Here is a 57,671-nt window from a genome sequence, read left to right on the forward strand (position 1 = left end):
GTCATCTTCCGCGCCGGCGGAAACGGTTCGAGCATGTAGAGGAAGCCGAGCGACGACAGCGCCGAGCCGACCGCGCCGGCGAAGAAGCGCAGGATCAGCGCCGAATGAAAATCATCGACGAAGAGGTGGATGGCGGAGACGGCGAGGAAAACGACGATGGCGATCTCGGCGAAATTCCTGAGCCCGAACTGATTGCGCACCTTGATGAGGATGATCGAGAGGCTGACATTGGGGATGTAATAGGCTGCCAGCAGCCAGGCGGATTCATTGGTGGTGACGCCGAACTGGCCCTGGATCTGGGTGATGTTGGCGGAAATGAAATTGAGCCCAAAACCCTGGGCGAGGCCGAGCGCGATGGCGGTCAGCACATAGAAGAGGAACGGCCGGGGCGTGTGGGCGACCTGCGGTGCGGCGGGTGGTTGCTGCGGCTGGACGGCGGTCTCGCTCATGCCAGTTCCTCGACATTTTTCGCCATTCGCGCGACGACGCGCTCGAAGGCGGCGACATCGGCGGGATCGAGGCCGGATTGCAGGCGGGCGCGAAAATCCTGGGCGAGCGCCTCGACCTCGGCGGATTGCCGACGCCCCTCCTCCGTCAGCCGGACCAGCTTGACGCGGCGGTCGCCGGGATCGCTCTGGCGCACGAGATAACCCTGTGTTTCCAGGCCATCGAGCATGCGCACCAGCGTGGGGCCTTCGACCTCGATTTCCTGGGCGACGACATTCTGCGCCAAGCCCTCGGGCGCGCCGCCCAGCAGCCGCAACAACCGTCCCCGCGCCAGCGTCATGCCGCGGGCGCGGGCGTGATTGTCGAAGGTTTTTCGGACCTTGCGGGTCAGCAGGTTCATCTGGTCGTAGAGCGACAGCGGCATGTTCGGAGCCTTTTCGATAGCATGCTACTATTTAGGCGCCTATCGATTATTGTAAAGGCTCGTTTCTCGTTTTCTGAACGCGAGGCCGAGTCAATCGGACCAAGAGATCCCGGATTGTCGCCTGACATAGGATAGAGCAATCAATGATTGAATACCGCAACAAAAATCCAACCAAAGTAGAAATTATCAAGCCATATATACTGCTTTACTTTTTATTAAATTATGCAATCATCTGCAAAAAGGGAGAACTTTAAATGACGACCATCAATCAAAGCTTCAATAAAACCGACAGAACTCCGTATATCGAACTCGAGAAAATTGGAAACAGAATATATATCGATTTCGACTACGGACTATCGGAAGGAAGCAATGATCTGTACGATGGAGAAGTCACATATTCTCTCGGAAAAACAGAGAAAAATGATAAAATTGAAAACGAATTCGACAGTGAACTAAATTTGAATTTCTACCACGTCATATCTCCCGGCAAGGCGATTACAGGAAAATACGAACTCGACGACTTCAATAGCGGGACAAGTATAACATTCGATTTCAAGATGATAAGCTACGACGAGAAGGCAAAATACAACGGCCCTCGGGTGTAGACATTGTTTTTGGCTCCAATTATGTCGATAAGATAAGCGGATCGGCAGGAAATGATTATCTGGCTGGGGGCGCCGGCAACGACTCGATCAATGGAGGAAGCGGCGCGGATATGATTTCCGGCGGAAAAGGCAATGATATCCTCATCGGCGGCGCCGGCGACGACCGGTTCTTTTTCTACAACACACCGGGGATTACGAAGGACACCATCAAGGACTTCGATAACGCCCACGAGACAATTTGGCTCGACGATGCCGAGTTCACGGCCCTGCATGCGAATGATACGACGCCGGTGAAGCTGAATAAAGACCTTTTCAGCGCGAACACGCTGGGCGCCGCGCGCGATGCCGATGATCGCATCATCTACGAAACCGACACCGGCAAACTGTATTATGACGAGGACGGCTTCGGAAACAACAAGGCCGTGCAGTTTGCAACGATTGACAGCGGTCTTCGCATCAATGCAGGCGACTTCTTCGTCTTCTGAACCGGCTTCGGCTCAATCCGCGCGGTCCTCACAGCTGCCGCACCCGTTTCGCTTTCGTACCTATCAATTCTCGCGGCGGGATGCCGTTCAGATCGTCGTCAGGACGTATGGGAGGCAAGAAACCGACACTTCGTCGCGAGAGGGCGCGGCGCGGCGCCGGGTCATTGACGTGAAATTGGAGCAAGAGAGCCCGCCCGCAGCGCTGCTCATCGGAGCGATCGTCGCAATAGACGGTTTGGCGGACTGCCAAGGTCAGCGAAAGCGGCGCTTGGCGCTCGCGTTTTCGGCTGGATCACAGCGCCGTCGTGTAACTCTCGCCGGTTTTCACTGCCCGGGCGCGCACAAGGCGCTTGAAGCGTCTGTTGTCGGTCATGATCGGGCCTTTCGACGCCGGACCCGCATTCCCCGGCAACCGCATCCGGCAGACCGAACCACGGTGGATGAACCCGAGAAAACTCCCTTTGCCTTCACGCTGGGGCCATGCCGGGATGACCTGAGGAGGTGAGGCGCGGGCCGCGCCGGTGAGCAAGGTGCGACGGCGGGGACGATTCGTCAATTGCGAGAGATCGGCTTGGGCAACGTCTCGCGCAACGACGAAATTGCTGCAGGATATCCGGATCGGCCCCGCTTCATATCCGTGAGAAGGAGCAATTCCGGTGAAGAAAGAGCCACTCGCGCTGATGGCGGCGCCTGACGACGACGAAGATTTCGACGTCAGCGCCGAAGCGCTGGAGCGTGGACAGCGCGCCCGCATCATCCGCAGGACGCGCGCCGGCCTCGGACTGACGCAGGCGGAATTCGCCGCGCGCTTTCGCGTGCCCGTCGGCGCGCTGAGAGACTGGGAGCAGGCGCGCGCCACGCCGCCCGATTTCGCGCTCGCTTATGTGTCGGTGATCGCGCGGTTTCCCGAGCTCGTGACGGAGGCGCTGGGGTGAGGTCGAAGCTCTGGGCTTCTGCTCGGAACAGCGGCCGCCTCCCCGTTGTGATCGGCAGCCGCTCAACCGATTGCCCCGCGCCGGAGAACATCAGCTTGAATAGACGACGCCCAAGTGTTATTTATACAAAATACAACGTGCGGGATATGACTCAACCATGACGCGGAAGGGAGAGCGACACGATGCTCACCAAGACAAGCGGCCCTGAGGAAGAACAGGGCGCGACCCAGAGAACCGCGAAATTCCAGGTCCGCAACGTGGAGACGGTGGACGCGGAGCAGTCTGCGCAGGATTCCCTGAAACGCTTTCCACGGATCAACGCTGCGCTCGCCAAATGACTTTCCGTTGGATCGGGACGCATGACGCCGTAACGATCAACGCCGTCAACTGTGCGTCGACCCGTGAACCACATCAGCTCATCGATCCAGGTAAACTCGAAGGCGCGCTTGCGCGGCCGGAGAATGCAGCCTTTACGACGGCGAGCAGGATCTACTCCACCTCGCAATTGTTACGCTCGTGGCGATTGCCAGAGCGCATGCCTTTCTTCAGGGAAACAAGCGGACCGCGTTTCACTGCGCACGGCTGTTCCTTCAGCGTCACGGCTATGATTTCGACCAGCGCCTCGACGAGGTCATCGGACAATCGGGAGAACCCGTCGTGGCGGAGATGATCATCGCCGTCATCGAGGGTGAGAAAGAGGCGTTGGAGCTGGAAGTGTTTCTCGAAGCCTTCATCGTCGAAACCGAACAACCCCTGGCGGATGGGCAATAGGAGGCTTCCACGACGGACAATGCGCGCCGTCCGATATAGGGACGCCTCGTTGGCGCAGATCCCGAGCGGACGATCTCAGCCCTCCCCTCCAACCGCTTCTCACCCATCTTGAACCAGGCGTTGGCGATCAGTCCGTCGCGGATCTCGTAGATCGCCACCACCTCCACCTCGCCCAGGCCTTCCTCGAAGTTGCGCGTGACGATCTCGTGATCGACGACGAGATCGCCGAGCGCGATGCGCGAGACGAGCCGGCCATGCAGATCCGGCTCGCGGAACCGCTCGACATGACGTGCGCGGATTTCTTCCGCGCCGCGCGCCAGCAGCGTCGAGGGAAAAGCGTAATAGCCGCAATCCTCCGCCCAGAACCGCATGAAAGCGTCGATGTCGCGGGCGTTGTAGGCGTCGAGTTGCGCCTGGACGGGATCGGTCATGACGGTGTTTGCTGATGACATATCCCTCACCCCGCCACGCTCACCGTCGCCCCGCTTTCCGCCATCAACCGCGCCCTCTCCGGCTCCAGCGCGCCGCCGGTGAGGACGCCGGCGAAGGCGGAGAGAGGGGTGAAGGCGTGCAGCGCGCGCTTGTCGAACTTGCCGCGATCGACCAGCAGGAAGCTGCGCTCGGCGCTTTGCATCATCGCCCGCTTGGTGACGACGACCTCCTGTTCCTGATGGAAGGCGGTCGCGCCCTGGATGGCGGAGGCGGTGAGGAAGGCGATGTCGGCGGAGAGCGAGGCGAGCGCCGCATCGGTGACCAGGCCGAAAAAGCCGTTGAACTTCTTGGAATATTGCCCGCCCAGCGCGATGAGGTTGACGCCCGCCTCGCCTGCGAGCGCCGTGATGACGCCGAGATTGTTGGTGATGACGGTGAGCGGCTTCAGATCGAGCAGATGGGCGGCGACGCGGCCGGCGGTGGAGCCGTCGTCGAGGATCACCGTCTGGCCGGGCTCGACGAGACCGGCGGCGGCGCGAGCGATGCGCTCCTTCTCGTCGGCGGCCATTTTCTGCCGGTAACGATAATCGCTTTCGAACCGGGCGGAGGATTGCACGGTGGCGCCGCCGCGCACCTTGCGCAGAAAGCCGCTCTGCTCGAGTTCGTCGAGATCGCGATGGATGGTCATTTTGGAGACGGCGAAGCGAGCCGCGAGATCATCGACCCCGGCCTGCCCCTCGGCGAGCAGCCATTGCATGATGCCGTCGCGACGATCTTCCGATTTCATGCTCGCCCCTTCCATTCTCCGCCTGCGGTTTTGGCCGATCGCGCCGCGGCTGGCAAGGGCCGGGAACACAAGCGGAGTCAGCACGTTTTCTTCGACACTGAGGCACGTACGGCAAAGATCAGCGCGACATTTATAAAATCGATTTAAATATTTTATCCCGTCCAGGCAGGAAGAGTGGAATGTCGGAGGACTGATTTCATTTCAAAATTTCAAATTGTTTCCGGTCTTGACTTTCATTTTCCGAGATTGCACCTAGACGGGGACTTAAATGTTTAATTCCGTTTAAAACGTTTGAAATGGCAAACGTCAAACATGGGACTAGACTTTCCATATCGCCGACACAGGGAAACAGGAGGATAACACGTGGCGCGCATCACGCTCAGACAGCTTCTCGATCACGCAGCCGAATACAGCTATGGCGTCCCCGCCTTCAACATCAACAATATGGAGCAGGGACTGGCGATCATGGAGGCCGCTCAGGCGACGCGCGCGCCGGTGATCCTGCAGGCGAGCCGCGGCGCCCGCGCCTACGCCAATGACGTGGTGCTGGCGAAACTGATCGACGCGCTGGTCGAAATCCATCCCGACATCCCGATCTGCATGCATCTCGACCACGGCAACAACGAAGCCACCTGCATGACGGCCATCCAGCACGGCTTCACCTCGGTGATGATGGACGGCTCGCTCAAGGAAGACGGCAAGAGTGCGGCCGATTACGACTACAATGCCGGCATCACCCGCCGCGTGGTCGACATCGCCCATTGGGGCGGCGTCTCGGTGGAAGGCGAAATCGGCGTGCTCGGCTCGCTCGAACATGGCGGCGGCGAGCAGGAGGACGGCCACGGCATCGAGGGCGAGATTTCCCACGACCAGTTGCTGACCGATCCGGACCAGGCGGCGCAATTCGTGCGCGACACGCAGGTGGATGCGCTGGCGGTGGCGATGGGCACCAGCCACGGCGCCTATAAATTCTCGCGCAAGCCGGATGGCGACGTGCTGGCGATGAGCGTGATCGAGGCGATCCACGCCAAGTTGCCCGACACGCATCTCGTGATGCACGGCTCGTCGTCGGTGCCGGAAGACCTGCAGGAGATCATCAACAAGTTCGGCGGCGAGATGAAGCCGACCTGGGGCGTGCCGGTGGAGGAAATCCAGCGCGGCATCAAGCATGGCGTGCGCAAGATCAATATCGACACCGACAACCGCATGGCGATGACCGGCGCGATCCGCAAGGTGCTGTTCGAAAACCCCAGCGAATTCGACCCGCGCAAATATCTGGCCCCGGCCATGGCGGCGATGAAAAAGCTCTGCACGCAGCGCTTCGAAGAATTCGGCACGGCGGGCCATGCCGACAAGATCAAGCCGATCGGGCTCGCCGAGATGGCCAAGCGGTATAAGAGCGGCAGTTTGGCGCCCAAGGTGGGGTGAGGTCTCAGCAGGCTGGATGAGGACGGAGCCGGGGGCCGGGAGGCCTCCGGTTTTTTCCGTTTTCGGTTTAGGACGACTTTTACCTAAACCTGCGAGCGCACGAGAAGACCACCTCTTTTCAATCTAGAGAATATATAGCACCATAAGCACAGCCCTTAAATTTCGGTTGTCACTTGACAACTTCACCATGTTCTACGACTATGGAGCCTGATGTTGCGCGCCCATCATCCGAAGAAGGATATCGAGGACGCTTTGAAATATGCCGAAGCGTCAGGTTGGCGCATCAGCGTCGGGGGAAGCCACGCTTGGGGCAAGATGTTCTGTCCCTATCGAGAAGATGTGTGCCGATGCGGCGAGTTTTGCATCACCAGTATCTGGAGCACGCCAAAGAACTCGGCAAACCATGCCAAAGGGCTGCGGCGCGTGGTCGACAATTGCACAACGCGCAAAAAGACCGCGACGACCAAGATATGACTGGGTGAATAAATGCCGGATTACAATTTCACACTGAAATACCGCTTGGCTGATGATGACGCCGATCATGACGCGATCGTCGAGCGGCTGGGCGAAGCGGGCTGCACGGATGCATTGGTCGGCCTCGGGATTGCGGGTCGGCTCGCTTTACGGTTTGACCGGGAGGCCGACGATGCGCGAAACGCGGTTCGAACCGCGCTCGAGGACGTCAAGTCCGTGCTGCCGACCGCAACGCTGGTCGAAGTCCATCCCGATATCGTCACCGCCACCGAGGTCGCGGAACTCGTCGGAAAAACCCGACAGAACATCCGTAAACTCATGCTGTCTCATTCTGATTTTCCGAGCCCCGTCCATGACGGTCCATCGGTGACGCTTTGGCATCTCTCGGACGTGCTGGACTGGCTGGAGACGCGTCAGGACTATAAGTTGGATAAAGCTTTGCGAGAAACGGCTTGCGTTGCGCGTGAGTTGAATATGGCGAAAGAAGTAGCACGTAGCCACAGTCGCGAAGCAGCGGCGGAGTACGATTTTGTTGACAATCGTCGCCTTGGTTAGGGAGCCCGCGAGCGTTAGGCGGACGAGGAGTAGTACGCCTCAAACATCACAAACATGATAGAACAGGAGGCGGCTTACATAGTTCCAATTATATTTCAGACCGGCAAAGGGGAAGTTACCAACGTAGACTATTCACGCGCAGTAATAAGAGTGTCAGCAGTTTGGCCGCAACGTGATATGCCTGCTATTCCACTGATCGCAATGATAGATACCGGAGCCGGACGTTCTGTAGTTGACAAGAGGCTACTGCCGACTTCTTTGATTCCGATTGAATTCGACGTACCTTCAATTGCTGTCCATGGATACCGTAGGTTGTAGAACGCCTATGATATGACTCTAGGATTTGATTAGTCCTTTATAAAGGTAAAAATAATTGCGGTCGCGATAGAATTCAATAGTGTCGGATATCAGATGATACTAGGAATAGACTTTTTAAGACTTGGTCGATTGACTATCGATTACAGGAATCAAACACAGTCTTCATTTATTTTCCATGAAACTTAGAACACACAAGATTCGAAACTCGATCAAGATTCTACGGCGCTTAGCGTTCGCATTCCGCCCTTCACCCTAAGGCTTGTCTCTAAGGCTGAAGTCTTTTCCCAAACCGCCGAAGCTTCCATCAGATGCGCGACCCAGGCAGATGCTCGGCGTAGATCGAGCAGGACTTACGTGGCGGCCGGCGCGAACATGTGGCTCGCACATTGCTCTGCCGAGCTGTAGAATGTGTGCGTTCGCCCCCTCACCCGCCCTTTTCCTCCGCCAGCGTCTGCGCCACGATCGCATTGGCGTGGCCGTGGCCCATGCCGTGCTCGGTCTTCAGCATCGCCACCAGCTCCATATGCCTGGCGGGAGCGCGCGCCCGCACCAGCGCCTGCCAGTCGGCGATCGAGCGGCCGTATTTCTTTTCGATGGCGGGAAAATAAGAAGCCGGGCCTTTGATCTTGTCGTCGGTCATTGCGGTTCCCGTCTCGCGGCGTCGATGGCGGCGACGTCGAGTTTCTGCATGGTCATCATCGCGGCGAAGGCGCGGCGGGCCTCGTCGCCGCCGGCGGCCATGGCGTCGAGCAGCGTGCGCGGGGTGATCTGCCAGGAAACGCCCCAGCGATCCTTGCACCAGCCGCAGTCGCTGGCCTTGCCGTCATTGCCGATGATGGCGTTCCAGTAGCGGTCGGTCTCTTCCTGGCTGTCGGTGACGATCTGGAAGGAGAAGGCTTCCGATTGCGTGAAGGTCGGGCCGCCGTTGAGGCCGATGCAGTCGATGCCGGCGACGGTGAATTCCACCACCAGCACGTCGCCTTCGCGACCGTCCGGGAAATCGCCCGGCGCGCGGATCACGCGGCCGAGACGGCTGTCGGGAAATGTGTCGGCGTAAAAGCGGGCGGCGTCTTCGGCGTCGCGGTCGTACCAGAGGCAAATACGGTTGCTGGACATGGCTCTCCTCCCCGTCCTGTTCGAAGGCCGATCCTGTCAGGGCGACGGAAAGCGCACAAGACGCGCGATGTGAATTTTCTCGCCGCTTGCCATCGAGGGGCAGCACCGGATTGCGGCGATCGCGACGCCCTCTTCGGAGAGTGCGGAGAATATCTGCGGTCGAGCCCGATCGAGAGATTGACTTGGCGGCGGATCTGCGGATTTTTAGCCATGATGTAGAATTCTTGCGGATGGCGCTGTTCATGAACCAGACACCGGTGGCGGTCCGCGCGAGGATGGCGCGGGCGCAAGATGCGGCGGCCATGCTCGGCTTTCTCGAACGCCATCTCTGGCGCAGGACGGTGACCGACCCGGCTTTGCTGGAGTTCTGCGCCGAGCGTCTTGCGGCAGGCACGTTGCGCGGCGGCATGATCGAGGAGGTTCACAACCGGGCGGACGATCCTCTGGTGTTGTCGGCGGTCGGCGCGAGCGCTTTCGTGACCGATGAGGCCATTGCGGAATTCCTGACCGGCGACAGACCCATGGGCGCCCTGGACATGTTGTTGAAGGCCGGACGCGGCGAAGGCGGCATTCTTGCGCGCGAAAGCGATATCGCCGCCGGCAATTCCGGCCCGGGGCTCAACCTGCTGGTGATCGGCTTTGCGCATCGCTATGACAATCCGGAGGATCCGCGCTGCCGGGTGCTTCTTGCCCGCGCCATCGGCCATTTCGTCGAGGCGCATTCCGGCTTTCTGCTCAAGCAGGCGGCGCGCGAGGATCCCGAGCCGGTCGCCGGCGTGCTGATCAGTTCCGGCATGCGCGAGATCCGACGCTACCGGCTCGGCGAGATGGAGATCGCCCTCACCCATCGCCGCCGCGACGACGCGCTGCCGATCTTTCCCGATTCCATCACATCGCAGATCTTTGCGCATGCGCCGCCGATCATTCGCTTCTCGCCGGCGCAACGCGGGTTGCTGGAGCTGGCGAGCCAGGGAATGACCGACGAGGAGATCGGCGCGGCGCTCGACATTTCGATCAACACCGTCAAACGGACCTGGAAACTGATTTACGAGCGCGTCGAGGAACGCGCGCCGCAGGTGATCGCTCCCAGACCGGCGGGACCGGCGCATGTGCGCGGCGCAGAGCGCCGGCGGCACCTGATGTCCTATCTCAAGCAGCATCCACAGGAACTGCGCCCGCACTGACGCGCGGCGGCGCCGTCGAAAAACCACGCAGGGAGCAACGCCGGGACCCTTTTAGGGTGATTGCGGAACGGCCGGCGGAGGCCAAACATATCGCCATCTCCAAGGAGAGGCGCGATGACCCTGAAGACGCATTTTCTCATCACCACCCGCACCACCACCTGGGCGATCGACAGCGATGCAGACGTGTGGATCGTCAAGCCCGCCGGCGCGATCCTCTCCAATCTGCAGGATGGCATCGTCGAATCCGTCGGCGCCTCCAACAACACGATCGACATCCAGGGCGAAGTGCGCACCAATGTGCTGAAGGAGAATTCGGCGACCGCGATCCTGGCCCAGGGCGACGGCACGGCCATCGGCGTGGCCGCCAACGCCAATGTCGAAGGATATTTCGGGATCATGCTGTCGGGCTCCGATCAGCGGGTCGTCAACGACGGCGTCGTGCATGGCGGCGACGACCGCGGCTATGGCGTCTATATGCGCGGCGACAAGGGATCGACGGTGGTCAATTCCGGCTCCATCGTCGCCGACACCGCCGTGTTCGTCTATGCCGGCATCAACCAGTCGACGCCCGACGGCGAGACGGTGATCACCAATACCGGCACGATCTATGGGGTCGACACCGGCGTGGAGACCCATAGCGGAGCGGGCGATTATCTGAAGCTCGTCAACAAGGGGCTCCTGAAAGGCGAGGAGATCGCCTATAGCGGCGATATCGGCTCCGACAGGATCACCAACAGCGGCACGATCGCGGGCGATGTCGTCCTGGCCGGCGGCAACGACTATTTCCTGAACAAGGGCGGCAGACTGATCGGCAATCTCTATGGCGGCGACGGCGACGACACGCTGACCACCACCAACTCCAGTCTCAAAATGATCGAATCCGCCAACAAGGGCTATGACACCGTTTATTCCTCGGCCAATTACGCGCTGAACGCCAATGTCGAGCAGTTGCTGCTGGCCGGCGGCAAGAATATCAATGGCGACGGCAACGAGATGGGCAACGCCATCGACGGCAATGCGGGCGCCAACCGGTTGCGCGGCTTTTCCGGCTCCGACACGCTGTGGGGCCATGCCGGCAACGACGTTCTGATCGGCGGCGGCAATGGCGACATCTTCGTCTTTTCCGAAGGCGACGGGCGCGACCGCATCGCCGATTTCCAGAATGGGTCGGACCTCATCAACCTTTCGGGCTGGACCGAGATGGAGACGTTCGCCGATGTCCGCGCCCATCTGCGCGTCGACGGCGACGACATCGTCATCTCCGCCGGCGGCGACAGCCTCAGGCTCACGGATGTCGATCGCTCGGAGATCAACAAGACGGATTTCATCCTGTGACGGCGCGCGCAAAGCTGCAGCGCCGCGCCCTGCGGGGCCTGCTGCCGACGGCGATCGCTGCGGCTGTGGCGGGACCGGCGCTCGCCGATGACTGCCAGCCGGTGGCCGACGCCTTTGATCTCCTCGGCAAAGCCCCCGCTTATCGGCAAGTCACCAGTCTCGACGGCAAGGTTCTGCTCGACAGCATCGCGATCGGCGACGATCTCTATGTCAGGGACGGCGAAAACTGGACCAAGACCTCGCTCAAAAAGGCCAGCGCGCGGCGATGACCAAGCACATGGTTCCCGACGCCGCGAGCCTGAAGGATTGCGCTGTAGCCGGCGACGAGACGCTCGATGGCGCGGCCATGCATGTCTATGATTACACGCCGCCCGCCGTTCAAGGCGTGGGCGATCCCGGCCCGCAGCGGGTTTGGATCGGCGCCGATGACGGCCTGCCGCACCGTGTGACGAGCGCGCGCGCCAAGACGGACGCGCGGCTCACCTTCGACGGCGTCACAGCCCCCGCGCCGTAAAGGCGCAGTCCAACAGGAAAGGAGCGCCCGATGGCCGGCGTCTCGCATGTCTACGGCAACTTCGCCTCTACAGTCGCCATCGACACGGATGGCGACGCCTGGACGTTCAAGCTGGGCGGAATATCCCCGAGCGCCGGTCCCGGCATCCAGATGGTCGATGGCGCCGAGGGCAACGTCATCACCGTTCATGCAAACGTAAGGACCATCGCGGAATTTGAATCCGCCGTCGTGCTGTCAGGCTCAGACTGGTTCATGTCTATCAGCTCGCTGGCCGAGATTTCGGGCTATAACGGCCTCTATATCGACGGTGGAGCTTCGGGGACGACGTCGTTTCTCGTCAATGACGGCGATATCATCGCCAATGGCGGCGCGGGCGTGACCATGGCGCCGAAAGCGCAGTCGCCCTTGTCGATCACCAATTCCGGGCTGATCTCGGGGTGGTGGGGCTCGAATCCGTGCGCGGCGCCAATTACGTCACCAACGCGAAGGACGGCGTGATCAGCGGCTCCTCCATCGGCGTGCTGATCGACGACAGCAGCCAAGCGCATCTGCTCAATCTTCAGAATTTCGGCCTGATCAAAAGCGCCAACACCGCCATCCAGGGTTCGAAGGCCACCGATCATATCGAAAATTCCGGCCGGATCCTCGGCGATGTGAGGCTCGGCGCCGGTGATGACTACTTCGACACCATGGCCAAGGGCTCGAGCGTCGACGGCAAGATCTATGGCGGGACTGGAAACGATTTGATCCTCTTGCACAGCGCCGCCACGATGCTCATCGAAAAGGCCGGACAAGGCTATGATAAAGTCATATCGAGCGTGAATTACTCGCTCAACGCCAATGTCGAATCCCTGTCTCTCGAAGGACTGAAGGGGCTGACGGGAACCGGCAACGAATTGAACAATGAGCTCAACGGCGACGACGGCAACGACACGCTCCGCGGCATGGCGGGCAATGACACTTTGTTCGGCGATGTCGGCAACGACGTGCTGACCGGCGGGGCCGGCAAGGACATCTTCGACTTCTACACGACCCAGGGCCGCGACCGGATCACCGATTTCCAGAACGGGCAGGACCGCATGGACATCCACCTCTGGACCGGCATGGACACATTCGCCGATGTGAAAGCGCATGCATCGATGGTCAGCGGCGACCTCGTGCTCAAATTCGGCGCCGATGTCCTGACGGTGGAGGGCCTGACGCTGATGACGATGGACAAGACGGATTTCATCTTCTGACGGACAGCAATTCCCGCGCGGCTCTCACCCGCGCCGTTCGGGGAAGGAAAGCCGCGCCTCGAGCCCGCCCAGCGTGGAGACGCCGAGCGTGAGGTCGCCGCCATAGGCGCGGGCGATATCGGCGCTGATGGCGAGGCCGAGGCCGGAGCCGGAAGCGTCGGCGCTCGCGCCGCGGGCCAGCATGGCGGCGCGGTCGGCTTCGGTGAGGCCGGGGCCGTCGTCGCCGATGGCGAGAATGACCGCGCCCTCCTCCCGCCGCGCTTTCGCCTCGATACGGCGGCTCGTCCATTTGGCGGCGTTGTCGAGGAGATTGCCGATGGCTTCGGCGAGATCGGCGGGATCGGCCTCAAGGCTCAGACCGGAGGGACAGTCGATCCGCCAATCGATGCCGCGATCCTCGGTCAGGGGCTTCAGCACCTGCACGAGCTTGCCCATCAGCGCGCCGACATCGGTGGTGGCCATGCGCTCGACGCCGAGCCTCGCGGCCTGCAATTGCCGGTCGGCGCGCTGGCGGACAAGATCGATCTGACGGAGCGCGAGATCGGCGGCGTCGGGATCGAGCCGGCTGGTGAGCTGGGCGAGCACGGTGAGCGGCGTCTTCAGCCCATGGGCGAGATCGGAGGCGCGCTGGCGGGCGCGTTCGATGGCGGTTTCGCGCTCGTCGAGCAGCAGATTGATCTCGCGCACCAGCGGACGGACTTCGAGCGGGCCTTCGTCATCCAGCCGCGCGACGTCGCCCGCCCGGATGCGGGCCACGACGCCGCGAAGCCTGTCGAGCGGGGTGAGCCCCAGGGCCGCCTGGATGAAGGCGGCGGCCGACAGCACCGCCGCCGTCAGCAGCAGCATGGTGCGCAGCCGCGCATGAAAGGCCTCGAGCGCGGTGGTGATTTCACGCTCCGCAAACGCGACGCGGACGGTGAATTCGCCCGCCTCGGGCGCGTCCTCCAGCCGGGACCTGCGGCTGAGCACCAGAACCGGCGCGCCGTCGGGTCCCGCCGTCGTCTCGAAGGGCGGCATGTCGGAGGCGGTGAGCGGCTCATCGCCGAGCCTCGTGTCCCAAAGCGAACGGGACCGCAGCGGCTCTTGTCCCCCGGCCTCGAACTGCCAATAGCGGCCGCCCGCCGGCGCGCCGAGACGGGTGTCGGACCAGGCGGCGTTGAGCGTGAAACGGGTCTTGTCCCAGACCGCGGCGGCGGCGACGCTGTCGGCGAGCGCGGTCATCTCGGCGACATAGCGGTCGCGGACATAATCGGTGAAGAGCCGGCTCAAGGACCACCAGACGGTGGCGAGCGACAGCATGACCGCGATCACGGCGCCGATGGCCAGGCGAAAGCGAAGGCTGCGGATCATGCAGGCTCATCCGTGATGAGATAGCCGAAGCCGCGCCGGTTCTCGAACGCGTCGGCCGCGGTCTTGCGGCGGAGCCGGGCGACCATGGCCTCAATGGCGTTCTTGGCGCTGTCGTCGTCACGGCCCTGGACATGCAGAGCGAGATCGAGCGCCGGCGCCGGCCGGCCCCGGTTCTGCATGAGATAGGCGATCAGGCGATATTCCATGGCGCTGACGTCGATGGGTTTGCCGTCGAAGCTCACCCGGCGGGCGGCCTCGTCGAGCGTGAAGCGGCCACAGCGCGCCACGGGGGCGGCGGCCGAGCGGCCGGCGCGGCGCAGCAGCGCCCTCAGACGCGCGAGAAGTTCCTCGGGCCGGAAGGGTTTGGGCAGATAGTCGTCGGCGCCGGCGTCGAAGCCGTCGACGCGCTCCATCCAGGAGCCGCGCGCGGTCAGCACCAGCACCGGGGTCTCCACCCCCGCCGCCCGCCAGCGCTTGAGGATCGACAGGCCATCCATGCCCGGCAGGCCGAGATCGAGAATGATGGCGGCGTATTCGCCGATCTCGCCCTCCTCCCAGACTTCGGGACCGGTGCTGCGGCGCTCGACCACGAAGCCCGCGCCGGCGAGCTGGCCGCCCACGAGCTCGGCGATCGACAGGTCGTCCTCGGCGATCAGAATGCGCATGTTCAGGATCCCAGCAAGGAGAGGACGCGACCGCTCCGCGCGTCGATCCGCAGCGTGCGGATGACGCCGGCGTCGTCACGGATCTTGAAGCGATAGAAATAGCCGCGCATGCCTTTGCTGAGCCTCACGTCGATCACATCGCCCTCCATCTTGCTCTCGACGAGCTTGAGCGCCCTGGACAACGGCATCACCTCGCCTTTGAGGCGCTCCTGGCGCGCATCGTCATGGCTGAGGCCGGCGCGATTTCCATTTTTGCCGTCGCCGTCGTCGTCGCCATGATCGTCTCCGCCGTCATCGCCGCCATGGTCGTCGCCGCCGTCATGGCCGTCGCCGCCCTTGCCGCCGCCGTCATCGGCGCGCGCCGGTCCGGCCCAGGCCGCAGCCATGCCGAGAAGAAGCAACAGGAGATCGCGGCGCGCCAGCATGACGAGGTTCCAGGAATGCGAGACAGGTGGTCACGATCATGGCCCGCGAGAGGTCCCGCGGTCAATCGCCCCAAGGCCCCGCCGCGCGGGACGGCGTGGCGGGGCTTCGGGCGGGAGATCCCGCCGGACCGGCGTGCGGCGGACGAGGCGCCGGTCATCGTAGACGTCAGCCGCGCTTGCCGTCGCGCCCGCCATGGTGACCGTGGCCGCCATGATGATTGCGGTCGCGGTCGCGGTCGCGATTACGGTGTTTGCCGTGTCCCTTGGCGTCGTCGTCATCGTCGGCGCCGTGATCGTCGCCCGCCTCGTCGTCGTCGCCGCCGTGATCGTCGTTCAGGTCGTGATCGGGGCCGTCGTCGGAAGAGGCGCCGTCGTCATCGGAGCCGTCGTCATCGCTGGACGAGGAGTGATGCTTGCCGTGCTTGCCGCCCTTGTCGTCGGGCCGGGTCTTGTCGTCGCGCCCCTTGGCGAAGGCGTCGCCGGGGCCGAACAGCGACGGGGCGGGCGCGGCGACGATGGCGGCAAGCGCCATCACCGAGCCCAGCAACAGGCGACGACGTGATTGACTGGTGGTGTTCATGTGCGTTTCCTCTCTCCAAACGGCCGCGGACCCATCCTGCGGCCCGGGCGATCCCGCCCTTGCAAGAGACTATGGCGGATCGCCGCTGACGGAGCGCTGAGGCCGGGCGTCAGCAAGTTGTCAGGAAAGAAGAGCGCGTGGTTCTTCGGCGACGGAGGCCTGCCGGCGGCCTCAGAACTCTTCCCAATCGCCGCCATTGGCGACTTTCTTGAGCGGGGCTGCGGGCGGCGCGGCGGCGCGGGCGGCGCGTTGCGGCGCCGGGCGGGCCGAGACGGGGGATGGGGCCGCTTTGGCGCGCGACGGCGCGGCGGAAGCCGGGGCCGCGCCCGAGGTGCGGAACTGGCCGATCAATGCCGCGAGCGCATCGGCGCGTTCGGCGAGCTGGTGGCTGGCGGCGTTCTGTTCCTCGACGCTGGCGGCATTCTGCTGCGTGCCCTGATCGAGCGCGGTCACGGCCTGGTTGATCTCCTTGATGCCGATGGTCTGCTCGCGGCTCGCCTCGACGATGGCCGTCACATTGCGGTCGATGTCCTGCACCCGGGCGACGATGGTCTCCAGGGCGCGGCCGGTGCGATCGACGAGATCGACGCCCGACTTCACCTGATTGGACGAGGTGGTGATGAGATCCTTGATCTCCTTGGCGGCCTTGGCGGAGCGCTGGGCGAGTTCTCGCACTTCCTGGGCGACGACCGCGAACCCCTTGCCGGCCTCGCCGGCGCGGGCCGCCTCGACGCCGGCGTTCAGCGCCAGCAGGTTGGTCTGGAAGGCGATCTCGTCGATGACGCTGATGATGTTGGAGATTTCCTTGGACGAATTCTCGATCTGGCCCATGGCGGCGACCGCGGCCGAGACGACCTGGCCGGATTCCTCGGCCGACTGGCGCGTCTGGCGGACCAGCTCGCCGGCTTCGGTGGCGCGGCGGCTGGAATCGTTGACCGTCTGGGTGATCTGTTCGAGGGCGGCGGAGGTTTCCTCCAGCGACGCCGCCTGCTGCTCGGTGCGTTTGGCGATGGAGCCGGCGCTGTCCAGCATTTCGCGCGAGGTGACGGCGATGTCGCGGGACGCGCCGGCGATTTCGCCGATGACGCGGTCGAGCTTGGCGACGGCGGTGTTGAAATCGTGCCGGGTGCTCTCCATGGAGCGGTCGACCTCGATGGTGACCTGGGAGATGAGGTTGCCGTCGGCCAGGTCGCCGATGGCGGCGCTCAGCGTTCGCACCGCCGTCATGCGCTCGGTCACGTCGGTGGCGAATTTGACGATGCGATAGATGGCGCCGCGCGAGGAGAAGACGGGATTGTAGGTGGCCTGGATCCAGACCTCCTTGCCGTTCTTGCCGACACGGCGATAGGTGTCGGAGAAGAACTCGCCGGCGCGCAGCTTCTTCCAGAAGTCGATATAGTCCTGCGAGACGGCGTAAGCCGGATCGCAGAACATGCGATGCCGCTGCCCGACGATCTCGCCCTTCTCATAGCCCATGGTCTGGCAGAAGGCGGAATTGGCTTCGACCACCACGCCGTCGGGATCGAACTCGACCACCGCGACCGACCGCTCCAAAGCGCGCAGCAGGTTCTCGTTGTGCAGCGAGACGATCTTGGTGGCGGTGATGTCTGCGGCGATCTTGACCACGCCGACGACTTTTCCATTCTGCGTGATCGGATCGTAGGACGCCTCGATCCAGACGTCGTGACCGTCCTTCGCAATGCGGCGGAACTGTCCGCGCTTATGCGCGCCTTCGGCGAGGTCACGCCAGAAAGCGCCATATTCGGCGGCTTCCCGGATAGCCGGCTCGACGAAAAGACGGTGATGCTGACCGACGATCTCGGCCTGCTCATAGCCGAGCGCCTTGCAGAAATTGTCGTTGGCGCCCAGGATGACACCTTGGGGCGTGAACCAGATGAGGGCATGGGAACGGGATATGGCTTCGTAGCGGGCGACCGCGCTACGCTTGGAGAAAAGCGAGCTGAGCATTGCAAGTCCTGCATCTGTGATCGTGCAAACAAGCTACGCCGCGCGGCTTAAGAAATGTTTTCAGTCGTTGCTAATATTGGCGCATTTGGAGATTTTTTGCTGTCTCGCAGACGCTTTTCCATCCAGGCGCGATAATGGCGACGCTTCGCGCATCCGACGGGCCGGCGGCGCGAAAGGCCAGCCGCCGGTCCCGCCTCTCCGCGCGTCGCTGCGCAGCGTCACCCTCAGAACTCTTCCCATTCGCCGCCATTGGCGACCTTCTTGAGCGGAGCGCTCGGCGTGACGGACGAACGGACCACGGGGCGCGGCGACGAGGGCGCCGCCCGCAGCGCCGCCGCCGGGGCCGCCGGGGCCGCCGCCGATGTGCGGAACTGGCCGATCAGGACCGCGAGCGCATCGGCGCGTTCGGCGAGATGATGGCTGGCCGCGTTCTGCTCCTCGACGCTGGCGGCATTCTGCTGCGTGCCCTGATCGAGCGCGTTGACCGCCTGGTTGATCTCCTTGATACCGATGGTCTGCTCACGGCTGGCCTCGACGATGGCCGCGACGTTGCGATCGATATTCTGCACACGCGTCACGATGGTCTCCAGCGCGCGGCCGGTGCGATCGACGAGATCGACGCCCGACTTCACCTGATTGGACGAGGTGGTGATCAATTCCTTGATCTCCTTGGCGGCCTTTGCCGAGCGCTGGGCGAGCTCCCGCACTTCCTGGGCGACGACCGCGAACCCCTTGCCGGCCTCGCCGGCGCGGGCCGCTTCGACGCCGGCGTTCAGCGCCAGCAGGTTGGTCTGGAAAGCGATCTCGTCGATCACGCTGATGATGTTGGAGATTTCCTTGGACGAATTCTCGATCTGGCCCATGGCGGCGACCGCGGCCGAGACGACCTGGCCGGATTCCTCGGCCGACTGGCGGGTCTGGCGGACCAGCTCGCCGGCCTCGGTGGCGCGGCGGCTGGAATCGTTGACCGTCTGGGTGATCTGTTCGAGAGCCGCCGAAGTCTCCTCCAGCGAGGCGGCTTGCTGCTCGGTGCGCTTGGCGATCGCGCCGGCGCTGTTGAGCATTTCGCGGGAGGTGACGGCGATGTCGCGCGAGGCCGCGAAGATCTCGCCGACGACGCGATCGAGCTTGACGACGGCGGTGTTGAAGTCCTGGCGGGTGCTCTCCATGGAGCGATCCAGAGGCGTGGCGACCTGGGATGTGAGATTGCCGTCGGCCAATTCGCCGATCGCGGCGCTCAACGTTCCCACGGCCTTCATGCGCTCGGTGATGTCGGTGGCGAATTTGACGATGCGATAGATGGCGCCGCGCGAATTGAAGACGGGGTTGTAGGTGGCCTGGATCCAGACCTCCCTGCCGTTCTTGCCGACGCGCCGATAGGTGTCGGAGAAGAATTCTCCGGCGCGCAGACGCTTCCAGAAATCGGCGTATTCCGGCGAGGATACATAAGCCGCGTCGCAGAACAGCCTGTGCTTCTGCCCGACGATCTCGCTCTTCTCGTAGCCCATGGTCTGGCAGAAGGCGGCGTTGGCGTCGACCACCACGCCGTCGGGATCGAATTCGATCACCGCCACCGACCGCTCGAGGGCGCGCAGGATGTTTTCGTTGTGAAGGGCGGCGATCTTGGTGGCGGTGATGTCGGCCGCGATCTTGACCACGCCGACGACTTTTCCGTTCTTCATGATCGGATCGTAGGAAGCCTCGATCCAGACGTCGTTGCCGGCTTTCGAAATGCGCCGGAACTGGCCGCGATTGGGCTTGCCGGCGGCGAGGTCGCGCCAGAAGGCGGCGTATTCCGCGCTGTCGCGCAGCGCAGCCTCGACGAACATGCGGTGATGCTTGCCGACGATCTCATCGAGGTCATATCCGATGGCGGCGCAAAAATTGGCGTTGGCGCCTTCGATCGTCCCGTCCGGGGAAAACCAGATGATCGCATGCGAATGAGAAAAGGCGCCGTAATGCTCAACCGCGCGGCGGTTGCTGAAAAGCGTCGACAACATGAGTATCCCCTGAGACGTGTGCAACCTTATGCTGCACGCCCAAGGTTAATGATGACTTTCTGAAACACCTCAAATTAGTATTGGTCAGTTTCATAATGGTTTTTCTTGCTTTTTATGAACCTAAATTGTCTTTCCAGCAAGAAAGGCGATTTTCACCGCAACCCAGAGAATATCCGCCCCGTTTGAACTCAGGGCCGGTCAAATCACGCTCATTCCCCCGCGATGTCAGCGCCCGCGCGGCGCTCGGGCTGCGCGGACGCCGGACATACGGAGTTTTCGCTCACCCCTTCTTCTCATCCAGCCGGTTGATCGCCTCGACATTGCCGGCGGAGGAGCCGTTGGGGTCGAATTCCGAGGCGAGCCACATGTCGACGATGGCCTTGGCGAGTTCGGGACCGATGACGCGGGCGCCCATGGTGATGATCTGGGCGTTGTTGGATTTGGCGGCGCGTTCGGCGGAATAGGTGTCGTGGGTGAGAGCCGCGCGGATGCCCGGCACTTTGTTGGCCGAAATGCAGACGCCGATGCCGGTGCCGCAGCAGAGGATGCCTCGATCGTTTTCTCCGCTGACGATGGTCTCGGCGAGATCGCGGGAGAGATCGGCGTAGAAGCCGGATTTCGACAGGTTGACGATTTCGAGATCCGGACGGGTCTTGAGATGGGCTTCGATGACGTCGATGAGCGGCTTGCCGGCGCTGTCGGCTCCGAGGGCGATTTTCATGGTGGTCTCCATTGTGTTGGGATGAGAAGCGTCAGGCCGCGTCGAGGGCCTTGGCGACGCGGGCGAGAATGTCGAGATAGCCCTGAGGCTCCCAGGCGGAGCGGCCGATGAACAGGCCGTCGATATGCGGTTGGGCGATCAGTTCCGCGCAATTGCCGGGATTGACGCTGCCGCCATAGAGAACGGGAACGTCGCGGCCCAAGGCGTTGCGCGCGATGTCGGCGATGTTTGCGTGGCGGGTGTCGGCGTAATCGGCGGTGGCGGGGATGCCGTTGACGCCGATGGCCCAGACCGGCTCGTAAGCCAGCAGAACCGGGGCGAATCGGGCGTCGCCTTCGAGGCCCGACAATGCGCCTTCGACCTGGCGTTTCAACACCGCGTCGGCTTCTCCCGCCTCGCGCTCGGCCAATGTCTCGCCGATGCATATCAGCGGCGTCAGGCCGTGGCGGACGGCGGCGGCGGCTTTCAGGCCGACGGTGCGGTCGGTTTCGCCGAAATGTTCGCGGCGTTCGCTATGGCCGAGCTCGACCAGATCGAGGCCGCAATCGGTGAGCATCAGCGGCGAGATTTCGCCCGTCCAGGCGCCGTGATCGTCCCAATGCATGTTCTGCGCGCCGACCTTGACGGAGGTCTCCTTCAGTCGCGCCTTGACCTCGCGGACGGCGGTGAAGGGCGGAATGACGAAGCGTTGGATGCGCGGATCGCGCGCCGCATCGCTCGCCGCCAGCGCCTCGGCGAAGGCCATGGCTTCGCTGAGCGTCTTGTTCATCTTGAAGCTGGTGCCGACCCAGACCATGCGCATGCTTGCCTCCCTGATTTCCGGAGAAACATAACATCAGCTCTCGTCTTTGCAACATCGGAATGTGATAACGCGCCATCAAGATGTTACATTCGACGACGGTCTCGTTCGTGCGAATTCGCAGCGCCGCCCTGCATCGCCTTTCGCGCACCGCGTCGACGCCGTCATCGACTGCTGCGGCGCCACATGACGTGACGCATTGCAAAACAACATTTCGGTGTGACGGAACCAATAGGGCATTGACAAAATTTTCAGAACATGAAAATTCTTTCGTGAAATTTTTTCGGCCAGACAAAAAAATATCACGCACTGCGGTAGACGCAGCGCAGCTAAACCGAGCAATCGGAAGGCCGACGGGAGGAGAAACAGAGACCATGGCCCTATCGGCTTCAGGCGGCTTTCGCGACGACGAGACCAGCATGGCGACCCGCGCCGCCTGGCTGCATTACGCCGGCGGCCTGACCCAGGCCGAAGTCGCCAAGCGTCTGGGCCTTTCGTCGCTGAAGGCGCATCGGCTGATCATGAAGGCCAACCAGGAAGGCCTGGTGAAAGTCTACATCGACTCCGACGTCTCCGAATGCGTCGAGCTCGAACAGAAGCTCTGCGAGCGCTTCGGCCTGACCTATTGCGAGGTCGCCCCCGATTTCGACAGCGACGAGCTTCCCCTGAAGGCGCTCGGTATTTCGGGCGCGCAATACCTCAAGCGCGAGATCGAAAGCGGCGAGACCAAGCTGATCGGCGTCGGCCACGGCCGCACGCTGGCCGCCTGCGTCGATTACCTGCCGCGCATGGCCAACACCAAGGCGCGCTTCGTATCGCTGCTCGGCGGCCTGACCCGCAAATTCTCCGCCAATCCGCATGACGTGATCCACAGGCTCGCCGAGCGCGTCGCGGCGGAAGCCTATGTGATGCCTGTGCCGTTTTTCGCCAACACCGTGGAGGACCGCGACGTGCTGTTTTCCCAGCGCGGCGTGCTCGACGTGTTCAACCTCGCCAACAGCGCCGATCTGCTGCTCGTCGGCATCGGCACGGCCGAGCGCGAGGCCTCGCTGGTCTCCACCGGCATGATCGAGACCAGCGAGATCGAGGAGATCAAGCATGCGGGCGCGGTGGGCGAAATGCTCGGCCATTTCTTCGACGCCGAGGGGCGTCCGGTCGAGACCATGCTGTCGAACCGCACCTTCACTTTGTCGCGCGAGGCGCTGAAGAACCGCCGCATCGTGGCGGTGGCGGGCGGCAAGCACAAGGCGCGGGCGACCCGCGCCGTGCTTAAAAGCGGATTTCTGTCCGGCCTCATAACCGATGAGCGGACTGCGGTCGAGCTGATGGCCGACGGGACTTGAGTTTTCCCGTCCGCGCCGCTGAGGAGAGCGGGACGGATGGGGCGCAGGAATTACCGGTCAGGGTGGCCGGTATGGCTCGACAGAGCCGAGGAGACACCCAACTCGTGGAGGAGATACGGATATGCATGAGAAGGAAAAGGATCTGATCGACGCCTTCCTGCGCGGCCAGGTGGACCGTCGCGGCCTGTTGAAGGGCCTCGGCGCACTGGGCGTGACCGCGGGAACGGCCGGCATGCTGATGGGCATGATGCAGAGCCAGGCGCTGGCCGCCGACTTCGACTGGAAGGCGCATTCGGGCAAGTCGCTCAAGCTTCTGCTCAACAAGCATCCCTATGCGGATGCGATGATCGCCAACCTCAAGACGTTCACCGACATGACCGGCATCAACGTCACCTATGACGTGTTCCCGGAAGACGTCTATTTCGACAAGGTCACGGCGGCGCTGTCGTCCGGCTCCAGCGAATACGACGCCTTCATGACCGGCGCCTATATGACCTGGACCTATGGCCCGGCCGGCTGGATCACCGACCTCAAGGAATGGATCAACGATCCCGCCAAGACCAACCCCAACTATGCCTGGGACGACTTCCTGCCCGGCGTCAAGAACTCCTGCGCCTGGAACGGCACGCCCGGCGGCGCGCTCGGCTCCGACGACGCCAAGCAGTGGTGCATTCCCTGGGGCTACGAGCAGAACAACCTCTCCTACAACAAGGCGATGTTCGACAAGGTCGGCGCCAAGGTTCCGACCAATATCGACGAGATGATCGACACCGCCGCCAAGCTGAGCAAGGATGTCGGCGGCGGCGTCTATGGCATCGGCGTGCGCGGCTCGCGCTCCTGGGCGACCATCCATCCGGGCTTCCTGTCGGGCTATTCCAACTTCGGCCAGAAGGATCTCAACGTCTCTGCCGACGGCAAGCTGTCGGCCGCGATGAACACGAAGGAGTCCAAGGACTTCCACGCCAAATGGGTGCAGATGATCCAGGACAGCGGCCCGAAAGACTGGTCGACCTACACCTGGTATCAGGTCGGCACCGATCTCGGCGCCGGCGCCTCCGCCATGATCTACGACGCCGACATTCTCGGCTACTTCATGAACGGCGGCGACAACAAGATGAAGGGTCAGCTGGCTTACGCGCCGTTCGCGGCCAATCCGGCGGCCGAGGGACCGACGCCGAACATCTGGATCTGGTCGCTGGCCATGTCCAACTTCTCGAAAGACAAGGACGCCACCTGGTACTTCCTGCAATGGGCCACAGGTCTGGAACACGCCATCTTCGGCGCGACCAAGATGGACTTCGTCAACCCCGTCCGCAAGAAGGTCTGGGCCGACCCGATGTTCACCGAGCGTCTCAACAAGTCCTATCCCGGCTATGTCGAAATGCATGACAAGTCGGCTCCGGGCGCCTCGATCAAGTTCACGGCCCAGCCGCTGTTCTTCGACGTGACGACCGAATGGGCGGCGACGCTGCAGAAGATGGTGGCCAAGGAAGTGCCTGTCGACGAAGGCCTCGACCAGCTGGCGCAGTCGATCGACAAGCAGCTGCAGGAAGCCGGCCTCGGCTGATCGAAAGCTCCCCAAAGGGCTCCAAAGCGGGGCGCCCTTTCGCGACCGTAACCCTCTTTTGCGTCGCGCCCCGCAGGCGGCCGGGTTGTTCTCCCTGGCCCGGCCGCCTCTTCTCTCATGACATGCGCGATGGACGGAGCGATCCGTCCATCCAATGATGAAAACACTCCAAGACAATGGAGCGAAACATGGCCGAGACAGTCGCCGCAAAACGGGCCCCGTCGGGCTTCAGGATCTCCAAACGCGTCCTGCCCTATGTGCTGAGCCTGCCCGCGCTGCTGGTCTGCATCGGGATCCTCATTCCCTTCGTCACCGCGGTGATCAGCTCCTTCCAGCGCTACCGGCTGTCGCAGCCTTGGGCGCGGAAATTCAACTGGGGCGAAAACTACCTCAATTTCTTCACCGATCCGAGCTTCTGGAACACGCTGAAGATCTCGCTCGTCTATGCCGGGCTGACGGTCGTGCTGGAACTGCTGCTGGGGCTCGCCATCGCGCTGTTGCTGCAGAAGCGCTCGACGGTGAACAATTTCATCTCGATCATGTTGCTTTTGCCGCTGATGACCGCGCCGGCGCTGGCCGCGCTGATGTGGAAGCTGATGACCAATCCGGGCTTCGGCATCCTCTCCTATGGCGCAAGCCTGATCGGACTGTCGGATTTCCGCTGGGCGTCCTCGCCGTCGACGGCGCTGTTCACCGTCGTGCTGGTGGGATATCTGGGTCTATACGCCCTTCATCATGATCCTGCTGCTCGCCGGCCTGCGTTCGCTGCCGACCCAGCCTTTCGAGGCGGCGGCGCTCGACGGCGTGCCGCGCAGCTTCGTGTTCTTCCGCATCACGCTGCCGATGCTGACGCCCTATATCCTGACGGCGACGCTGTTTCGCCTGCTCGACAGCATCCAGCAATTCGACATCATCTATGCGATGACCCAAGGGGGCCAGGCGATACGCTGACGGTGTTCCAGGTCGAGGCCTATCTGAACTTCTTCCAAGCGACCAATGTCGGACGCTCGGCGGCGCTGATGATCATCCTCTGGGCCATCACCTATTTCCTCTCAAACCTCTTCATCAAGAACTGGCTGCGGCTGCGCGAACGCGCCCGCGGCGAAGCGTGAGGCCCGATCATGGAAACCACCTCCCCCATCGAACGCGTGCTGCGCGGCGTTGCGCTGACCCTGGTCGTGATCTTCTTCATGTTCCCGATCCTGTGGATCTTCATGATGAGCTTCCAGACCAACGAGACGATCCTGTCGATCCCGCCGAAAGTGGTGTTTTCGCCGACGCTCGAAAACTATCAGGCGCTGATCACCGGCAAGCTGGTCTCCAATGCCGGCACGCTCGACATCGCCTTCATGCGCAATCTCGGCAATTCCGTGCTGCTGTCGGTCGCCTCGGTGGCGGTGGCGTTGTTGCTCGGCGTGCCGGCGGCCTATGCTTTCGCCCGCCACAAGTTCAAGGGCTCGGAGGACATCGCGTTCACGCTTCTGTCCTTCCGCTTCGCGCCGCCGCTCTTGGTGCTGTTGCCGCTCACCCAGTATTTCCAGTGGATGGGGCTGGCCAACACCTATATCGGCCTGATCTGGGTCTATCAGCTGATCTGCCTGCCGCTGATCCTGTGGATCGTGCGCGGCTATTTCGAGGACATCTCGGCTGACGTCGAATACGCCTACCGCATCGCCGGTCACGGCTGGTTCGCGACCTTCCGCAAGATCGCCCTGCCGCTCGCAGGGCCCGGCATCGCGGCGGCCGGCCTGCTCGCCTTCATCTTCGCCTGGAACAATTTCGTCTTCGCGCTGGTGCTGGCGTCGGCCGACAAGCAGCCGGTGACGGTGGGCGCGCTCGCCTTCGTGACCGCCTCGGGCATTCAATACGGCCAGATCGCCGCGGCCATCGTGCTGTCGATCGCGCCGACGCTGGCGCTCGCGCTCTACGCCCAGCGCTACCTCGTCGAAGGCCTGTCGCTCGGCGCGGTGAAAGGATAATCATGGCTACGCTCGAACTCAAAAACATCACCAAGCGCTTCAAGACGCACACGGTTATCGACGATCTGTCCTTGAGCATTGCAGAAGGCGAACGGCTCGTGCTGTTCGGCTCGTCCGGCGCCGGCAAGACGGTGCTGCTCAGGCTGATCGCCGGCGTCATCGATCCCGATCAGGGCAAGATCCTGATCGGCGGCGAGGATGTGACCGATCTCGACGCCGAATATCGCGGCATCGGCATGGCGTTTCAGAACTTTGCGCTGTTTCCGCATATGGACGCCTTCGCCAATATCGCCACGCCGCTCGAGGCGCGCGGCGAGAAGGACGGCGCCATCAAGGCCGGCGTCGAAAAGGTCGCCAAGCTTCTGAAGATCGACCATGTGCTGACGCACAGGCCCAAGGCGCTGTCGAACGGCCAGAAGCAACGCACGGCGCTGGCGCGGGCGCTGGCCGGCTCGCCGCCGGTGCTGCTGCTCGACGATCCGCTTCGCAATGTCGACGCCAAGCTGCGTTTCGAAATGCGGCTGGAGCTGCCGCGCGTGCTGGCCCGCCAGGGCGCGACCACCATCTATGTGACGCAGGACTATAAGGAAGCCATGGCGCTCGGCGACCGCATCGCGGTGATGGCGCATGGCAAGATCCAGCAGATCGGCGCGCCCGAGGACATCTATCTCCGTCCCGCCAATGTCGAGATCGCCCGTCTCTTCGGCGACCCGACCATCAACCTGCTGGAGGTGACGCCGAAAAGCGATGCGGGCGGCGTCTATTGCGAGATCTCCAATGTGCGGGTGGCGCTGCCGCATGTGGCGCAAAGCGCCGCCGGCAAGCCCGCGGTGCTCGGCCTCCGGCCCGAGACGCTGCGCTTCGTGGATCCCTCGTCCGAGAACGCCGTGCCTGTCACCGTGGAGGCGGAAACGCCGCTCAACGAGAAGACGGTGACGCTGGCGCTGACGGCGCGCGGCCGGGAAATCCTGGTGTCGCGGCCGGCTGGAACGCCGGGACCGACGCAGGGAAGCGCGGCGATCGCCATCGACGGCGGCCAGGCCTTCCTGTTCGACAAGGCGACGGGCGCGCGCCTGTCCGACAATGACAAAGCCCAGAAGCATCAGGGAGTCGCGGCATGATGGACACCGCCCTCAGAATCGACGGCGTCGACAAATTCTATGGCCCCGTGGATCACGGCGTGCATGCCGTCAAGAAGCTGACCATGGATGTGAAGAAGGGCGAGATCATCGCGCTGCTCGGCTCGTCCGGCTGCGGCAAGACCTCCACGCTCCGGATGATCGCCGGCTTCGAGCCGGTGTCGCGTGGACAGATATCGCTCGGCGGACGGCCGGTGCATATGCTGGCGCCGGTCAAGCGCAATGTCGCCATGGCGTTCGAGGGCTATTCGCTCTATCCGCCGCTGACGGTGAAGGAGAACATGGCCTTTGCGCTCAAGGCCGCCAAGCTCTCCAACGCCGAGGTGGAGGAAAAGGTCGCCTATATCGCCAAGCTTCTGGAGATCGAGGATATTCTCGGCCGCTATCCCAGCTCGATCTCGGGCGGCCAGCAGCAGCGCGCTTCCCTGGGACGGGCGCTGATCCGCAATGCAGACCTGCATCTGCTCGACGAGCCGATGGGCCAGCTCGAGCCGCAATTGCGCGCCGTGCTGCGCGGCCGCATCAAGCATTACATCAAGGAGCGCGGGCTGACCGCCATCCTCGTCACCCATGACCAGACGGAAGCCAATGCGCTGGCCGACCGGATCGCGGTGATGGAAGGCGGCGTGCTGCAACAGTTCGACACGCCCGAGATGATCAAGGAGCGGCCCGCCAATCTGTTCACCGGCACCTTTGTGGGCGAACCGCCGATGAACGTGTTTTCCGCGAGCGTCGCAACATCCGGCGAGAGCGTGTCCTTCGGCCTCGGCGACGGCGTCAAGCTCGACTATCCGGCCTCGGCCTTCGCGCCGGAAGTGCGGGCGGCGCTCGGCAAGCGTCAGCGCGTGACGATCGGCATCCGGCCCTATGCGGTCAAGCGCGCCGATGACGGCGTGGCGGCGAAAGTGGCGGTCAATCAATGGCTGGGCGACCAGACCCATATCGCCGCCGATTTCGCCGGCGCCACCATGGTGCTGGTCGAGCATGACCGGGTGAGCCTCACCCCGGCGAGACGATCCGCATCCATCTCGCGCCGAAAAGCCTGCATGTATTCGACGCCGAAACGGGCGTTGCGATTTCGCATGGAGATCAATTGGCATGAGCGGCGGAGCGGTGAGACGCGACATCGTGATCGGCATCGACGCAGGCACGTCGGTGCTGAAATCCGTCGCCTTCGATCTCGCCGGCAATCAGCTGGCGGTGGCGTCGATCCCCAACCATTACGAGGCGGAAGGGCGTGCGGGCTGGGTGCAGGATATGACCCGCACCTGGGCGGACACGGCCCGCACGCTCGCCGACCTCGCAGACAAGATCGACAATCTCCGGGAACGCGTGGCGGGCGTCGCCGTCACCGCGCAAGGCGACGGCACATGGCGGATCGATGCGGCGGGCAATCCCATCGGCAAGGGCTGGCTGTGGCTCGACGCCCGCGCCGGCGCGATCGTCGACCGGCTGCGCGGCGACAGCCGCGACATCGCCCGCTACCAGACCTGCGGCTCGGGCCTCGCCGCCTGCCAGCAGGGACCGCAGCTGAAATGGATGCTGGAAAACGCCCCCGAGATGCTCGACGGCGTCACCACCACCTTCCACTGCAAGGACTGGCTCTATTTCAAGCTGACCGGCCAGCGCGCCACCGATCCGTCCGAGGCCGTGTTCACGTTCGGCGATTTCCGCAAGCGCAGCTATAGCGAAGAGGTGATCGATTTTCTCGATCTCCGCCACAAGCGAAGCCTGTTGCCTGAGATCGTCGATGGCGCGACCACGCATCACCCGCTGACCGAAGAGGCGGCGCGTCTAACGGGCCTGCCCGTGGGCACGCCTGTCGTGCTCGGCTATGTCGACGTGGTCTGCACCGCGCTCGGCGCTGGCCTCTATGAACCGGGCGTGCAAGCGGGCTGCTCGATCGTGGGATCGACCGGCATGCATATGCGCTTCGCGGAAAGCCCCGAAGACGTCTGGCTGAACGCCGACCAGACCGGCTACACGATGTGCTGGCCCGTGCCCGGCGCCTATGCCCAGATGCAATCCAATATGGCGGCGACGCTGAATATCGACTGGATCATCTCGGTGGCTTCGGGGCTGCTCAAGAGCATGGGCGTCGAGAAATCGAAGAGCGAGCTTCTCGGCCATCTCGACACATGGCTCGCCGGCGCGACGTCCGACCCGATCCTCTACCATCCCTATATTTCCGACGCCGGCGAGCGCGGGCCGTTCGTGGACGCCACCGCACGCGCCTCGCTGGTGGGGCTGACGATGAATCACGGCTTCGGCGATCTCGTCCGCGCCGTGTTCGACGGGCTCGCCATGGCGGCGCGCGATTGCTACACGGCGATGGGGCCGACGCCCGACCGGGTGCGGCTGACCGGGGCGCAGCGCGCTCGGCTTCGCTGCGCGCCATTCTCGGCGGCGCGCTGAACGCCGGCGTGCAGACCTCGACCCGCGAGGAAGCGGGCGCGGCGGGCGCCGCGATGATCGCCTGCGTGTCGCTCGGCGTCTATCCTGACATGGCGGCCTGCGTCGCCGACTGGGTGAGCCCCTGCCTCAAGCCGGTGGAAGCGCCGGATGCTGCGATTACGGCGCGCTTCGACCGCGCCTTCGACCCTTACCGTCAGACGCGGACCGCGCTCCGCCCGATCTGGCACATGCTCGCGGAGGCTCCCGAAGCCCCGCTTCGAAAGGACTGAGAGAATGAAGAAGATTGCGATCATCGGCGATCGTTTCATGCTGCCGAGCGTGTTTCGCGACAAGATCGTCGAAGCCTGCGGCGAGGACTTGGACATCCGCATGCTCGAGCAACCCTGGCCGGACGAGCCGATGGAGCATGGCTATGCGGTAGAAGGCATGGCCGGGCTCAAGGAATATATGGGGTCTGCCGACGAGATCGTCTCGTTTGTCGATGATGCGGAAATCCTGGTGACGCAGCTTGCGCCGCTGTCGTCCGGCATGTTCGCGCAATTGCCCAATCTCAAATGCGTGGCGGTGTCGCGCGGCGGCCCTGTCAACATCGACATGCAGGCGGCGCGGGCTGCGGGCGTGCGCGTGGTCAACACGCCGGGCCGCAACGCATCCGCCGTGGCCGAATTCACGCTGGGCGCGATCCTCGCCGAGACGCGGCTGATCCGCATGGGACACGAAAGCCTGCGCGCCGGCGAATGGCGCGGCGATCTCTACCGCGCCGACCGCACGGGCCGCGAACTCTCGGAAATGACCGTGGGCGTGATCGGCTACGGCAATATCGGCACCAAAGTGGTGCGGTTGCTGCGCGCCTTCGGCACGAAAGTCATCGTGCATGACCCCTATGTGCAGCTGTCCGCCGATGATTTGAACGGCGGCGTCGAACAGGTGTCGTTCAACGATCTCCTGTCGCGCGCCGACATCGTGACCCTGCATCCCCGGGTGACCGAAGAGACCAAGGGCATGATGAATGCGGACAGCTTCGCCAGGATGAAGAAGGGCGCGATCTTCGTGAACACCGCGCGCGGGCCGCTCTGCGATTACGATGCGCTTTACGAGGCGCTGATCAGCGGCCAGCTTTCCGCCGCCATGCTGGAAACCTTCGCCGTGGAGCCCGTGCCGGCCGACTGGCCGCTCTTGCAGCTGCCGAATGTGACGCTGACCCCGCATATCGCCGGGGCCTCGGTGCGCACCGTGACCTATGCCGCCGAAATGGCGGCGGAAGAGGTGCGCCGCTACATCGCCGGGCTGCCCCCGGTCAATCCCTGCTGAGGCTGTCATGAGCACGGAAGACATCATCCGCCGCTCCATCATCGAAAGCTGCCGGGCGATGAACGCGTCCGGGCTGAACCAGGGGACGTCGGGCAATATTTCGGTGCGCTATGGCGAGAGCATGCTGATCTCGCCGAGTTCGATCCCTTATGACGAGGTGACGGCCGACATGATCGCCTCGATGCCGATCGCCGGCGAGCGCGGCGCCTATGACGGGCCGAAAGTGCCTTCGGTGGAATGGCCGTTTCATCTCGACATCATGCGCTCGCGGCCGGATGTGAATGCGGTGGTGCACACGCATGCGCCCTTCTCCACCATTCTCGCCATCGCCCGTAAGCCGATCCCCGCCTGTCACTATATGATCGCCGCTTTCGGCGGCAACGACGTGCGAGTGGCGGACTATGCGCGCTACGGCACGCAGGATCTGTCCGACAGCGTGCTCCGGGCGCTGGAAGGCCGCACCGCCTGCCTGATGGCCAATCACGGCATGCTGGCCTGCGGCGACAGCTTGAAAAAGCGATGTGGCGCGCGGTCGAACTCGAAACCATCGCCAAGCAATATTATCACAGCCTGCTGATCGGCGGGCCGGCGCTGCTGCCCGACGAGGAGATCGCCGGCGTCGTCTCGGCCTTTTCGGGCTATGGACTGAAGGAGAGCTGACCATGACGGCAGACAAGGGCATCATCGACCTGTTCGTGATCGGCGGCGGCGTCAATGGCGCCGGCATCGCCCGCGACGCCGCCGGACGGGGCCTGAGCGTGGTGATGGTGGAGAAGGACGATCTCGCCCAGGGCACCAGCTCCCGCTCCGGAAAGCTGGTGCATGGCGGGCTTCGCTATCTCGAATATTACGAATTCCGGCTGGTGCGCGAAGCCTTGATCGAACGCGAGGTGCTGCTCAATAGCGCGCCGCACATCATCTGGCCGATGCGTTTCGTGCTGCCGCACAACCCCGCCGACCGGCCCGCCTGGCTGGTGCGGCTCGGCCTGTTCCTCTACGACCATCTCGGCGGCAGAAAGCGCCTGCCCGGCACCCGCAGCCTCAATCTGCGCACCGCGCCCGAGGGCGCGCCGATCAAGCCCGAATACACCAAGGCTTTCGAATATTCGGACTGTTGGGTGGACGACGCCCGCCTGGTGCTGCTCAACGCGCTCGACGCCAGGGACAAGGGCGCGGAAATCCTGACCCGCACCGCCTGCACCACCATCCGCCGCGACGGCAAGCTGTGGGATATCGAGACCACCGACCAGCGCACGGGCGCCAAGCGCCGTTTCAAAGCGCGCTGCGTGGTCAACACCGCCGGCCCCTGGGTCAATGACGTCATCGGCCGGGTGGCGGGGCTGAACTCCGCCCGCAGCGTGCGCTCGTCAAGGGCAGCCATATCGTCACCCGCAAATTCTGGGAGGGGCGGCAGGCCTATCTGGTGCAGAACCCGGACAAGCGGGTGATCTTCATCAATCCCTATCAGGACGACCTGACGCTGATCGGCACCACCGACATTCCCTATGACGGCAAGCCTGAGGATGTCGCGCCTGACGGAAACGAGATCGATTACCTGCTGAAATCGGTCAACCGCTATTTCAAGCAGCAACTGACCCGCGACGACATCGTCCATTCCTTCTCGGGCGTGCGGCCGCTCTATGACGACAACGCCGAAAATCCATCAGCGGTGACGCGCGACTATATTTTCGAGGTCGACGGCGACGGCGAGCGCGCGCCGCTGCTCTCGGTGTTCGGCGGCAAGATCACCACCTTCCGCAAGCTGTCGGAACATGCGCTGGAAAAGATCAAGCCGTTCTTCCCCGCCATGGGCGAGGCCTGGACGCGGCGCGGCGTGCTGCCGGGCGGAGCGATGCCCAATGCGGATTTCGACGAGTTCCTCGGCGAGATGAAACGGGTCTATCCCTGGCTGCCCGCCCCGGTGCTCAAGCATTACGCGCGGCTCTACGGCTCCAGGCTGGTGACGCTACTGGGCGACGCGCGCGGAATGGGCGATCTCGGCCTGTGTTTCGGCGGGGTATTCTACGAGCGCGAGGCCTATTTCCTGATCAGCGAGGAATGGGCGGAGACGGCGGAGGATATTCTCGACCGGCGGACGAAACATGGATTGAAATTGACCGACAGCGAGCGGGTGGCGTTTGCGGGTTGGATGGAGCAGCGGCGCGTGCAGGCGGGGGCGGCGGAGTGAGGTTTTCGTCGACAGGGTTGCGTTCCGGCTTACCCCCTCTGCCCTGCCGGGCATCTCCCCCTCAAGGGGGAGATTGGCTGGAAGCGGGCGCTCGGCCTCCTCCAGCCGCAGAGTTTGCCGCAGTCTCGACGTTGCGTGGAAGGCAGGACAGCTCTACGGGTCGATCTCCCCCTTGAGGGGGAGATGTCCGGCAGGACAGAGGGGGTGAAGCCTCCGCAGTGAAAGTAAAGGCAATCCCATGAGCAGCACCGAATACCAGGCCCTGATCGACCTCTCCGCCCGCATCGGCGCGGACCCCGCGCTGGTGCAGGCCGCCGGGGGCAATACGTCGATCAAGGATGGCGACACATTGTGGATCAAGGCCTCGGGCCTGTGGCTGGCGCATGCCAAAGAGCGCGACGTGATGGTGCCGGTGAAGCTCGGCGCCATTCTGGAGGCGGTCGCCAAAGACGATCCGTCGGCGGAAAAGGCGCATGTGCATGTTGACCAGGCGCTGGCGAAGAACGGCCTACGGCCGTCGATCGAGACCACCGTGCATGCGCTGATGCCGCAAAAGGTGGTGGTGCATGTCCATTGCGTCGAGACGATCGCGCTCGCCGTCCGCGCCGACGCCGAACAGATCTTGGCCGAGAGGCTGAAGGGCGTGGCCTATGCCTTCGTGCCCTATTGCCGGCCCGGCCTGCCCTTGGCGCGGGCGATCCATGCGCGGATGCGGCCCGATATTTCCGTGCTGATCCTCGGCAATCACGGCCTCGTCGTGGCGGGCGAGACGGTGGCGGAGGCAGATGCGCTGCTGACGGATATCTGCCAGAGGTTGGCGTCTCCACGTCGGCCGGCGCCGGTGGCGGATCTCGCCGCCCTGTCGCGGCTGGCGCTCGACAGTTCCTATATGCTGCCTGCGAATGAAAGCCTGCATGGGGCGGCGACCGATCTCGAAAACTGCCGGATCGCCGCGGGCGGCAGCCTCTATCCCGACCATGTGATCTTTCTCGGCCCCGGCTTCATGATCGCCGCGCCGGGCGAAAGCGCTGTCGAGATGGAAGACCGGCTCAGCAATCCGCCGCCGGTGCTGTTGTTTCCCGGCAAAGGCGTGCTGGTGAAGAAGGCGATCGAGCCGGGGCCGCTGGCGCTGCTCGGCTGCTTCGTCGACGTGGCGAGCCGCATCCCGGAGGGCGCGCGGCTCGGCTATTTCACGCCGGAGCAGAATGCCGAACTGCTGGGCTGGGACGCCGAGAAATATCGCCAGGAGCTCAACAAACGGGGGCCAGCCTCCAATGACCCCGCGCCCGCTCGTCATTGGTCTGGATATGGGCACCTCGGGCGCGCGCGCCGTGGCGATGGACGGGGACGGCCAGGTTGTCGCCAGCGCCGCCGCCAAGCTTTCGAGCTTCAGCGACGATCACCGCGATCCCGAGGGATGGCGGGCGGCGATGCGCGCGGCGTTGACGGGCGCGCTGGCCGAGATCGATCGCAGCGCCGTCGTCGCCATCGCGGTCGACGGCACGTCTGGCACGGTTTTACCGGTGGATGGAAACGGGCGGCCGCTGGCGCGCCCGATGATGTATAACGATCCGGTCGAAGATGCGGGCATCCTCAAGGCGGTGGCGGAGAATGCGCCGCGCGACAGCGCAGCGCATGGGCCGACCTCCGGCCTCGCCAAGCTGATGGTCTTCCAGACTGTCGCCGGCGTCGAGCGGGTGATCCATCAGGCCGACTGGCTGGCGGGGCAATTGACCGGCCGTTTCGATCTCAGCGACGAAAACAATGCGCTGAAGACGGGCTACGACCCGACCGGCAGGCGTTGGCCCGACTGGATCGGGGCGACTGGGGCGAAGACGTCGCTGCTGCCTGATGTGCTGCCGGCGGGGGCGCCGATGGCGCGGATCTCGGCGCAGGCGGCGCAGACCTTCGGACTGCATCAGACGGTGCTGATCGCGGCCGGCACCACGGATGGCTGCGCCTCCTTCCTCGCCACCGGCGCCGACCGGCCCGGCGACGGCGTGAGCGCGCTGGGCACGACGCTCACGGTCAAGATCCTGTCTGACACGCCGCTGTTTGCGCCTGACTACGGGCTCTACAGCCATCGCATCGGCGATATCTGGCTGGCCGGCGGCGCTCCAACACAGGCGGCGTGGTGCTGGCGCAGCATTTCGAGCCCGACGCCATTGCCGCGCTGTCGGCGCGGATCGATCCGGAGACCGGCAGCGGCCTCGACTATTATCCGCTGCCGAAGCCCGGCGAGCGCTTTCCGATTTCCGACCCCACACTCGCCCCGCGCATGAACCCGCGACCTGTTGATGACGTAGATTTCCTCAAAGGCATTTTCGAAGGCATTGCCGGGATCGAGGCGCTCGCCTATCAGCGGCTGGAAAGCCTGGGCGGCCCGAAACTCGGCTCGATCCGCAGCGTCGGCGGCGGGGCGAAGAACGATGTGTGGACAAAAATCCGGCTGAGGAAGCTCGGCGTCATCGCCGCGCCTGTCCTTTCGGAAGAAGCGGCGGCGGGCGCGGCGAGGCTGGCGCTCAAGGCGGCGCAAGCGGAGGGATTGTTATGACGGAGACGATCACCGGCCTGCATGAGGTGGCCGACCGGTTCGACGCTTTTCTCATCGACCAATTCGGCGTGCTGCGCGACGGCGCGGCCCCTATCCGCAGGCGCCGGCGGAACTGAAGAAACTGCGCGCGCTCGGCAAGAAGATCATCGTCCTCTCCAATTCCGGCAAGCGGTCGGTCGAGAATTCCGTGCGGCTCGCCAAGCTCGGCTTCAATGAGGCTGATTGGGACTGGTTTTTGACGTCGGGCGAAACCGCCTGGCGGATGATGGCGGCGGAAACGCAGGGCGGCGGGCGCAAACGCTGCCTGCTGATCAGCCGCGACGGCGACACATCGCCGCTCGACGGGCTGGACTACGACCGCACGGACGACGCTGATAGCGCCGATATCGTTCTGATCGCGGCGAGCGAAGGCGACCGCTACGATCTCTGCCATTACCAGCGCCTGCTGCAGCCGGCGGCGGAGCGTGGCCTGCGCTGCCTCTGCACCAATCCCGACAAGGTGATGCTGACCGCGGATGGCAAGGCCTTCGGCGCCGGCCGCATCGCCGATCTCTATGAGGAGTTGGGCGGCGCGGTGACCTGGATCGGCAAACCGTTCCCCGACATTTATGATCAGGCCAAGATCTTTCTCGGCGCCATCCCGCCCGCCCGCATCTGCGCCATCGGCGACAGCGTCGAGCATGACATTGCCGGGGCGCGCATGGCCGGCATCGCCTCCATTCTGGTCGAAACCGGCATACACGCCGAGGCGACGGCCGAGGAACGCGCGGCGCTCTTTGCGCATCACGCCGCCGAGCCCGATTTCATTCTTCCCGACTTCCGCCTCTGAAAGGCCCGTATATGGCGTTTACGCTCTCGCTCAACACCAATCCGCTGGTCAATCGCTTCGCCGAAGCCGACGATCTCATCGACACGATCGCCGAGAAGATCCGCATCGGTTATGTGCAGCTCACCCATGAATTCATCAACCCCGGCTGGCCGGCGGCGACCATCTCCAAGCATGAGCGGGCCTTCGCCCGCGCGCTCGACCGCACTGGCGTCAAAGTGACCTCGGGAATGACCGGCCCTTACGGCCGGCTCAACCATTTCGGCCATCCCGACGCCGATGTCCGGCGCTACTATGTCGACTGGTTCAAGACATTCGCGGATATCTCGGCCGGACTCGGTGCGTCCGGCATGGGCACGCAATTCGCGATCTTCACCCATCGCGATTATGACGATCCGGTCAGACGTGAAGAGTTGATGAAGATCGCCATCGATTGCTGGGCCGAGGTGGCCGAACATGCGCAGGCGGCGGGCCTGACCTATCTCTTCTGGGAGCCGATGTCGGTTGGCCGCGAATTCGGCCACACCATCGCCGAATGCCGGGCGCTCGACCGGCGGCTGGCGGAACAGGGCTTCGCCATTCCGATGAAGATGATGGTCGATATCGACCATGGCGACGTGACCTCGCCCAATCCCGACGATATCGACCCCTACGCCTGGGCGGGCGCCTTTCCCAAAGAGAGCCCGATCATCCACATCAAGCAATCCTCGATGAACAAAGGCGGCCACTGGCCCTTCACCGCCCAATACAATAAGGACGGCCGCATCCAGCCGGAGAAACTGCTCGACGCGGTGCGCGCCGGCGGCGGAACCGACAACGAGATCTGCCTCGAACTCTCGTTCCGCGAGCGCGAGCCGACCGACCACCTCGTCGTCGAGATGATCCGGGAGTCGGTGGAGTTCTGGGAGCCCTATATCGATACGGGGTTCAATCGGGGATAACGCCGCGACGGGCGCTCAGAGGCCGCGCGCCGCTACAGAACGAAAAAGCCTCTCGACAGGCTCATGGGATCGTCGAGATGGAGCACGAAATCGGCCTTGCCGTCGCCATTGACGTCGCCGGAGATGTAGGTGTCCGACTTGGCCCTCTCGTAGCGCAATTCCCCGGCTTTGCCGGAGAAGGCCGCGGTGTCGATGAAGCTGAAGGCGTCGTTTTTCGCCGTGGCGGCATTGGCGTCGATGCCGGACAGGTTGATTCGGTCGCCGCTCTTGCCGTTGAAATCGTAAATGGTGTCGGACGCGGTCTTTGTGGCGCCAATGTCTTTCGCCGATTTCATGACGAAACTGTCCCTGCCCGCGCCGCCATAGAGAAGGTCGAAGCCGCCGCCGCCGATCAGCGTGTCGTTGCCGCCGCCGCCCTTCAGGACGTTGACGCCGCTATTGCCCGTCAATCTGTCATTGAAGCCGCCGCCGACGGCGTTTTCGAAGAACAACAGCATGTCGGAGCCCTGGCCGCCGCCGATCGCCTGTAATGTGGTCGCGGCGAGATTGACCCTGACGCCGCCGCTTGCGGCCCCGTAGTCGACGGTGTCGATCCCGACGCCGCCATCCATCCGGTCGTTTCCGGCGCTGCCGCGGAAACTGTCCTTGCCGGCGAAGCCCACCATCCGATCGTCGCCCGCCGTGCCCGAAAGCACATTGGCGCCCTTCGTTCCGTCGATCGTGGCGACGCGCTCCAGGAAGAGCCCGCCATTGCCGTTGTCGACCAGCGACAGATGAAACTGGCTCAGGCCATTGAAGGCGAAGCCGCGCTGCTCGCCGGCGCCGGAAAATCGGAAGACGCCGTTTTCGCCGGATTGGGTCCAGGCGAAATTGTCCGGCTCGGAGAGGCTATAACCGCTCTCCTGCGCGAGATCGACGCGGTCGCCGAGACCGAAGCCGCCGAGCGTGATCGTGTGACTGATGGACCATGGGCCGTCGATACTGTGACGCAGCGTCTCCGCGCCGGTCCCCGAAAATGTCACCGTCCCGGTCCAGTCGCCCCGCAAGGTCAGGACGCCGCCATTGACGGCGCGCACAGCGCCCGCGCCGGAGAGCAGATCCTGAATGACCAGCGCGCCGCCGTCCGCTTCGAAGACGCCGTCATTGACGATGGCGCCGCTGGTGTCGATCACCATGGTCTCGCCGGTCGTGGCGCGCACCACGCCTCCGGACATGTTGCGCAGCTCGAAGAGTTCGGTCCCCGGGCCATTCTGCGTCGTGCCGATATAGCCGCCGCCGGCGATCACGCCCGAATTGGCGAGCACGGCGATCTCGCTGCTGTTTTCACCGCGGATCATCGAGTTGGCGCCGAGCGTCAGCACGCCCGCGCCGGACAGCGCCGCGCCCTCCCCGTCGATCAGCAGCGTGGCGGCTTGCGTCGGATGGAAGCCGATGTCGCCATCGTTGACGATCGCACCGCGGAAAAGACCGCCGTCGATCCGGACTGCGCCATGATTGGTGACGGCGCCCTGCCCCGTCGAGCCGTCCAGAACCGAGGCGGCAAATCCGACGAGTTGGATCAAGCCGCCATTGGCCGTTTCCAGAGAGCCGCCCCGCACTTCGCCGTTGCGAATGACGACCGTCGAGTCCACGCCGTCCGCGAGAATGGCGCCGTCCTTGTTGTCGATCGCGGTGGAGCCTGAATTGACGCCGATCGACAATTCGGCTCCGTCGACGGCGCGCAGAACGCCGGCGTTGACGAAACCGACCGTGCCATAGATCACGAGCGCGGCGTCGGCATTGTCCGCCTCGAACACGCCGCCTTCGTGATTGACCACCGACAGGAGCTTCGTCGCCAGGGCGCCGTTGTCGTAACGCCCCACATAGCCCGCGCCGCGAATGACGTTGTCGACATTCTCCAGCGTCGATGCGACGGAGTCGCTGGCTCCCTGCAGCATGGCGAAACCGACATTGTCGCCCGCGCCGGCGCTGTAGCTGAGCACGACCTCGCCGCCGCCCGTCAGCCTCGCGAACGAGGCGACGCGCAACGCCGTCCAGTAGCCGAGCAAACCGATTTCGCCGTGATTGACGATGTCGCCCGCGATCTGCGCCTCCGTGCCGATGCCGAAAGGGACGCCGAGCCGGACGAGGCTGTCGGTGGTGATGGTGACGGCGCCCGCTTCGGTCGAACCGTCGAGGATGGTGTAGCCCGGGCCGCCCCCGGCCGCGACGTAACCGCCCCCGGTTTCCAGATAGATGACGCCGCCGCCGGACGTGTCCAAGAGCCCGCCCGTGAGCGCGGTGTTGTTGAGCACCGTTTTCGAGCCCGCGCCATAGGCGCCGACATAGCCCGATGACGACTGGTCGACAAAAGCGTTGTTGTCGACGATGAGTTGCCCGCCGCCATTGGACACCAGCGCGCCTGTGTTGACCAGGGGATCGGTCTCGGCGACGCCCGGCGCGATGATCAACCTGCGCCCGCTCACATCCGCGTCGATGACGCCGCTGTTGATGATGGCCACGTAGCCGCCTGGGAAATATTGCTGGAAACTCCAGCCGATCTGCCCGACGCCGGAGATGCGGCTTTCATTGTGCAGCGTGGTGACGGCGCCCAGAGTGCCGGTCAGAAAAGCCGTTCCGTCGACATTGCTGGTCAGGCGCAGGTCGCCGGAGCCCGACAGATGAAACTCGCCCGAATCCATCAACAGATAGGCCGAACCGCTTTCACCGCCGATGGTCATGAGATGGTTGTTGACGATGCCGCCGAGCACGGTGACGCTGTCGGTCAGGATCGTGAACGCGCCGTCGTTGCTCAACGTGCCGCCGATGGTCATCAGCGATGCGTCGGCGATCACCGAGCCCGCGGAAGTGACGTCGAGATTTCGGGTGGCGACCTCCCCGGTCAAGGGGGAGTGATGGTCGAAGACATTGTTGGAGATCGTGACGCCCGCGGTCGCGACCACGACGTCGTCCGCGCCGCCCGGAACGACGTTGCCTTCGAAGTTCGTCCAGACGATCTCGCCCGACTCCTCGTTGATGACGACATCTGTCCACTCCGTTCCAAGTGTCGCCGTGAATGCAATCGCCATGCCGATCCTCCCCGTCGCGACAGCGTTCCCGACTTGCGGAGCGTCTATATCGCCGGCTCACGATAGTGACGGGTGCAGAGCATGTCAATTGAAACGGCGGATCGCAAAGATCTCTCCGAGTCTCTTCTTGCGTCGAGAACCGAACAACCTTCGGATATGCTTCAGCGCCTCGGATACATCCTTTGGTTATTCACCGCAGTGCAAAACGTTCCAGGCGCCGATCCAAGCGTGACGAAACGGGCGCGCCCGATGCGAGGGCGGCGGGGCCGCGCGATGCAGCTGCTTGATGACCGACCAACGAAAAAGAGGCCGGAAGCCGGCCTCTTTCGTGATCAACGCTCCAGCATCGACTTGCCGAAATAGCTCGTCAGCGGACGCACCAGATAATCCCAGGGCGTGCGATAGGTGGTGCGGATGAACACGTCCACCGGCATGCCGGGGCGGATCTGCTGGGTCGGGCCGAGATATTTCTCTTCGCCAGGAAGCAGTTCGAGCGAGGCCGTGTAATAACTCTGGCCGGTGCGCTCATTGGTGATGATGTCGGCCGAGACCCGGCGCACGCGACCGTTCAGATCCGGCGTATGACGGTGGTCGAAGCTCTGGAAGCGAATTATGGCGTCCTGACCTTCATGCACCTGGTCGATCTGGGTCGGCGGCAGCTGCACGCTCACCACCAGTTTGACCTTTTCGGGCACGATTTCCATGATCGGCTCGGCGGCGCGCACGACCGCGCGGATGGCGTGGACCTGCAGGTTGAACACCTTGCCTTCCATCGGCGCTTTCACCTCGATGCGCGACAGCGTCTCGAGCGTGGAATTGCGGCGCTCCTTGAGCTCCGCCACCTTGGCGTCGGTGTCGGAGAGTTCCTTGATCGCCTCTTCACGCATCTGGGCCGAGACGTTGATGATGGCGAGCTCCAGCTCGGCGACGCGCGCCCGGTTCTCGGCGATCGACGCCTGCGATTCCGACATGCTGCCGCGCGCCTGGGCCGCATCCCGCTCATAGGCGCTGACGCGGGTCATTTCGGTCAGCCCCTTGGCGAGCAGCGCCTTCTGGCGATCGACGTCGCCGGTGAGCAGCGTGAACTGCTCCTGCAGCGCCGCGATACGGGCGCGCAGACCGTCGTTCTGCTTTTCGATCTGCGACTTGCGCTCCTGCAGCTGCTGGATCTGCTTGTCGCGGGTCAGGCGCCGCGCCACCAGCAATTCCCTCTGGCTGCGGATGATTTCAGCGGCCGTCTCGTCGGTCTTGGCGCGTTCGACGAGATCCTTGTCGAACACCGGTTCGGGCAGTTCGTCCTGTTCGGCGATCAGCCGGGCGCGCACGCCGAGCAGCGGATAGAGCTGGCTTTCCGTCACGCCGAGTTCGGCCCGATCGAAGGTGTCGTCGAACACGATCAGCGTCTGGCCGGCCTCGACCACCTGTCCGTCGCGCACCAGGATCTTGCCGATCACGCCGCCGGTGGCGTGCTGGATCACCTGCCGTTTGGTTTCGACTTCCACCACGCCCTGGCCGACCACTGCGCCGGCCATGGTGGTGAACACCGACCAGGCGCCGAAGCCGAACACCAGGATGAACAGCGTCGCGAAGCCCATGATCATGTAGCGCCGCGCGCTCCAGGATTGCACGGCGGCTTGGGGCGCGCTCGGCGCGGCGCGGAGTTGCAATGCGTCAGGGCTCATTTCTGCTCCCCGTTCTCGGAAGCGGCGGCATCGGCGCGACCCGGCTGTTGTTGTTCGGCGTCGCCTTTAGCGTCAGGCTGTGGCGGTTTTGAGGCCCCGGCGTCGGACGGTCCCGACGCTTGCGGCTTGACGCCGATGCCGGGAAGCAGACCGGTTCCGAGAATGCCGGGCAGCGCCGGACGCGCGCCCGATGGCGGCGCGGGACGCGGCGCGCTCGGGGGCGCGCCGCCGGGCGTCGGGCCCGTGGGCGCCTGCGGGCCGGGCCTTGGCGCGCCGGGCGTTGGCGCGCCGGGAGTTCCGCCCTGGGCGGCGCCGCCGTTCGGCGCCGGCGGGCGGGGTCCCTGCGGAAGCTGGGCGGGCGCGCCCGGCTGACCGCCGTTCTGCTGGCCGCCGGACCCGATCGACTGGTAATTCTTCAGATGCTGCTTGAGCACCTCGTCGCGCGGGCCGAAGGCCACGCGGTTGCCGCCTTCGAGAATGAGGATCAGGTCGCACTCCTCGATCGCCGCCGGCCGATGCGCCATGATGACCACCGAGCGGCCCTCTTTCTTGGCGTTGCGGATGGCGATGTTGAGCGCGGCCGAGCCCTCTGCGTCGAGATTGGCGTTGGGCTCGTCGAGCACCAAGAGCACGGGATCGCCGTAGAGCGCGCGGGCAAGGCCGATGCGCTGCTTCTGGCCGCCCGACAGGCGCTGGCCCTGGGCCGGCAGCTTGGTGTCGTAACCCTGGCCGAGCTTGACGACCAGATCATGCGCCGCCGCCTTCTGCGCCGCCGCCACGACCTTTTCGGAATCGACGTCGAGCGCCAGCCGGGCGATGTTCTCGGCGATCGTTCCTTCGAACAACGCCACGTCCTGTGGCAGATAGCCGACATAATTGGCGAGGTCGTCGACATTGTACTGGTCGATCGCCGCGCCGTCGAGGCGCACCTTGCCGGCCTGGATCGGCCATACGCCGGTCAGCACGCGGGCCAGCGTGGACTTGCCGGAGCCGGACTGGCCGATCACGCCGAGCGCCTGGCCGGGCCTGAGTTCGAAGGACAGGTTGCGCAGCGTCGGCACGCGCTCACCCGGCGGCACGACCGAAATGTTCTGCACGTCGAGGATGGCGCGGCTTGGGCAGCGTGGTGCGCTGGGCCTCCGGCGGCACCTTGGTCAGCACGTCCGCAAGGCTCTTCCAGCCCTGGATGGCGCGCTGGATCAGCGCCCACTGGCCGATCATGCCTTCGATCGGCGACAGCGCGCGGCCGATGATGATCGACGAGGCCAGCATGGCGCCCGAACTGATATGGCCCTGGATCGCGAGCCAGGCGCCGGCGCCGAGGATGGCCGATTGCAGGAAGATGCGAAAGGTCTTGGAGGTGGTGGAATAAAAGCCGTTCTGGTCGCTGTAGTCGATATTGGCGTTGAGCATGTCCTGACGGAAACGCTGCCAGCGCACCGCGGTGGAGGTGCGCATGCCGAGCGCGCGCACGGTGTCGGCCTCTCGCTGCAGCGTGCCGGTCCATTCCTCCGACAGGCGGGCGGTGTTCATCGCCTTTTCCTGGTTCTCCTTGGTGCCGTTCTGGTTGAGCCAGGTCAGCGCGATGAGGATCAGGCCGCCGATCACGCCGAGCACGCCCATCAGCGGATGGAAAATGAAGATGATCACGACGAAGATCGGCGTCCACGGCACGTCGAACACCGAGAAGGCAGCCGGCGAGGCCAGAGCGCGCTGGATGGAATCGAGATCGCGCATGGCGGTGTTGGTGTTGATGCCCTGCGACGCCAGCATGGTGCGATCGGTGACGATGCGGAACACCCGCATTTCCAGCTTGGCGGCGAAGCGCGCGCCGATGCGCGCCGAAATGCGGGCGCGCATATGGTCGAGCACGCCCATGATCGCATAGAGCGCGACCAGCAGGAGCGTCAGCACGACCAGCGTGGGCTCGGAGCGACTGGTGAGGACGCGATCATAGACCTGAAGGCTGTAAATCGAGCCGGTCAGCACCAACATATTGACGAAAAAGGAGAAAATACCGATTGCAACAAATGCGGAGCGGCTTTCGGCGAGGGCCGCCCGAAGCTCCTCCACACCGTTTTTCTTAGGAGCTGCGCTCAAAATAACCCTCACACGAGAAAATATGCGTTATTTCAACAGTCTCGGCCGCACGGGCGCGGGCCCGACGAATCCCGTCTGTCGTTCGGCCATTGGTTAACCGCCATTAACGCGGTTTAAAGGTGACAATCAATAGCGCGCAGTACAAAGCTTTGTGTAAAACCCAGCTTTATCTACTCGATTTTCCTAGAAGAATTCAAAACTGGACTGTGGATCGTCCGCCGTCGGAGGTTCTCGCGAAAAAGTGGCCGACGCCGCCGGGCTTGAGCAAAATCAAGGCGCGGGACGCCGGCAGACCGCAGGGATGGCGCAACGCCCGGCCCGGGTCCGACCAAGGAGACGCAGATGACGATCCGCAATCTCGACCATGCGCTTGCCCCCGCTCGATCGCCGTGATCGGCGCCTCCGAACGGGAGGGATCGGTGGGCGCGGTGATCCTCGCCAATATCCGGTCCGGCGGCTTCGAAGGCGAAATCTATCCGGTCAATCCAAAATATCCCCGGTTGGCGGGTCTCGATTGCTTCGCCCGCGTCGCCGACTTGCCCGAGGCGCCGGATCTCGCCGTCATCTGCACCCCGCCGGAGACGGTTCCCGGCCTGATCGAGGCCTTGGCTGCGCGCGGCTGCCGCGCGGCGGCGGTCATCACCGCCGGCGTCACCGCGACGAGCGGCCTCAGGCAGGCGATGCTCGCGGCGGCGCGGCCGCATCTCTTCCGCATTTTCGGACCCAACACGGTGGGCCTGATCCTGCCGCATGCCAAGCTCAACGCCAGTTTCGCGCATATGACGCCCGCGCCGGGCGGCGTGGCGCTGATCTCGCAATCCGGCGCCATCGTCACCTCGCTGATCGATTGGGCGGCCGGCGAAGGCGTCGGCCTGTCGGCGGCGATCTCGCTCGGCGACATGGCCGATGTCGACGCCGCCGACTGCCTGGACATGCTGTCGGGCGATCCCGACACGCGGGTCATCGTGATGTATCTCGAATCAATCGCGAATCCGCGCAAGTTCATGTCGGCGGCCCGGGCCGCCGCCCGGATCAAGCCGGTGATCGCCATCAAGCCCGGCCGCCACGCCGCCGCGGCCAAGGCCGCCGCCACCCATACCGGCGCGCTGTCGGGCGCTGATCGCGTCACCGAGGCGGCGTTGAAACGCGCCGGCGTGCTCCGCGTTCGGGCGCTGGATCAGTTGTTCGACGCCGTCGAGGTGCTCTCGCGCTTTGCGCCGATGCAATCCATCCGCGCCGGCCTCGTCACGAACGGCGGCGGGGCCGGCGTGCTGGCCGTGGACCGGCTGATGGACTGGAAGGGCGATCTCGCCGAGCTTTCCGCCGAGACGATCGCCGCTCTCGACGCGCAACTGCCGGCCAACTGGTCGCGCGCCAACCCGGTCGACATCATCGGCGACGCGCCGCCCGCCCGCTATGTCGAGGCTATCCGGCGCGTGGCCCGCGACCCCGGCGTCGACGCCGTGCTGGTGATGAACTGCCCGACTGCGCTGGCGTCCCCGCTCGCCGCGCGCGCGGTGGCGGGGCTTGCGAAAGACGGGCGCATCGAGGGCAAGCCGACGATCGCCTGCTGGCTGGGCGAGGAGACGGCCCGCGAAGGCCGGGCGGCGTTGCGCGCGGCGGGCGTCGCGACTTATGCGTCACCCGAAGCGGCGGCCGACGCCATCGGCTATCTCGGCGAATGGTCGCGCGCGCAGGCCGCGCTGTCGCGGGTTCCGCAGGCCTCGGCGGAAATCTCGCCGGAGGCGCGGGAGAAGGTGGCGGCGATCCTGCGCGCCGTCGGCCGCGACGGCCGCACCATGCTGAGCGAGGCCGAAGCCAAGGCCGCGCTCTCCGCCTATGGCCTGCCGACGCCGGAAACGCTGGTCGCCGCGACGCCGGAAGAGGCCCGCGTCATCGCCGAACGCCTGCTCGCGGACGGGGACGCCTCGTCGTCAAGCTGCAATCGCGCACGATCACCCACAAATCCGATGTCGGCGGCGTCATTCTCGGCGTCGACAGCCCCGACGCGGCCGTCGCCGCCTGCCGGGACATCGAGGGCCGGCTGACGGCGCTCGGCCAGGCCGACGCCATCGACGGCTACGCCATCCAGCCGATGATCGAGCGGCCGCATGCACAGGAGCTGATCATCGGCGCGAGCCTCGATTCCGTCTTCGGCCCGGTCATCCTGTTCGGCGCCGGCGGCACGGCGGTCGAGGCGCTCGACGACGCGGGCATCGGCCTGCCGCCGCTCGACGCCGCGCTCGCCGGCGACCTCATCGACGCCACCCGCATATCGAGGCTGCTCAAGGGCTATCGCGACCGCAAGCCCGCCGACCGCGCCGCCATCATCGCCGCGATCCAGGCGATTTCGGCGCTGACCGCCGATTTCGGCGCCATCCGCGCCCTCGACGTCAATCCGTTGCTGGCCGACGAGGACGGCGTCATCGCGCTCGACGCCCGCATCGAGATCGATCCCGCCAAACTCGACGAAGCGGCCCCCAACCGCGCGCTCGCCATCCGGCCCTATCCCGGCGACTGGTCCGAAGACGTCGATCTCGGTCCGATCCAGGCGCATCTCCGTCCGATCCGCCCAGACGATCTCGCACTCTACGGCGACTTCTTCGCCCGGGTGACCGATGAAGACCTTCGCCTGCGCTTCCTCTCGCCGCGCCGGCATTTTCCAGACCAGATGCTCAAGCGGCTGACGCAGCTGGATTACGACCGGGAAATGGCTTTCGTCGCGACCGATCGAAACACGGGGGCGCTGATGGCCATCGGCCGCCTCAACGCCGATCCGGACAAGGAGAAGGCCGAATATGCGCTGCTGGTGCGCAGCGACCTGCAGGGCCAAGGTCTTGGCTGGACGCTGCTGCGCCGCCTGATCGATTACGCCCGCGCCGAAGGCGTGCGCCGGATCGAGGGCGTCATCCTCGCCGAAAACGACCGCATGCTGCAGATGGCCCGCGACTTCGGCTTCACCATCGCCCGCAACGCCGACGACCTCAGGCTGACGACCGCCAGCCTGATCCTCTGACCGGAGGGTGAGACAGCGGCTGGGGTGGGCGGTCGCAGCCGACGCCGCCGCGCCGTCAGACGTCACCCCGGCCGGTTACGACACGTCAGTGCGGAACAATGTTGGGCGAGTAGACCGGCGCAATTGACAAGGGAGGCTCTCATGGAAATTCAATCCATTAAAAACAATCCTGTTTCAAAGACATCGTCCTCGCGTTCTGCCGCCGACCAGGGCTTCGACGCCCTGGTCGTGGGCGCCTTGGCCGGCGGCGCAGCCGACAAGCAGGCGCTGAACACGGAATACCGCGCCGCGCTGTTCGAGCTTGCCGATGACAACCAGGATGGCGAACTGAGCCGCCTCGAACTTTCACAGTCGGTCAAAAATGGCGGCGGCGATGAATCGCAGGTCGAAGCGCTGTGGCGGAGCTTGACCGACGACGTCGACGCCAACCCGACATCCGACGACTTCAGCGCCCAATTGGCGACCAGCGCCTCGCCTGAAAACGGGACATTGGGTGCGGTCGGCTTCAACATCTTCGACGGCAATGGCGACGGCAGTTTGACCGAGGCCGAGATCGAGCGCCTGCTGGAAGACAGCGACCACGACGACAACGCCGCCGCGCGCCTGCTCGAGCAGCTCCAGACCTTCGCGCCCTCCGAGCAAGGGGCCGCTTCCTGACCTGTCTCCGGCCTATGGGGCGGCGGACGGTCCCGCGTCGATGCGACCGTCTCTCCGCCCCCGCATCGTATCCCGTCAGTCGGCTCTGACGATCAGCTTCCTGCCGCTGTGGCTGCCGTCGAACAGGGTCAGCAGCGTTTCGGGGAGCTTTTCGAACCCGTCGACGAATTCTTCCCGGTAGCTGATCTTACCGCTGGCGACCAAAGGCGTCATCTCGGCGAGGAAATCCGGGAACGCATGCATGACATAGGGTGTGGCGAAGGCCATGATATCGACGAAACGATAGTGGATCAGCGTGATCAGGCGAGGCAGATAATTGACGCCGCGAGGTAGTTCCGTATCGCTGTAATCGGCAATCGTGCCGCAGACGACCATCTTCGCATGCGGATTGAAATATTCCATCAGCACCGGAAAGAGCGGGCCGCCGACATTTTCATAAAAGGCGTCGATGCCGTCGGGAAGGGCGCGCCGGATCTGTTCTTCGACATCATCCGCCTTATAGTCGATCGCCGCGTCCAGGCCGAGCTCGTCCTTGAGATAGGCGGTCTTGGCCGGCCCGCCGGCGACGCCGACGACCCGGAGTCCGCGGAGCTTGCCGATCTGCGCCGCCGTCGAGCCCACCGCGCCTGCAGCGCCCGTGACCAACAGCGTGCCTCCGGGCTTGAAGTCATGAACCCTCGTCATGCCGTACCAGGCGGTAAAGCCCGTGAGACCGAGCGGTCCGAGCGCGGTCGACAAAGGCGCGACGGCCTCGTCGAGCTTGCGGATGTCGGATCCGTCCGAGACGGCGTAGTCCTGCCAGCCCGACCAAGTCTGGATGTGATCGCCGGGCGCGAAATCCGGGCGACGGCTTTCCACCACCACGGCGACCGTCGGTCCGCCCATCGGATCGCCGATCTCGATCGCAGGCCATTCGGACGAACCGTTCCCCATCAGATTGCGCTGGTAGGGATCGATGGAAAACAACTGGTTGCGGAAGAGAACCTGTCCCTCCCCGGCATCGGAGCCTCGGCGTTTACAAGCGTGAAATCCGTGAGCCTGGCTGGGCCTTCAGGGCGGGCGGCGAGTGTGAATTTACGATTGGGCGTATCGGCCATCATTGTCCTCGATTGCATGCGAGCGTTTCATAACACTCATTACATAATGATCGTTATGAAACTGGACATGATCTGTCAAGCGACTTACATAACGATCATTGTGAAACGATGATCGGCAGTGGGACCACACGGCATGGGTCGCCCGAGGACTTTCGACATAGAACAAGCGCTGGAGGCGGCGCTCGCCGTGTTCTGGCGCAAGGGCTATGAAGGCGCCTCCTACGCCGACCTGGTGGAGGCGACCGGCGTGGAGCGCCCTGCCCTCTACTCGGCGTTCGGCAACAAGGAGGCGCTTTTTCTTCGGGCGCTGGAGCGTTACAACGCCCATTACGGCAGCTATGTCTGGAAGGCGATCGAACTCGAAACGTCGCGGCAGGTCGCACAACGGGTGCTCGAGGGCGCGGTCGAACTCAGCACGCGGTTCGACGATCGCACGGGTTGCTTCGGCATCAATGGCGGCGTCGCGGGCTCGGACGATTCCGAAGCCAGCCGCCGAGCCCTGATCAAATGGCGCGCCGATGGCGAGGCTGTGCTGCGCGAGCGGTTCGAACGAGCCAAACGCGAAGGCGATCTCCCCAACGACGTCGATCCGTCAGTGCTCGCCGCCTATCTGCTGACGATCGCCCATGGCGTCGCCGTCCAGGCGAAGGCCGGTTTTCCACGAGAAAAGCTGTCCGCCATCGCCCGGCAGGCGTTGAGCGCCTGGCCCGGAAAATAATCGCTGCTCGGAGAGGCGGGGCCGCCTCACAAGCTGTAGCCGAACTTCTCGATTTCCCAGGCGTTCATGTCGCGGATCATCGCATCGGCCTTGGGGTGGGCCTTGAAGATGTTCTGGGTGGTCAGCGCGCGGTTGCGGGTCGAGCCCTTGGCGTGAATCTCGGTCATCGTGTCCCACAGGCCTGTCAGCCCAGGCTTCTGCGCTTCGAGGCGGCGCATGTCTTCTTCGAAATGTTCGTAGCGGATGTAGAAATCCACCACGTCGCGGTCGCCGATCATATAGTTGCGATAGTTGGAGGCGATATAGGCCCGCTTTTCGACCAGGAAATCGGTGAAGCCGGAGATGTCGGGATTGTCGGTCTTCTTGTTGCTTTTCCAGAAGAACATCGACACGGCGCGGTCCCAGGGGTTTCTCACCACCGAGAGCTTGGTGTAGTCGTTCCAGATCTTCGCCCCCAGCCGGCGGCGGGCGAGGCTCGCGGGGATATGGTTGTAATATTTGAGCGGCAGCCAGTATTTGCCGAGCCTCGGCTCCTCGTTCATCTGTTTGACGAAGAGTTTGGCCCAGCCGAAATTGAAATTGCAGGGGCCCTGAAAGCCGTGGCGGGCGCGGATCGCCTCGTCGGCGCGGGAGACGGGGGTGATGATGTCGTCGCCGTCGCAATATTTCGACAGGGCGATTTCCAGCGAGGTGCCGGCGACCTTGCGGGCCTTCAGGAAAATCAGTTTGTGCGCATGCGATACGATCATGGTCCGGGCCCGTCTCATCGGCGCGGGCCCTCGCCCGCATGGACCGGTTGTGTAAGCAGACGCCGGGCCAAAGGCAAGGCCCCGGACGCCTGCGCCATGCCGGTTTCAGAGCGCGAAATCGCCGGCCGTCAGCGTGTGCAGCCCGGCGAGCGCGATCTGGAAATCGGCCTTGCCGTCGCCGTCGATATCGCCTTCGACCAGCGTCAGGTCGTTGGCCTTGCCGGATTTGTCCACCTTGACCATATGCAATTCGCCGGCGCGGTCGTGAAAATCCTGCGCCTTAATGAAGCGGAAGGCGTCATTGCCGGCGCCTGTCCGGGCGTCGATCGACTTGAGGTCTATCAGATCGGCGCCGGTGAAATCGGCGATCACGTCCCGGTTCTTGCCGACCACGGAATCGGATTTGGCCAGGAAGATGAAGCGGTCCGAGCCGGCTCCGCCGTCGAGCGCATCGCGCCCGGCCCCGCCGGTCAGCAGATCGGCGCCGCGCGCGCCGTCCAGCGCATTGGCGGCTTTCGAACCGGTCAACCGGTCGGCGCCGTCGCCGCCCAAAATGTCCTCTATGCCCTTGATGGTGACCGCGACCCCGTCGATGCGGCCCTTGCCCGTGGCGAGGTTGAGGGTCGACGCGGAGGATACGGCCGCGGCGTTGAGCAGATCGACGCCGCCATCCTTGTCGGCGAGCGCCTTGGAATGGTTGGCGACGAATTCTGAAAATTCGTTGGTGTAGTAATAGGTGTCGTTCTTTCCGGCGCGGGCGCCGAACAGGTTCACGACCACATCGGACACCGTTACGGCGTCGCCGAACCCGTCATCGACAAGCGTGACGCTCCAATCGCCCCGGCTCGACACGCCGCGAAACCCCTGGGCGTGGAAGGTGAAGCTGCCATTGACCGCATCGCCATAACCCGCATCGGCGATCAGTTCCTGCCTCTGGCCGTCGGGTCCGGTCAGATAGCAGCGGAAATCCTGGTCGAAAATCGCAGAGAGACCTATGGTGACCGTCACCCGCTCCACCTGAACGCCGGCGGCGAAGGTGGCGGTCATGGACGTTCCAGCCAGATCGCCGTCCGGCAGGTCAATCGATGAATCGAGCAGATCCACCGACGTGGAGACCTGGTTGGCGCTGGTGGATCGGGCGCTCCAGCTCTCGGCCAGCCTCACGGCGGCCAACGCGTCGACCAAGCCGTAGCCATAGTCGAGACTATAATGCATGCCGCCGCCGTTCCAGTTCGTCGCGCCATTCCAGCCCCAGCCGGTGCGTTCCGAAACCGGTGACGGCGCCGCCGACCTCGGAGCCGACATGGCGGGCGCTGATGGCGAGAATGGTCTGGATGTCGCGCCAGCCCAGATCGGCATTGGCGTCTTCCATCAGCGCAACCACGCCCGACACCATCGGGGCGGCGGCGGAGGTGCCGTTGAAGGTCATGGTGTAGTCGCCATCGGCGCCGGCGTCGGTGTCGTAGCCCTCGGCGCCGCTGCGATCGGTGGTCACCACCTCGCCGTCGAAACCCGAACCGAAGGCGGCGACGAGAATGGGGGCGCCGTAACTCGAATACTCCGAGACCGTCCCATTGCGATTGACGGCGGCGACGATGATCTGGCGGGTATCGTTGTCGGACTGATTGTGATTGACGTCGATCTTGTCCACCCGATCATTGCCGGCGGACTTCACGAGCGCAATGCCGAGACCGCCCCGGCCATTGACGACCGCATCTTCCAGGGCGGCATGGATGAGCGCCACATTCGACGCGCCGTCATAGGAGTCGTAATCTCCGGCGCCGCCGAAGCTCATATTGACGACGCCGACGCCCTGGTCCACCGCGTCTCCCAGCGCCGCGACGAGCTGCTCCCGCCATTTGTCGGCGGTGACATCATAACCGATCCGGGCGCCGATCATGGTCGCGCCATAGGCGACGCCGACGACGCCGACGCCGTTGTTGGCGGCGCCGATGAGGCCCATCACCGCCGTGCCATGCTTGTCCAAGGACAAGGCTGGCGCAGCGTCGTCGTCCAGATCGGCATAGTCGCGGTCCGCCGCCGCATCATAATTGGCGGCAAGATCCTCGTGGTCATGATCGAATCCGTCGTCGATCACCATGACCTTGACGCCGGCGCCGGTATAGGCGTTCCAGACGGCCAGCACGTTGAGGTCGAACTCGCCGGCCGCGGAGTTCTTCAAATGCCATTGATCAGAAAACAGAGTGTCCGCAGGCGTCGTCATGGCGCGCTCCCCTCATGTACGAGTCCCCTAAAATAAGCAGAACACGATACACGCGAAGCGGCAAGTGGCCGGACTATCCCAAATCTGGGCGGGTTTTGGAGGACAATGGCGCCTTCGGGCCGATGGAGACGTCCGGCGCTCTTGTCGATCGCGCGATTTCACTGTCAAAAAGGTCTTAAAAAGAGGAGCTGACGATCATGGCGCGCGCGACAACCCTGACCATCGAGAGCCTGAAAGACCTGGGCCTCGACAAACTCGCCGCATTGGCGCTCGACCAATGCGGCCGCGACGCCGCCTTCAAGAAGCTGGTCAAGGCCGCGCTCGCCGGCGCCAAGGGTCCCGAGGCCGTGGCCAAGCTGATCGACAAGCGGCTGGACGGGCTGGCGCGCGCCAAGAGTTTCGTCGATTGGAACAAGGAGCGGGCGTTTCGCGACGACCTCCAAGTGATCATCGACACGATCATGAGCGAACTCGCGCCCGCATCCCCGCCCCTCGCACTCGATCGCATCCTGCGCTTCGTCGGCACGCATATCGGCGTGTTCAATCGCATCGACGACAGCGGCGGCCGCATCCAGGCGGTCTATCATCAGGCGATCGAACAGATCGGACTTCTCGCGCCGCAACTCGGCGCGGAAGACCTGGAACGCCTGCCGGAACGGATGCATGCGGCGCTGATCGACAGCGAGCACGGCTATCTGATCGACGCGGCGCAGGTCGCTCTGCCGAATCTGCCGGACAACGTGCTCAAGCGCTGGGACAAGACGCTCACGCCGCTCGCCGAGCCCAAGGCGAAGAAATCCGGGCGCGACGGCTTCGATTTCGATCCGGTCGAACATCAGGCTTCCGAAATCCGCCAGCTGATCGCGCTGAAACTCGGCGATGTCGACACGCTGATCGCCATCGAGGAGAGCCTGCCCGAACACCGGCAGGAGCCGCTTGCGGTGGCCGAACTGCTGTTGTCGGCCGGTCGCGCCGCAGAAGCGCTGGTCTGGGCGCGCAAAAATCCGAAAGGCGGCCTGAAAGTGATGCGCATGGCCGATATGGCCGATGGCGGCATGGCCTTCGCCTTCGACGCGGGACGGCGCGGGGAGTTGGAGGCGCGCATCCTCGACGCGCTCGGCGACGAGGAGGCGGCGCAGGCGCTGCGCTGGAAGCAATTCGAGACGACGCTCGATCCGGGGGCGCTCGGCGCCTATATCGCCGCGCTCGGCGATTTCGAGGAATTCGAGGCGCTCGACCGCGCCTTCGCCCATGTCATGTCGGTCAAGCAGATTTATCGGGCGCTGCAATTCCTCGCCGCCTGGCCGCGGCTGGATCTCGCCGCCGCGCTGGTGGAGCGCGAGGCGACACAATGGGATGGGGCCCATTGGGAGATCCTGTCCGACGTGGCCGAGACGCTGGAGAACGACCATCCGCTGGCCGCGACCATCCTCTACCGGGCGCTTCTCGACGACATTCTGGGCCGGGCGCGCTCGAGCGCCTATGGGCACGGGGCCCGGCACCTGGCGCAGTTGGGCGTTCTGGCCAACCGGCTGGACGACGAGGCCCTGTCTCGTCTCGGGATCGAAACCCACACCGCCTATGTCCTAGGGCTACAAAAGGCGCATGGCCGCAAAAACGGATTCTGGGGCAAGGTGGGGAACCGGTAAGCGCACAGGGGGCAGAGGCCTCTTGCGCTTTTCGTCACTCTCAACCCGACATCTCGATGGAATGATGGCTTGGTGATCAACCACAACAGGAGCGATGTTCACAGAGACGCCATGCCACAAGGCGCTTTCCATCGAGTAGTTTTTTTGAAATCTTTGTTTTTAATCGAGGCTCCTCAGCAATCGAGCGCCGAAATTTGCCCATTCCAAACAGTCATCCTGCGATCATTGTCGATTTTCACAGATACGACATGTCGCATCTCAATTCATTTTTAGCAGCAATCCCCGGCAAGGGTGCAAACAGAGCAGTCGATCTGTGGCTGACCGTCGTCTTTTCGAACCATGTCTATACGGAACGCGCCCAACACGGAGAGGCCCATCACGTCCTAGACCACAACAATGCGAAGCGAAAGTTCAATGTGCAACGTTATCAGATGTCGTTGACGCTCGGAGAGAGGCTGAAAGCCAAGATTGCCGCCAACGAGTTGACATTCATGTCGCGAAGCTTCGGCGGAATAGACAATCTGATTCTGATCGAAATGTCAGATGGAAGCACCTGGACCATCGTCTACTGCCTATTGCCGGAAGACGACGGGATGATCCGCATGGAAGTGCTCTCCGCACACCCAAAAATCATTGATCAGCGCAAAATTTCACGCAAGCCGCTCAGCTATTTTACGCGTCAGTGCATTTTTGAAAAAAGACGCGTTCCCTAAAAAGACTGAGGCCCGGCATTGCGCCGAGCCTCGTATAAACTTGTCCATTACCGTGGATTACGAGACCAGGACATTCGCCCGGGTTGACATGACAGCGACCTCGAAAGTCAGCCTGCCTGACGAACAATGTAGTGCTTTCATGGCAGAAAATCAACGTGGCGAAAAGGCGATCACGCGGGCGCCTCTTCACCGATTTCCTAAAATGAAACCTTATTCCTCCACCCCGTCGATGGCCTTGCGGGCCTGGGCGGCGGTGAGACGGCGGATTTCGACTTCGTCGCGGCGGGCGGCGAAGAGTTCGCCCGTGAGAAGCTGGTCGGCGAGATCGGCCGGAAGCGAGACGAGCACGCGGGCGTCGTCGCCATGGATCGCTGAGACTTCGCTGCGGCGGGCCGTGATCATGCCGCCGGCCACCGTGTTGTTGGTGTCGGGATCGATCAGGATGAAGGCGCCGGTCGAGCGGTTCTGCTCATAGGCGTCGAACACCGCCTGTTCGTCGAAGGCGAGATGCACGCGGCCGATGGCGTTCATGTCGAGGCTCTCGGCTGGCGCCCATTTGCCGGACTTTAGATCCAGCTTGGAGATCGGCTCGACCTGCACGCGCTGGCGTCGCGAGCCGGATTTCAGCCAGTAGCGCTTGCCGGGCTGGATGCCGCCGGGCTGCAGCGCCACGAGCTGGGCGTCGAAGGCGAGACCGATCATCGGCTGGGCGTCGTAGGAGGCGATGAGGTCGCCGCGGGCGATGTCGACCTGACGGTCGAGCACCAGCGTGACCGCGTCGCCGGCGACCGCCGCGTTGCGCACGAGATCGAAGGTGACGATCTTTGAGACGTTGGCGATCATGCCCGAGGGCAGGATGACGATGGAATCGCCGGGCTTCACCGCGCCGCCCGAGACCGTGCCCTGATAACCGCGGAAGCTTTCGCCCGGACGCGACACGCGCTGCACGCTCATGCGGAAGCCGGTGGCCTGGGCCGAACGGACCGGGGCCTTTTCCAGTGCTTCGACGATGGTCGGGCCTTCATACCACGGCATGGAGGCGCGGCCGTCATAGACGACGTTTTCGCCCTTGAGCGCCGAGAGCGGAATGGCGGTGACCTGGCGGACGCCGAGCGACAAAGCTAGTTCCTTGAAGTCGTGGCTGATCTTGTCGAAGATCGCCTTGTCGTAGCCGACGAGGTCGATTTTGTTGACCGCCAGCACGAACTGGCGAATGCCCATCAGGGTCGCGATGGTGGCGTGGCGGCGGGTCTGCTCGAGCAGGCCGGCGCGGGCGTCAACCAGGAGCACGGCGAGATCGGCGGTCGAGGCGCCGGTGGCCATGTTGCGGGTGTATTGCTCATGGCCGGGCGTGTCGGCGACGATGAAGGAACGGCGGTCGGTGGCGAAATAGCGATAGGCGACATCGATGGTGATGCCCTGTTCGCGTTCCGCCTGCAGACCATCGAGCAGCAGGGCGAAATCGGGCAGGCCGAGATCGTTCTGCTTGCCCGAGTCGCGGTTGAGCGCTGCGGCCTGGTCTTCCTTAACGGCCTTGGTGTCCCAGAGAAGACGGCCGATCAAGGTCGATTTGCCGTCGTCGACGGAGCCGCAGGTGATGAGGCGCAGCGGACGGGAATCACGCGTGATCGCATGGCTGTCGGCGTTGAGGAGCGCCTGTTCGGCGAGATTGGAGGGAGCGGTCATCTCAGAAATATCCTTCGCGCTTCTTCTTTTCCATCGAGCCGGCCTGGTCGCGGTCGATGGCGCGGCCCTGGCGTTCGGAGACGGTGGCGATTTCAAGTTCGGCGATCACCTCGTCGAGAGTGGAGGCCGTGGAGCGGATGCCGCCGGTCAGCGGCCAGCAGCCGAGCGTGCGGAAACGGACCAAGCCTTCCTGCACCTGTTCGCCGGGAAGCGCTTCGAAACGCGGATCTTCGGCCCACATCAGCATGCCGTCGCGCTCGACAAATTTGCGGCTCTTGGCGAAATAGAGCGGCGGCAATTCGATGTTTTCGGCCTGGATGTAGCGCCAGATGTCGACTTCGGTCCAGTTGGACAGCGGGAAGGCGCGGACGCTTTCGCCCTGGCGGATCATGCCGTTATAGATGTTCCACAGTTCCGGGCGCTGGTTGCGCGGATCCCATTTATGGTCGGGCGTGCGGAAGGAATAGATGCGTTCCTTGGCGCGGGACGCCTC

General features: G+C 63.9%; 46 protein-coding genes and 12 pseudogenes (2 of these 58 cut by a window edge). 33 read left to right on the forward strand and 25 right to left on the reverse strand.

Annotation, left to right across the window (positions count from 1 at the left end; genetic code table 11):
• Together H2O14_RS29310 and H2O14_RS06420 are read right to left on the reverse strand one after the other, a co-directional pair.
• Positions 1–449: pseudogene (locus H2O14_RS29310) on the reverse strand (MFS transporter); it reaches 1,161 nt to the left of the window's first position.
• Positions 446–871, reverse strand: a complete 426-nt coding sequence (locus H2O14_RS06420; RefSeq protein WP_182826982.1) for a MarR family winged helix-turn-helix transcriptional regulator — start codon at positions 869–871, stop codon at positions 446–448. Before H2O14_RS06420 ends, H2O14_RS29310 begins: the two are co-directional and overlap by 4 nt.
• 254 nt (positions 872–1,125) lie before the next feature.
• On the opposite strand from H2O14_RS06420, the gene H2O14_RS06425 reads away from it, so the two are divergent.
• From H2O14_RS06425 to H2O14_RS29315, 5 genes and pseudogenes are all read left to right on the forward strand, one after another.
• Entirely contained in the window at positions 1,126–1,476 is a 351-nt protein-coding gene (locus H2O14_RS06425) for a hypothetical protein (protein WP_182826983.1), read from the forward strand.
• A gap of 32 nt (positions 1,477–1,508) precedes the next feature.
• Positions 1,509–1,961: a hypothetical protein gene (locus tag H2O14_RS28410; protein WP_409526945.1), complete on the forward strand. Its 453-nt coding sequence runs from the start codon at positions 1,509–1,511 to the stop codon at positions 1,959–1,961.
• 656 nt (positions 1,962–2,617) lie between these two features.
• Entirely contained in the window at positions 2,618–2,896 is a 279-nt protein-coding gene (locus tag H2O14_RS06435; protein ID WP_182826984.1) for a helix-turn-helix domain-containing protein, read from the forward strand.
• A gap of 182 nt (positions 2,897–3,078) precedes the next feature.
• Positions 3,079–3,234 carry a hypothetical protein gene (locus H2O14_RS06440; protein WP_182826985.1) on the forward strand — a complete coding sequence of 52 codons (156 nt, stop codon included), beginning with the start codon at positions 3,079–3,081 and terminating at the stop codon, positions 3,232–3,234.
• 145 nt (positions 3,235–3,379) lie between these two features.
• A pseudogene (locus H2O14_RS29315) lies at positions 3,380–3,478 on the forward strand (Fic family protein); the annotation flags it as partial.
• Positions 3,479–3,498: 20 nt separating this feature from the next.
• Here the strand turns inward: H2O14_RS29315 and H2O14_RS06445 are convergent.
• Both H2O14_RS06445 and H2O14_RS06450 read right to left on the reverse strand, forming a co-directional pair.
• Complete coding sequence (locus H2O14_RS06445) at positions 3,499–4,098, reverse strand: nuclear transport factor 2 family protein (RefSeq protein ID WP_246697312.1); 600 nt, start codon at positions 4,096–4,098, stop codon at positions 3,499–3,501.
• A 26-nt stretch (positions 4,099–4,124) separates the two neighbouring features.
• Positions 4,125–4,886 carry a DeoR/GlpR family DNA-binding transcription regulator gene (locus tag H2O14_RS06450; protein ID WP_182826987.1) on the reverse strand — a complete coding sequence of 254 codons (762 nt, stop codon included), beginning with the start codon at positions 4,884–4,886 and terminating at the stop codon, positions 4,125–4,127.
• Between the two features lie 363 nt (positions 4,887–5,249).
• Between H2O14_RS06450 and fba the strand changes: the two genes are divergently transcribed.
• The 3 genes from fba (at position 5,250) to H2O14_RS06465 (ending at position 7,343) form a co-directional block, all read left to right on the forward strand.
• Positions 5,250–6,314: a class II fructose-bisphosphate aldolase gene (fba, locus tag H2O14_RS06455; protein WP_182826988.1), complete on the forward strand. Its 1,065-nt coding sequence runs from the start codon at positions 5,250–5,252 to the stop codon at positions 6,312–6,314.
• Between the two features lie 210 nt (positions 6,315–6,524).
• A complete protein-coding gene (locus H2O14_RS06460) occupies positions 6,525–6,788 on the forward strand; it encodes a hypothetical protein (RefSeq protein WP_182826989.1) in 264 nt (87 codons plus the stop codon).
• A 12-nt stretch (positions 6,789–6,800) separates the two neighbouring features.
• On the forward strand, positions 6,801–7,343 hold the full coding sequence (locus tag H2O14_RS06465; RefSeq protein WP_182826990.1) for a helix-turn-helix transcriptional regulator: 543 nt from the start codon (positions 6,801–6,803) through the stop codon (positions 7,341–7,343).
• 742 nt (positions 7,344–8,085) lie between these two features.
• Here the strand turns inward: H2O14_RS06465 and H2O14_RS06470 are convergent.
• Entirely contained in the window at positions 8,086–8,301 is a 216-nt protein-coding gene (locus H2O14_RS06470; protein WP_182826991.1) for a DUF4287 domain-containing protein, read from the reverse strand.
• Complete coding sequence (locus H2O14_RS06475) at positions 8,298–8,777, reverse strand: VOC family protein (protein WP_182826992.1); 480 nt, start codon at positions 8,775–8,777, stop codon at positions 8,298–8,300. Before H2O14_RS06475 ends, H2O14_RS06470 begins: the two co-directional genes overlap by 4 nt.
• A 242-nt stretch (positions 8,778–9,019) precedes the next feature.
• Between H2O14_RS06475 and H2O14_RS06480 the strand changes: the two genes are divergently transcribed.
• The 6 genes from H2O14_RS06480 to H2O14_RS28785 all read left to right on the forward strand — a co-directional run bounded on the left by H2O14_RS06480 (position 9,020) and on the right by H2O14_RS28785 (position 13,048).
• Positions 9,020–9,961, forward strand: a complete 942-nt coding sequence (locus H2O14_RS06480; RefSeq protein WP_182826993.1) for a hypothetical protein — start codon at positions 9,020–9,022, stop codon at positions 9,959–9,961.
• A 114-nt stretch (positions 9,962–10,075) separates the two neighbouring features.
• Positions 10,076–11,296 carry a calcium-binding protein gene (locus H2O14_RS06485; RefSeq protein ID WP_182826994.1) on the forward strand — a complete coding sequence of 407 codons (1,221 nt, stop codon included), beginning with the start codon at positions 10,076–10,078 and terminating at the stop codon, positions 11,294–11,296.
• Entirely contained in the window at positions 11,293–11,565 is a 273-nt protein-coding gene (locus H2O14_RS06490; protein ID WP_182826995.1) for a hypothetical protein, read from the forward strand. The genes H2O14_RS06485 and H2O14_RS06490 overlap by 4 nt, the downstream gene beginning before the upstream one ends.
• Complete coding sequence (locus tag H2O14_RS06495) at positions 11,562–11,810, forward strand: hypothetical protein (protein WP_182826996.1); 249 nt, start codon at positions 11,562–11,564, stop codon at positions 11,808–11,810. Before H2O14_RS06490 ends, H2O14_RS06495 begins: the two co-directional genes overlap by 4 nt.
• Positions 11,811–11,840: 30 nt before the next feature.
• Entirely contained in the window at positions 11,841–12,308 is a 468-nt protein-coding gene (locus H2O14_RS06500; protein WP_182826997.1) for a hypothetical protein, read from the forward strand.
• The gene (locus H2O14_RS28785) at positions 12,251–13,048 is read left to right on the forward strand and encodes a calcium-binding protein (RefSeq protein ID WP_182826998.1); all 798 of its coding nucleotides are present in this window, start codon (positions 12,251–12,253) and stop codon (positions 13,046–13,048) included. Before H2O14_RS06500 ends, H2O14_RS28785 begins: the two co-directional genes overlap by 58 nt.
• A 24-nt stretch (positions 13,049–13,072) precedes the next feature.
• On the opposite strand, the gene H2O14_RS06510 is transcribed toward H2O14_RS28785, so the two are convergent.
• From H2O14_RS06510 to H2O14_RS06545, 8 genes are all read right to left on the reverse strand, one after another.
• Positions 13,073–14,398 carry a sensor histidine kinase gene (locus H2O14_RS06510; RefSeq protein WP_182826999.1) on the reverse strand — a complete coding sequence of 442 codons (1,326 nt, stop codon included), beginning with the start codon at positions 14,396–14,398 and terminating at the stop codon, positions 13,073–13,075.
• Positions 14,395–15,063, reverse strand: coding sequence for a response regulator transcription factor (locus H2O14_RS06515; protein WP_182827000.1), 669 nt, complete (start codon positions 15,061–15,063; stop codon positions 14,395–14,397). The genes H2O14_RS06510 and H2O14_RS06515 overlap by 4 nt, the downstream gene beginning before the upstream one ends.
• A 2-nt stretch (positions 15,064–15,065) precedes the next feature.
• Positions 15,066–15,488 carry a PepSY domain-containing protein gene (locus H2O14_RS06520; RefSeq protein ID WP_182827001.1) on the reverse strand — a complete coding sequence of 141 codons (423 nt, stop codon included), beginning with the start codon at positions 15,486–15,488 and terminating at the stop codon, positions 15,066–15,068.
• Between the two features lie 166 nt (positions 15,489–15,654).
• Positions 15,655–16,068 carry a hypothetical protein gene (locus H2O14_RS06525; RefSeq protein ID WP_182827002.1) on the reverse strand — a complete coding sequence of 138 codons (414 nt, stop codon included), beginning with the start codon at positions 16,066–16,068 and terminating at the stop codon, positions 15,655–15,657.
• A gap of 171 nt (positions 16,069–16,239) precedes the next feature.
• Positions 16,240–18,036: a methyl-accepting chemotaxis protein gene (locus H2O14_RS06530; RefSeq protein ID WP_182827003.1), complete on the reverse strand. Its 1,797-nt coding sequence runs from the start codon at positions 18,034–18,036 to the stop codon at positions 16,240–16,242.
• 224 nt (positions 18,037–18,260) lie between these two features.
• Positions 18,261–20,036 carry a PAS domain-containing methyl-accepting chemotaxis protein gene (locus tag H2O14_RS06535; protein WP_182827004.1) on the reverse strand — a complete coding sequence of 592 codons (1,776 nt, stop codon included), beginning with the start codon at positions 20,034–20,036 and terminating at the stop codon, positions 18,261–18,263.
• 280 nt (positions 20,037–20,316) lie between these two features.
• Positions 20,317–20,757 (reverse strand): RpiB/LacA/LacB family sugar-phosphate isomerase, encoded by a 441-nt coding sequence (locus tag H2O14_RS06540; protein WP_182827005.1) that lies wholly within the window; start codon positions 20,755–20,757, stop codon positions 20,317–20,319.
• A gap of 31 nt (positions 20,758–20,788) precedes the next feature.
• The gene (locus H2O14_RS06545) at positions 20,789–21,559 is read right to left on the reverse strand and encodes a triose-phosphate isomerase (protein ID WP_182827006.1); all 771 of its coding nucleotides are present in this window, start codon (positions 21,557–21,559) and stop codon (positions 20,789–20,791) included.
• Between the two features lie 371 nt (positions 21,560–21,930).
• Here H2O14_RS06545 and H2O14_RS06550 point away from each other — a divergent pair, with 371 nt between their 5' ends.
• The 14 genes and pseudogenes from H2O14_RS06550 to H2O14_RS06615 all read left to right on the forward strand — a co-directional run bounded on the left by H2O14_RS06550 (position 21,931) and on the right by H2O14_RS06615 (position 37,819).
• Positions 21,931–22,899, forward strand: a complete 969-nt coding sequence (locus H2O14_RS06550) for a sugar-binding transcriptional regulator (RefSeq protein WP_182827007.1) — start codon at positions 21,931–21,933, stop codon at positions 22,897–22,899.
• Between the two features lie 121 nt (positions 22,900–23,020).
• Complete coding sequence (locus tag H2O14_RS06555; protein WP_182827008.1) at positions 23,021–24,466, forward strand: ABC transporter substrate-binding protein; 1,446 nt, start codon at positions 23,021–23,023, stop codon at positions 24,464–24,466.
• 188 nt (positions 24,467–24,654) lie between these two features.
• Positions 24,655–25,578, forward strand: a pseudogene (locus H2O14_RS06560) (carbohydrate ABC transporter permease).
• A 9-nt stretch (positions 25,579–25,587) separates the two neighbouring features.
• Entirely contained in the window at positions 25,588–26,445 is an 858-nt protein-coding gene (locus H2O14_RS06565) for a carbohydrate ABC transporter permease (protein ID WP_182827009.1), read from the forward strand.
• Between the two features lie 2 nt (positions 26,446–26,447).
• Positions 26,448–27,566, forward strand: coding sequence for an ABC transporter ATP-binding protein (locus H2O14_RS06570; RefSeq protein ID WP_182827010.1), 1,119 nt, complete (start codon positions 26,448–26,450; stop codon positions 27,564–27,566).
• Positions 27,563–28,686 (forward strand): annotated as a pseudogene (locus H2O14_RS06575) (ABC transporter ATP-binding protein). Before H2O14_RS06570 ends, H2O14_RS06575 begins: the two are co-directional and overlap by 4 nt.
• Positions 28,683–30,268 (forward strand): annotated as a pseudogene (locus H2O14_RS06580) (FGGY family carbohydrate kinase). Before H2O14_RS06575 ends, H2O14_RS06580 begins: the two co-directional pseudogenes overlap by 4 nt.
• A gap of 4 nt (positions 30,269–30,272) precedes the next feature.
• The gene (locus H2O14_RS06585; RefSeq protein WP_182827011.1) at positions 30,273–31,310 is read left to right on the forward strand and encodes a 2-hydroxyacid dehydrogenase; all 1,038 of its coding nucleotides are present in this window, start codon (positions 30,273–30,275) and stop codon (positions 31,308–31,310) included.
• Positions 31,311–31,317: 7 nt separating this feature from the next.
• Positions 31,318–31,970, forward strand: a pseudogene (locus H2O14_RS06590) (class II aldolase/adducin family protein).
• 2 nt (positions 31,971–31,972) lie between these two features.
• A pseudogene (locus H2O14_RS06595) lies at positions 31,973–33,498 on the forward strand (glycerol-3-phosphate dehydrogenase).
• Positions 33,499–33,736: 238 nt separating this feature from the next.
• A pseudogene (locus H2O14_RS06600) lies at positions 33,737–34,762 on the forward strand (class II aldolase/adducin family protein); the annotation flags it as partial.
• Positions 34,763–34,772: 10 nt separating this feature from the next.
• Positions 34,773–36,052, forward strand: a pseudogene (locus H2O14_RS06605) (FGGY-family carbohydrate kinase).
• Positions 36,049–36,881, forward strand: a pseudogene (locus H2O14_RS06610) (TIGR01459 family HAD-type hydrolase). The pseudogenes H2O14_RS06605 and H2O14_RS06610 overlap by 4 nt, the downstream one beginning before the upstream one ends.
• A gap of 11 nt (positions 36,882–36,892) precedes the next feature.
• Positions 36,893–37,819, forward strand: a complete 927-nt coding sequence (locus tag H2O14_RS06615) for a sugar phosphate isomerase/epimerase family protein (protein WP_182827012.1) — start codon at positions 36,893–36,895, stop codon at positions 37,817–37,819.
• 32 nt (positions 37,820–37,851) lie between these two features.
• On the opposite strand, the gene H2O14_RS06620 is transcribed toward H2O14_RS06615, so the two are convergent.
• From H2O14_RS06620 to H2O14_RS26765, 4 genes are all read right to left on the reverse strand, one after another.
• Positions 37,852–40,887 carry a M10 family metallopeptidase C-terminal domain-containing protein gene (locus tag H2O14_RS06620; RefSeq protein WP_182827013.1) on the reverse strand — a complete coding sequence of 1,012 codons (3,036 nt, stop codon included), beginning with the start codon at positions 40,885–40,887 and terminating at the stop codon, positions 37,852–37,854.
• Between the two features lie 332 nt (positions 40,888–41,219).
• Positions 41,220–42,569 carry an HlyD family type I secretion periplasmic adaptor subunit gene (locus H2O14_RS06625; RefSeq protein WP_182827014.1) on the reverse strand — a complete coding sequence of 450 codons (1,350 nt, stop codon included), beginning with the start codon at positions 42,567–42,569 and terminating at the stop codon, positions 41,220–41,222.
• Positions 42,566–43,666 (reverse strand): ATP-binding cassette domain-containing protein, encoded by a 1,101-nt coding sequence (locus tag H2O14_RS26760; protein ID WP_210275420.1) that lies wholly within the window; start codon positions 43,664–43,666, stop codon positions 42,566–42,568. The genes H2O14_RS06625 and H2O14_RS26760 overlap by 4 nt, the downstream gene beginning before the upstream one ends.
• A complete protein-coding gene (locus H2O14_RS26765; protein WP_210275421.1) occupies positions 43,635–44,642 on the reverse strand; it encodes an ABC transporter transmembrane domain-containing protein in 1,008 nt (335 codons plus the stop codon). The genes H2O14_RS26760 and H2O14_RS26765 overlap by 32 nt, the downstream gene beginning before the upstream one ends.
• A 369-nt stretch (positions 44,643–45,011) precedes the next feature.
• On the opposite strand from H2O14_RS26765, the pseudogene H2O14_RS29320 reads away from it, so the two are divergent.
• Positions 45,012–47,685, forward strand: a pseudogene (locus tag H2O14_RS29320) (GNAT family N-acetyltransferase).
• Positions 47,686–47,826: 141 nt separating this feature from the next.
• A complete protein-coding gene (locus H2O14_RS06640; protein ID WP_182827015.1) occupies positions 47,827–48,342 on the forward strand; it encodes a hypothetical protein in 516 nt (171 codons plus the stop codon).
• A gap of 75 nt (positions 48,343–48,417) precedes the next feature.
• Here H2O14_RS06640 and H2O14_RS27205 read toward each other — a convergent pair whose 3' ends face one another.
• Entirely contained in the window at positions 48,418–49,026 is a 609-nt protein-coding gene (locus H2O14_RS27205; protein WP_246697545.1) for an MDR family NADP-dependent oxidoreductase, read from the reverse strand.
• A 135-nt stretch (positions 49,027–49,161) separates the two neighbouring features.
• Positions 49,162–49,311: pseudogene (locus H2O14_RS27210) on the reverse strand (NADP-dependent oxidoreductase); the annotation flags it as partial.
• A 261-nt stretch (positions 49,312–49,572) separates the two neighbouring features.
• Here H2O14_RS27210 and H2O14_RS06650 point away from each other — a divergent pair.
• Positions 49,573–50,157, forward strand: a complete 585-nt coding sequence (locus H2O14_RS06650) for a TetR/AcrR family transcriptional regulator (protein WP_182827016.1) — start codon at positions 49,573–49,575, stop codon at positions 50,155–50,157.
• A gap of 26 nt (positions 50,158–50,183) precedes the next feature.
• Here H2O14_RS06650 and H2O14_RS06655 read toward each other — a convergent pair whose 3' ends face one another.
• The 3 genes from H2O14_RS06655 to H2O14_RS06665 form a co-directional block, all read right to left on the reverse strand.
• The gene (locus H2O14_RS06655; protein ID WP_182827017.1) at positions 50,184–50,906 is read right to left on the reverse strand and encodes a sulfotransferase family 2 domain-containing protein; all 723 of its coding nucleotides are present in this window, start codon (positions 50,904–50,906) and stop codon (positions 50,184–50,186) included.
• 105 nt (positions 50,907–51,011) lie between these two features.
• Entirely contained in the window at positions 51,012–52,211 is a 1,200-nt protein-coding gene (locus tag H2O14_RS06660) for a M10 family metallopeptidase C-terminal domain-containing protein (protein WP_182827018.1), read from the reverse strand.
• A complete protein-coding gene (locus H2O14_RS06665; RefSeq protein ID WP_182827019.1) occupies positions 52,111–53,130 on the reverse strand; it encodes a S8 family serine peptidase in 1,020 nt (339 codons plus the stop codon). The genes H2O14_RS06660 and H2O14_RS06665 overlap by 101 nt, the downstream gene beginning before the upstream one ends.
• 197 nt (positions 53,131–53,327) lie before the next feature.
• Here H2O14_RS06665 and H2O14_RS06670 point away from each other — a divergent pair, with 197 nt between their 5' ends.
• Together H2O14_RS06670 and H2O14_RS06675 are read left to right on the forward strand one after the other, a co-directional pair.
• Positions 53,328–54,779, forward strand: coding sequence for a DUF6880 family protein (locus H2O14_RS06670; RefSeq protein ID WP_182827020.1), 1,452 nt, complete (start codon positions 53,328–53,330; stop codon positions 54,777–54,779).
• A gap of 248 nt (positions 54,780–55,027) precedes the next feature.
• Entirely contained in the window at positions 55,028–55,492 is a 465-nt protein-coding gene (locus H2O14_RS06675) for a hypothetical protein (protein ID WP_182827021.1), read from the forward strand.
• A gap of 210 nt (positions 55,493–55,702) precedes the next feature.
• Here H2O14_RS06675 and cysN read toward each other — a convergent pair whose 3' ends face one another.
• On the reverse strand, positions 55,703–57,178 hold the full coding sequence (cysN, locus tag H2O14_RS06680; protein ID WP_182827022.1) for a sulfate adenylyltransferase subunit CysN: 1,476 nt from the start codon (positions 57,176–57,178) through the stop codon (positions 55,703–55,705).
• A gap of 1 nt (position 57,179) precedes the next feature.
• A protein-coding gene (cysD, locus tag H2O14_RS06685) for a sulfate adenylyltransferase subunit CysD (RefSeq protein ID WP_182827023.1) crosses the window boundary here: on the reverse strand, positions 57,180–57,671 show its 3' portion. Its footprint extends 459 nt past the window's final position; 492 of the gene's 951 nt are visible here — the last part of the coding sequence; its start codon lies beyond the right edge, outside the window; the stop codon is at positions 57,180–57,182.

This window comes from Rhizobium sp. G21 (genome assembly GCF_014158035.1).
Taxonomy (GTDB): Bacteria; Pseudomonadota; Alphaproteobacteria; order Rhizobiales; family Rhizobiaceae; genus Rhizobium_E.

Coding starts and splice junctions, on each gene's coding strand:
- H2O14_RS06420 (WP_182826982.1), bottom strand. CDS start 871: ATGCCGCTGTCGCTCTACGACCAGATGAACCTGCTGACCCGCAAGGTC.
- H2O14_RS06425 (WP_182826983.1), top strand. CDS start 1,126: ATGACGACCATCAATCAAAGCTTCAATAAAACCGACAGAACTCCGTAT.
- H2O14_RS06440 (WP_182826985.1), top strand. CDS start 3,079: ATGCTCACCAAGACAAGCGGCCCTGAGGAAGAACAGGGCGCGACCCAG.
- H2O14_RS06445 (WP_246697312.1), bottom strand. CDS start 4,098: ATGACCGATCCCGTCCAGGCGCAACTCGACGCCTACAACGCCCGCGAC.
- H2O14_RS06450 (WP_182826987.1), bottom strand. CDS start 4,886: ATGAAATCGGAAGATCGTCGCGACGGCATCATGCAATGGCTGCTCGCC.
- H2O14_RS06460 (WP_182826989.1), top strand. CDS start 6,525: ATGTTGCGCGCCCATCATCCGAAGAAGGATATCGAGGACGCTTTGAAA.
- H2O14_RS06465 (WP_182826990.1), top strand. CDS start 6,801: ATGCCGGATTACAATTTCACACTGAAATACCGCTTGGCTGATGATGAC.
- H2O14_RS06470 (WP_182826991.1), bottom strand. CDS start 8,301: ATGACCGACGACAAGATCAAAGGCCCGGCTTCTTATTTTCCCGCCATC.
- H2O14_RS06475 (WP_182826992.1), bottom strand. CDS start 8,777: ATGTCCAGCAACCGTATTTGCCTCTGGTACGACCGCGACGCCGAAGAC.
- H2O14_RS06480 (WP_182826993.1), top strand. CDS start 9,020: ATGAACCAGACACCGGTGGCGGTCCGCGCGAGGATGGCGCGGGCGCAA.
- H2O14_RS06485 (WP_182826994.1), top strand. CDS start 10,076: ATGACCCTGAAGACGCATTTTCTCATCACCACCCGCACCACCACCTGG.
- H2O14_RS06495 (WP_182826996.1), top strand. CDS start 11,562: ATGACCAAGCACATGGTTCCCGACGCCGCGAGCCTGAAGGATTGCGCT.
- H2O14_RS06500 (WP_182826997.1), top strand. CDS start 11,841: ATGGCCGGCGTCTCGCATGTCTACGGCAACTTCGCCTCTACAGTCGCC.
- H2O14_RS06510 (WP_182826999.1), bottom strand. CDS start 14,398: ATGATCCGCAGCCTTCGCTTTCGCCTGGCCATCGGCGCCGTGATCGCG.
- H2O14_RS06515 (WP_182827000.1), bottom strand. CDS start 15,063: ATGCGCATTCTGATCGCCGAGGACGACCTGTCGATCGCCGAGCTCGTG.
- H2O14_RS06520 (WP_182827001.1), bottom strand. CDS start 15,488: ATGCTGGCGCGCCGCGATCTCCTGTTGCTTCTTCTCGGCATGGCTGCG.
- H2O14_RS06525 (WP_182827002.1), bottom strand. CDS start 16,068: ATGAACACCACCAGTCAATCACGTCGTCGCCTGTTGCTGGGCTCGGTG.
- H2O14_RS06530 (WP_182827003.1), bottom strand. CDS start 18,036: ATGCTCAGCTCGCTTTTCTCCAAGCGTAGCGCGGTCGCCCGCTACGAA.
- H2O14_RS06535 (WP_182827004.1), bottom strand. CDS start 20,036: ATGTTGTCGACGCTTTTCAGCAACCGCCGCGCGGTTGAGCATTACGGC.
- H2O14_RS06540 (WP_182827005.1), bottom strand. CDS start 20,757: ATGAAAATCGCCCTCGGAGCCGACAGCGCCGGCAAGCCGCTCATCGAC.
- H2O14_RS06545 (WP_182827006.1), bottom strand. CDS start 21,559: ATGCGCATGGTCTGGGTCGGCACCAGCTTCAAGATGAACAAGACGCTC.
- H2O14_RS06550 (WP_182827007.1), top strand. CDS start 21,931: ATGGCCCTATCGGCTTCAGGCGGCTTTCGCGACGACGAGACCAGCATG.
- H2O14_RS06555 (WP_182827008.1), top strand. CDS start 23,021: ATGCATGAGAAGGAAAAGGATCTGATCGACGCCTTCCTGCGCGGCCAG.
- H2O14_RS06565 (WP_182827009.1), top strand. CDS start 25,588: ATGGAAACCACCTCCCCCATCGAACGCGTGCTGCGCGGCGTTGCGCTG.
- H2O14_RS06570 (WP_182827010.1), top strand. CDS start 26,448: ATGGCTACGCTCGAACTCAAAAACATCACCAAGCGCTTCAAGACGCAC.
- H2O14_RS06585 (WP_182827011.1), top strand. CDS start 30,273: ATGAAGAAGATTGCGATCATCGGCGATCGTTTCATGCTGCCGAGCGTG.
- H2O14_RS06615 (WP_182827012.1), top strand. CDS start 36,893: ATGGCGTTTACGCTCTCGCTCAACACCAATCCGCTGGTCAATCGCTTC.
- H2O14_RS06620 (WP_182827013.1), bottom strand. CDS start 40,887: ATGGCGATTGCATTCACGGCGACACTTGGAACGGAGTGGACAGATGTC.
- H2O14_RS06625 (WP_182827014.1), bottom strand. CDS start 42,569: ATGAGCCCTGACGCATTGCAACTCCGCGCCGCGCCGAGCGCGCCCCAA.
- H2O14_RS06640 (WP_182827015.1), top strand. CDS start 47,827: ATGGAAATTCAATCCATTAAAAACAATCCTGTTTCAAAGACATCGTCC.
- H2O14_RS27205 (WP_246697545.1), bottom strand. CDS start 49,026: ATGACGAGGGTTCATGACTTCAAGCCCGGAGGCACGCTGTTGGTCACG.
- H2O14_RS06650 (WP_182827016.1), top strand. CDS start 49,573: ATGGGTCGCCCGAGGACTTTCGACATAGAACAAGCGCTGGAGGCGGCG.
- H2O14_RS06655 (WP_182827017.1), bottom strand. CDS start 50,906: ATGATCGTATCGCATGCGCACAAACTGATTTTCCTGAAGGCCCGCAAG.
- H2O14_RS06660 (WP_182827018.1), bottom strand. CDS start 52,211: ATGTCGGCTCCGAGGTCGGCGGCGCCGTCACCGGTTTCGGAACGCACC.
- H2O14_RS06665 (WP_182827019.1), bottom strand. CDS start 53,130: ATGACGACGCCTGCGGACACTCTGTTTTCTGATCAATGGCATTTGAAG.
- H2O14_RS06670 (WP_182827020.1), top strand. CDS start 53,328: ATGGCGCGCGCGACAACCCTGACCATCGAGAGCCTGAAAGACCTGGGC.
- H2O14_RS06675 (WP_182827021.1), top strand. CDS start 55,028: ATGTCGCATCTCAATTCATTTTTAGCAGCAATCCCCGGCAAGGGTGCA.
- cysN (WP_182827022.1), bottom strand. CDS start 57,178: ATGACCGCTCCCTCCAATCTCGCCGAACAGGCGCTCCTCAACGCCGAC.